The 47,781-nt window shown below is 41.2% G+C and carries 44 protein-coding genes, 2 tRNA genes and 5 pseudogenes (1 of these 51 cut by a window edge); 20 read left to right on the top strand and 31 right to left on the bottom strand.

Annotated features, from left to right (window positions below):
• Window positions 1–94 precede the first annotated feature (94 nt).
• A complete protein-coding gene (locus tag MKI79_RS04720; protein WP_241570901.1) occupies window positions 95–412 on the bottom strand; it encodes a hypothetical protein in 318 nt (105 codons plus the stop codon).
• Window positions 413–553: 141 nt separating this feature from the next.
• Window positions 554–2,260 carry a malate dehydrogenase (quinone) gene (gene mqo / locus MKI79_RS04715; RefSeq protein ID WP_241570900.1) on the bottom strand — a complete coding sequence of 569 codons (1,707 nt, stop codon included), beginning with the start codon at window positions 2,258–2,260 and terminating at the stop codon, window positions 554–556.
• Window positions 2,261–2,683: 423 nt separating this feature from the next.
• Between mqo and MKI79_RS04710 the strand changes: the two are divergent.
• The 3 genes and pseudogenes from MKI79_RS04710 to rluB form a co-directional block, all read left to right on the top strand.
• Window positions 2,684–3,481 (top strand): annotated as a pseudogene (locus MKI79_RS04710) (segregation and condensation protein A); the annotation flags it as partial.
• 58 nt (window positions 3,482–3,539) lie between these two features.
• The gene (gene scpB, locus MKI79_RS04705) at window positions 3,540–4,130 is read left to right on the top strand and encodes an SMC-Scp complex subunit ScpB (protein ID WP_241570899.1); all 591 of its coding nucleotides are present in this window, start codon (window positions 3,540–3,542) and stop codon (window positions 4,128–4,130) included.
• A 42-nt stretch (window positions 4,131–4,172) separates the two neighbouring features.
• A complete protein-coding gene (gene rluB, locus MKI79_RS04700) occupies window positions 4,173–5,120 on the top strand; it encodes a 23S rRNA pseudouridine(2605) synthase RluB (RefSeq protein ID WP_241570898.1) in 948 nt (315 codons plus the stop codon).
• A gap of 118 nt (window positions 5,121–5,238) precedes the next feature.
• Here the strand turns inward: rluB and MKI79_RS04695 are convergent.
• The 3 genes from MKI79_RS04695 to MKI79_RS04685 all read right to left on the bottom strand — a co-directional run bounded on the left by MKI79_RS04695 (window position 5,239) and on the right by MKI79_RS04685 (window position 6,058).
• Window positions 5,239–5,314, bottom strand: a tRNA-Phe gene (locus MKI79_RS04695).
• Window positions 5,315–5,486: 172 nt separating this feature from the next.
• A tRNA-Phe gene (locus MKI79_RS04690) sits at window positions 5,487–5,562 on the bottom strand.
• A gap of 109 nt (window positions 5,563–5,671) precedes the next feature.
• Window positions 5,672–6,058, bottom strand: a complete 387-nt coding sequence (locus MKI79_RS04685; protein ID WP_241570897.1) for a GNAT family N-acetyltransferase — start codon at window positions 6,056–6,058, stop codon at window positions 5,672–5,674.
• 288 nt (window positions 6,059–6,346) lie between these two features.
• On the opposite strand from MKI79_RS04685, the gene hisB reads away from it, so the two are divergent.
• Window positions 6,347–6,940 carry an imidazoleglycerol-phosphate dehydratase HisB gene (gene hisB, locus MKI79_RS04680; RefSeq protein WP_092621140.1) on the top strand — a complete coding sequence of 198 codons (594 nt, stop codon included), beginning with the start codon at window positions 6,347–6,349 and terminating at the stop codon, window positions 6,938–6,940.
• The gene (gene hisH / locus MKI79_RS04675) at window positions 6,940–7,557 is read left to right on the top strand and encodes an imidazole glycerol phosphate synthase subunit HisH (RefSeq protein WP_241570896.1); all 618 of its coding nucleotides are present in this window, start codon (window positions 6,940–6,942) and stop codon (window positions 7,555–7,557) included. Before hisB ends, hisH begins: the two co-directional genes overlap by 1 nt.
• 97 nt (window positions 7,558–7,654) lie before the next feature.
• Here the strand turns inward: hisH and MKI79_RS04670 are convergent, their stop codons facing one another.
• From MKI79_RS04670 to baeS, 3 genes are all read right to left on the bottom strand, one after another.
• A complete protein-coding gene (locus MKI79_RS04670) occupies window positions 7,655–7,939 on the bottom strand; it encodes a hypothetical protein (protein WP_241570895.1) in 285 nt (94 codons plus the stop codon).
• 136 nt (window positions 7,940–8,075) lie between these two features.
• Window positions 8,076–8,762 carry a response regulator gene (locus MKI79_RS04665; RefSeq protein ID WP_241570894.1) on the bottom strand — a complete coding sequence of 229 codons (687 nt, stop codon included), beginning with the start codon at window positions 8,760–8,762 and terminating at the stop codon, window positions 8,076–8,078.
• A gap of 49 nt (window positions 8,763–8,811) precedes the next feature.
• Window positions 8,812–10,434: a sensor histidine kinase efflux regulator BaeS gene (gene baeS / locus MKI79_RS04660; RefSeq protein ID WP_241570893.1), complete on the bottom strand. Its 1,623-nt coding sequence runs from the start codon at window positions 10,432–10,434 to the stop codon at window positions 8,812–8,814.
• 201 nt (window positions 10,435–10,635) lie between these two features.
• Here baeS and MKI79_RS04655 point away from each other — a divergent pair, with 201 nt between their 5' ends.
• Window positions 10,636–11,103, top strand: a complete 468-nt coding sequence (locus MKI79_RS04655) for a hypothetical protein (RefSeq protein WP_241570892.1) — start codon at window positions 10,636–10,638, stop codon at window positions 11,101–11,103.
• 108 nt (window positions 11,104–11,211) lie between these two features.
• On the opposite strand, the gene MKI79_RS04650 is transcribed toward MKI79_RS04655, so the two are convergent.
• Window positions 11,212–12,363, bottom strand: a complete 1,152-nt coding sequence (locus tag MKI79_RS04650) for a YheT family hydrolase (protein WP_241570891.1) — start codon at window positions 12,361–12,363, stop codon at window positions 11,212–11,214.
• 141 nt (window positions 12,364–12,504) lie between these two features.
• Window positions 12,505–12,915 carry a nuclear transport factor 2 family protein gene (locus tag MKI79_RS04645; protein ID WP_241570890.1) on the bottom strand — a complete coding sequence of 137 codons (411 nt, stop codon included), beginning with the start codon at window positions 12,913–12,915 and terminating at the stop codon, window positions 12,505–12,507.
• 480 nt (window positions 12,916–13,395) lie between these two features.
• Between MKI79_RS04645 and MKI79_RS04640 the strand changes: the two genes are divergently transcribed.
• The 3 genes from MKI79_RS04640 (at window position 13,396) to MKI79_RS04630 (ending at window position 17,834) form a co-directional block, all read left to right on the top strand.
• Window positions 13,396–15,198, top strand: coding sequence for an acyl-CoA dehydrogenase C-terminal domain-containing protein (locus tag MKI79_RS04640; protein WP_241570889.1), 1,803 nt, complete (start codon window positions 13,396–13,398; stop codon window positions 15,196–15,198).
• A gap of 194 nt (window positions 15,199–15,392) precedes the next feature.
• A complete protein-coding gene (locus MKI79_RS04635) occupies window positions 15,393–17,174 on the top strand; it encodes an acyl-CoA dehydrogenase C-terminal domain-containing protein (protein ID WP_241570888.1) in 1,782 nt (593 codons plus the stop codon).
• Between the two features lie 171 nt (window positions 17,175–17,345).
• Window positions 17,346–17,834, top strand: coding sequence for a phosphate-starvation-inducible protein PsiE (locus tag MKI79_RS04630; protein ID WP_241570887.1), 489 nt, complete (start codon window positions 17,346–17,348; stop codon window positions 17,832–17,834).
• 47 nt (window positions 17,835–17,881) lie between these two features.
• Here the strand turns inward: MKI79_RS04630 and MKI79_RS04625 are convergent, their stop codons facing one another.
• Complete coding sequence (locus tag MKI79_RS04625; RefSeq protein ID WP_241570886.1) at window positions 17,882–18,268, bottom strand: RcnB family protein; 387 nt, start codon at window positions 18,266–18,268, stop codon at window positions 17,882–17,884.
• Between the two features lie 254 nt (window positions 18,269–18,522).
• A complete protein-coding gene (locus MKI79_RS04620) occupies window positions 18,523–18,978 on the bottom strand; it encodes an RcnB family protein (RefSeq protein WP_241570885.1) in 456 nt (151 codons plus the stop codon).
• A 125-nt stretch (window positions 18,979–19,103) separates the two neighbouring features.
• On the opposite strand from MKI79_RS04620, the gene MKI79_RS04615 reads away from it, so the two are divergent.
• Window positions 19,104–19,511: a hypothetical protein gene (locus MKI79_RS04615; RefSeq protein WP_241570884.1), complete on the top strand. Its 408-nt coding sequence runs from the start codon at window positions 19,104–19,106 to the stop codon at window positions 19,509–19,511.
• Between the two features lie 48 nt (window positions 19,512–19,559).
• On the opposite strand, the gene MKI79_RS04610 is transcribed toward MKI79_RS04615, so the two are convergent.
• The 7 genes and pseudogenes from MKI79_RS04610 to MKI79_RS11745 all read right to left on the bottom strand — a co-directional run.
• Window positions 19,560–20,402, bottom strand: coding sequence for a tRNA threonylcarbamoyladenosine dehydratase (locus MKI79_RS04610; RefSeq protein WP_241570883.1), 843 nt, complete (start codon window positions 20,400–20,402; stop codon window positions 19,560–19,562).
• A 130-nt stretch (window positions 20,403–20,532) separates the two neighbouring features.
• Window positions 20,533–21,369, bottom strand: coding sequence for a TatD family hydrolase (locus MKI79_RS04605; protein ID WP_241570882.1), 837 nt, complete (start codon window positions 21,367–21,369; stop codon window positions 20,533–20,535).
• A gap of 21 nt (window positions 21,370–21,390) precedes the next feature.
• Window positions 21,391–22,500 (bottom strand): RsiV family protein, encoded by a 1,110-nt coding sequence (locus tag MKI79_RS04600; RefSeq protein WP_241570881.1) that lies wholly within the window; start codon window positions 22,498–22,500, stop codon window positions 21,391–21,393.
• A gap of 132 nt (window positions 22,501–22,632) precedes the next feature.
• A complete protein-coding gene (locus tag MKI79_RS04595) occupies window positions 22,633–23,508 on the bottom strand; it encodes an RICIN domain-containing protein (RefSeq protein ID WP_241570880.1) in 876 nt (291 codons plus the stop codon).
• Between the two features lie 188 nt (window positions 23,509–23,696).
• Window positions 23,697–25,286, bottom strand: coding sequence for a peptide chain release factor 3 (locus MKI79_RS04590; protein WP_241570879.1), 1,590 nt, complete (start codon window positions 25,284–25,286; stop codon window positions 23,697–23,699).
• 217 nt (window positions 25,287–25,503) lie between these two features.
• Window positions 25,504–26,196: pseudogene (locus MKI79_RS04585) on the bottom strand (IS1595 family transposase).
• Window positions 26,197–26,210: 14 nt separating this feature from the next.
• Window positions 26,211–26,429: pseudogene (locus tag MKI79_RS11745) on the bottom strand (site-specific integrase); the annotation flags it as partial.
• 232 nt (window positions 26,430–26,661) lie between these two features.
• On the opposite strand from MKI79_RS11745, the gene MKI79_RS04580 reads away from it, so the two are divergent.
• Both MKI79_RS04580 and MKI79_RS04575 read left to right on the top strand, forming a co-directional pair.
• A complete protein-coding gene (locus MKI79_RS04580; protein WP_001261740.1) occupies window positions 26,662–27,453 on the top strand; it encodes an ANT(3'')-Ia family aminoglycoside nucleotidyltransferase AadA2 in 792 nt (263 codons plus the stop codon).
• Between the two features lie 99 nt (window positions 27,454–27,552).
• Entirely contained in the window at window positions 27,553–28,005 is a 453-nt protein-coding gene (locus MKI79_RS04575) for an SRPBCC family protein (protein ID WP_241570878.1), read from the top strand.
• A 161-nt stretch (window positions 28,006–28,166) separates the two neighbouring features.
• On the opposite strand, the pseudogene MKI79_RS04570 reads toward MKI79_RS04575, so the two are convergent.
• Window positions 28,167–28,376: pseudogene (locus tag MKI79_RS04570) on the bottom strand (hypothetical protein); the annotation flags it as partial.
• A gap of 144 nt (window positions 28,377–28,520) precedes the next feature.
• On the opposite strand from MKI79_RS04570, the gene MKI79_RS04565 reads away from it, so the two are divergent.
• Window positions 28,521–29,129 (top strand): TetR/AcrR family transcriptional regulator, encoded by a 609-nt coding sequence (locus MKI79_RS04565; protein ID WP_241570877.1) that lies wholly within the window; start codon window positions 28,521–28,523, stop codon window positions 29,127–29,129.
• Window positions 29,130–29,350: 221 nt separating this feature from the next.
• On the opposite strand, the gene MKI79_RS04560 is transcribed toward MKI79_RS04565, so the two are convergent.
• Together MKI79_RS04560 and MKI79_RS04555 are read right to left on the bottom strand one after the other, a co-directional pair.
• Window positions 29,351–30,028 (bottom strand): type 1 glutamine amidotransferase domain-containing protein, encoded by a 678-nt coding sequence (locus MKI79_RS04560; protein WP_199946581.1) that lies wholly within the window; start codon window positions 30,026–30,028, stop codon window positions 29,351–29,353.
• A gap of 75 nt (window positions 30,029–30,103) precedes the next feature.
• Entirely contained in the window at window positions 30,104–31,261 is a 1,158-nt protein-coding gene (locus MKI79_RS04555; RefSeq protein ID WP_241570876.1) for an iron-containing alcohol dehydrogenase, read from the bottom strand.
• A 186-nt stretch (window positions 31,262–31,447) separates the two neighbouring features.
• On the opposite strand from MKI79_RS04555, the pseudogene MKI79_RS11740 reads away from it, so the two are divergent.
• Window positions 31,448–31,773, top strand: a pseudogene (locus tag MKI79_RS11740) (IS3 family transposase); the annotation flags it as partial.
• Between the two features lie 73 nt (window positions 31,774–31,846).
• Here the strand turns inward: MKI79_RS11740 and MKI79_RS04545 are convergent.
• The 4 genes from MKI79_RS04545 to MKI79_RS04530 form a co-directional block, all read right to left on the bottom strand.
• A complete protein-coding gene (locus MKI79_RS04545; protein WP_241570875.1) occupies window positions 31,847–32,161 on the bottom strand; it encodes a putative quinol monooxygenase in 315 nt (104 codons plus the stop codon).
• 334 nt (window positions 32,162–32,495) lie between these two features.
• Window positions 32,496–33,326 (bottom strand): S-formylglutathione hydrolase, encoded by an 831-nt coding sequence (gene fghA, locus MKI79_RS04540; RefSeq protein ID WP_004682262.1) that lies wholly within the window; start codon window positions 33,324–33,326, stop codon window positions 32,496–32,498.
• A gap of 228 nt (window positions 33,327–33,554) precedes the next feature.
• Window positions 33,555–34,667, bottom strand: a complete 1,113-nt coding sequence (locus tag MKI79_RS04535) for an S-(hydroxymethyl)glutathione dehydrogenase/class III alcohol dehydrogenase (RefSeq protein WP_241570874.1) — start codon at window positions 34,665–34,667, stop codon at window positions 33,555–33,557.
• Between the two features lie 21 nt (window positions 34,668–34,688).
• Entirely contained in the window at window positions 34,689–34,964 is a 276-nt protein-coding gene (locus MKI79_RS04530) for a metal/formaldehyde-sensitive transcriptional repressor (protein ID WP_004799251.1), read from the bottom strand.
• 467 nt (window positions 34,965–35,431) lie between these two features.
• Between MKI79_RS04530 and MKI79_RS04525 the strand changes: the two genes are divergently transcribed.
• Window positions 35,432–36,427, top strand: a complete 996-nt coding sequence (locus tag MKI79_RS04525) for a zinc-dependent alcohol dehydrogenase family protein (RefSeq protein ID WP_241570873.1) — start codon at window positions 35,432–35,434, stop codon at window positions 36,425–36,427.
• Window positions 36,417–37,433, top strand: a complete 1,017-nt coding sequence (locus MKI79_RS04520; RefSeq protein WP_241570872.1) for a zinc-dependent alcohol dehydrogenase family protein — start codon at window positions 36,417–36,419, stop codon at window positions 37,431–37,433. Before MKI79_RS04525 ends, MKI79_RS04520 begins: the two co-directional genes overlap by 11 nt.
• Before the next feature lie 14 nt (window positions 37,434–37,447).
• On the opposite strand, the gene MKI79_RS04515 is transcribed toward MKI79_RS04520, so the two are convergent.
• Window positions 37,448–38,347 carry a LysR family transcriptional regulator gene (locus tag MKI79_RS04515; protein WP_241570910.1) on the bottom strand — a complete coding sequence of 300 codons (900 nt, stop codon included), beginning with the start codon at window positions 38,345–38,347 and terminating at the stop codon, window positions 37,448–37,450.
• 135 nt (window positions 38,348–38,482) lie between these two features.
• On the opposite strand from MKI79_RS04515, the gene MKI79_RS04510 reads away from it, so the two are divergent.
• The 3 genes from MKI79_RS04510 (at window position 38,483) to MKI79_RS04500 (ending at window position 40,598) form a co-directional block, all read left to right on the top strand.
• Window positions 38,483–39,223 carry an SDR family oxidoreductase gene (locus tag MKI79_RS04510; RefSeq protein WP_004757893.1) on the top strand — a complete coding sequence of 247 codons (741 nt, stop codon included), beginning with the start codon at window positions 38,483–38,485 and terminating at the stop codon, window positions 39,221–39,223.
• A gap of 71 nt (window positions 39,224–39,294) precedes the next feature.
• Entirely contained in the window at window positions 39,295–40,293 is a 999-nt protein-coding gene (locus tag MKI79_RS04505) for a zinc-binding alcohol dehydrogenase family protein (protein ID WP_241570871.1), read from the top strand.
• Window positions 40,294–40,313: 20 nt separating this feature from the next.
• Window positions 40,314–40,598, top strand: coding sequence for a putative quinol monooxygenase (locus MKI79_RS04500; protein ID WP_241570870.1), 285 nt, complete (start codon window positions 40,314–40,316; stop codon window positions 40,596–40,598).
• Window positions 40,599–40,892: 294 nt separating this feature from the next.
• Here MKI79_RS04500 and MKI79_RS04495 read toward each other — a convergent pair whose 3' ends face one another.
• Genes MKI79_RS04495 through MKI79_RS04480 form a run of 4 tightly spaced genes read right to left on the bottom strand, consistent with a single transcriptional unit; the run spans window position 40,893 to window position 47,350 of the window.
• On the bottom strand, window positions 40,893–43,334 hold the full coding sequence (locus MKI79_RS04495) for a CSLREA domain-containing protein (RefSeq protein WP_241570869.1): 2,442 nt from the start codon (window positions 43,332–43,334) through the stop codon (window positions 40,893–40,895).
• A 1-nt stretch (window position 43,335) separates the two neighbouring features.
• Window positions 43,336–45,333: a rhombotarget A gene (gene rbtA, locus MKI79_RS04490; protein ID WP_241570868.1), complete on the bottom strand. Its 1,998-nt coding sequence runs from the start codon at window positions 45,331–45,333 to the stop codon at window positions 43,336–43,338.
• Between the two features lie 26 nt (window positions 45,334–45,359).
• The gene (locus MKI79_RS04485; RefSeq protein ID WP_241570867.1) at window positions 45,360–46,067 is read right to left on the bottom strand and encodes a DnaA ATPase domain-containing protein; all 708 of its coding nucleotides are present in this window, start codon (window positions 46,065–46,067) and stop codon (window positions 45,360–45,362) included.
• 32 nt (window positions 46,068–46,099) lie between these two features.
• Window positions 46,100–47,350: an AI-2E family transporter gene (locus MKI79_RS04480; protein WP_241570866.1), complete on the bottom strand. Its 1,251-nt coding sequence runs from the start codon at window positions 47,348–47,350 to the stop codon at window positions 46,100–46,102.
• 153 nt (window positions 47,351–47,503) lie between these two features.
• On the opposite strand from MKI79_RS04480, the gene purM reads away from it, so the two are divergent.
• On the top strand, window positions 47,504–47,781 hold the beginning of the coding sequence (gene purM / locus MKI79_RS04475; protein WP_241570865.1) for a phosphoribosylformylglycinamidine cyclo-ligase. The gene runs 805 nt beyond the window's last position; only the first 278 of its 1,083 coding nucleotides appear in the window; the start codon lies at window positions 47,504–47,506; its stop codon lies beyond the right edge, outside the window.

The raw sequence follows: 47,781 nt of genomic DNA, 5'->3' as shown, positions 1-47,781 counted from the left end.
ACCATCGACATGAAAACCTCTATGCTAAACTACTCAAAGAATTAAGAGAGAATCCACTCTAAAGTTATCTAGACCCTATTTATATTTTCAACCGTTACAGCGCACCATATTGTTGCCACGTTTCATCCGTCGCAAATTGTGCATTGTGTTGCTTGATCTTTAGCAAAGCATGATGCTGAACAATGGATAAGATAACCAAAAGTACAAAGATGAAAGCATAGTGATGCAATCTATTTATTTTTGTTCGTTTAAACACAAAATACGTCAGTACAATGATCACGACTAAGCTTAAAAACAGATAAACCACCTGACCGCCCAATATCATGATGTATAAAGATTGAACTCCGAGAAGCAATATACATGCGACGATCGCTATCTTGCCAAATCCTGCACATAGTTTTTGATATTTCATTCTCTTAACCATTTATGCCACCAATTCACACACCATCAGCCACATGTCAAAAAACACATTTTCAACATATAAAAATAGGCTGACGAATCAGCCTATTTTTTGCGATCTTAGTCAGGAAGTTTTCCTCACTTCAAATCTTAGTTACGATGCTTTTACCGCAGGTTGCTCCGTTGCAGGCGCTTCAGCAGGTGCAGCTGCATCATTTGCTGGCGCTTTGTCTGCTGTACCCACTGGAGCCTGCGTCGTAGTTGCACCAACGATACGAGACTTGTAATTAAGACCTAGCGTTGCACTGGTATCCAAACGAATACGATTGAGCAATGCAGGATCAGCATTCAAGTCTTGTTGATACGATTGTACGATTTCATGCAACTTCGCATTCCATTGACCCGAAACTTGCTCAGGAAATGCTTTTTCCATCAAAGTCAGCATGATGTAAGGTGAAGTTGATGCACCCGGAGAAGCACCAAGCAATGCGGAAACCGAAGCATCTTTAGACACAAACACTTCTGTACCAAATTGCAATTTCGCAGGTTTATCCGCTTCTTTCTTGATGATCTGTACACGTTGACCACCCTGACTTAAACGCCAATCTTCGCCTTTCGCTTCTGGATAGTATTTTTTCAACTCATTCATACGATCATCATCAGTCATGGCAACTTGACTCATCAAGTATTTCACCAAATCAAGATTTTCCAAACCGACCGCAGTCATCGGAAGCACGTTGTTTTTATTGGTTGATTTAAACAAATCAAGCTGTGAACCATTTTTTAAGAACTTATTCGAGTAAGTTGCGAATGGCCCAAACAAGACATATTTTTTACCATCAATATAACGTGTATCAATATGTGGCACAGACATCGGCGGTGCACCAAGCTCTGCTTTACCGTAGACTTTAGCTGTGTGTTGTGCTGTGATCGCAGGATTATCTGTGATCAGGAATTCGCCACCTACAGGGAAGCCTGCATACTGTTTCGATTCTTCAAGTCCAGTCAATTGCAACAGTTTGATGGCTGCACCACCTGCACCAATAAAGACAAAACGTGTTTTCACGTACGATGTTTTACCCGTTTTAAGATCTTTAAACTGTACAGACCAAGTTTTGTCGTTATTACGACTGATACCAGTCACTTCAGTTGAAACATTGAGTTTAAAAGTTTGATGCTTTTGAAGATTCGCCACCAACTGTTTGGTGATCGAGCCATAGTTCACATCCGAACCCACATCCATACGTGTCGCAGCAACCGTTTGTTGTGCATCACGACCTTGCATGACCAAAGGCGCCCATTGCTTGATGACCGCAGGATCTTCAGTGATTTCCATGCCTTGGAATAATGGACTTTGAATCATCGCCGCATGACGTTTTTCCAAGAATTTCACTTCATCACCCCAGACAAAAGCAATGTGATCTACTGGATTGATAAAGGTTTTTGGATCACCCAAAACGCCTTGTTTGACTTGATACGACCAAAACTGTTTCGCCACTTCAAACTGTGACGCCACATCAATGGCCTTTTTGATGTCCATTTTGCCGTCTTTTTCAGAGGTATAGTTCATCTCCATAAAGCCTGAGTGACCTGTACCTGCATTATTAAAACCGTTCGAGCTTTCTTCACCGACAGCATCCAAACGCTCATACATTTGAATCGTCCAGTTTGGCTCAAGCTCAGTCAAATACGTGCCCAATGTCGCACTCATGATCCCGCCACCGATCAGCACCACATCGGTGACTGCGTCGTCTGGTTGAGTTTCGACTTGCTTCGATGCGATCGGTCTAAACAAATAGATCAATCCAATAATAGCAACCACTAAAATAATGATGCCCAAAATCTTTAGAAATTTTTTCATCAATTTATCCTCAAAAATTCCATGTTTCATAACATGCTTTATAAAAGCTTGAGGAGTCCATCAACTTTTTATAAAAAATGTCACACAATATCTTATTAATTATAAGTTGCTTGAGATGTATTCAGCTAGACATATTAGACTTTTGGCTAATATGTGAATTACAGAGAAATTGCGATTTCTAAATGAATTCTTTTTAAACTCATGTGTATTTTCTGCAAAGATTACTCATCAGTTCACATTTTTTCAGTTCATTATTTCCTGCAAATCGACTACAATTGACCAAAATTTTCGAAGTGACGTTATTTTAGGTCAATTCGGCAATCATGCTTTTGAAAATTCGCGTGGATATAACATCAGTTTTCCCATGACTGATACAAAGATGTGTACAAACACTGATTTGTACAAAGAATAGGTACAACAACCGTGACTGTAGAGTCTGTCATCACGATCCCTGAAGAAAAAATATCTTCAATACGTGTCTTAGATGAATATTATCAGGAAATTCCTGAGGATCTCTACATTCCGCCAGAAGCCTTTGCCATTTTATTATCTCAGTTTGAAGGTCCTTTAGATTTCTTGTTGTACCTTGTGCAAAAAAATGGTTTTGACTTGAAACATCTCGATATTGCACCGATTGCCAAACAGTATTTGCATTATATGGAGCAAATGAAATCGCTGAATATCGAGCTCACAGCAGACTATATGGTGATGGCTGCATTACTTGCCGATTTGAAATCACGACTATTATTACCAGTCCCTGAAACGGCAATCGAATTTGAAGATGATCCGAAAAAACAACTGATCGAACGTCTTGAACATTATTTAAAAATTAAACAAGCGGCTGAACGCTTGGCGATGCACAGCATTTTGGAACGTGACGTTTTTGTTGCGCAAGCTGATCTTGGCGAACGAGGTCAAGTCATTGATCGTTTTGACGTGACCGATTTGCATGATGCCTTAATGTGTATTTTTCAACGTCCTGATCCACACGTCCATCAAGTTGAGCATGAAGCGGTTCAGCTTGAAGACCGGATGCAATTTATACAATCACAACTAGCAACTGGCGCATGTATCGAATTTGGACGTTTGCTAAATCCGAGTCAAGGGCGTATGGGTGTTGTGGTCACCTTTGTCGCAGTTTTAGAGTTGGTAAAACAACAGCAAGTGACAATTGTGCATGATGGTGTAGAACGGACGCTCTCTATTCAGAGCAAGTCTATTCAAGATAGGTTCTTTCAAGACAAAACACTTGAAAATACCGATGGTCAAGGAGAAGCGAATGCAAAACACTTTTCCTGATCAGCCGACCAATCTCGATGATATGCACCATGAAGCCTTGATGCAGATTGAGGCGCTTATTTTTGCGAGTGACACACCTGTCAGTATTGCACGAATCAAACAGGCTTTAGGTGATCATTTTTCCAGTAGTCAAATCCGTCAATTGCTTCAACAGTTGGCGTTACTACAGCATGGTCGATCAGTCGAGCTGATCGAAACAGCTCAAGGCTTTCGTCTACAAGTTCGTGCCAAATATCGCCACATTATTCAACAGGCTTGGCCTGAGCGTCCTGTCAAGTTATCACCAAGTTTGTTAGAGATAATCGCTGTGGTTGCGTATCATCAGCCTGTGACACGTGCCGATATCGAGCAGATTCGTGGTGTCAGTAACAATAGTCAAGTTTTGCGTACTTTGTTTGAGTGGAATTGGATCAAAGAGTCAGGCTTTCGGGATGCTCCCGGTCGCCCTGCGCTCTTGGTGACAACACTACATTTTTTAAATGCTTTTGGTTTAGCATCGTTAAATGATCTCCCAGTTATTCAAGATCACAAGGAGGGCTTAGCACAGCTTGAGCATTCAAGTCCGTGCTAATGGAGTGATGTTGATGATTTTTATTTTTAAGGTTGTGCTGTTATGAGTGAAAAGCTACAAAAAGTCCTCGCCCGTGTTGGACTGGGTTCTCGTCGTTATATGGAAGAAGTCATTGCCGCTGGTCGTGTCAGTGTCAATGGTAAAATTGCCGAAGTCGGTCAACGTATCGAACACGGCGATGAGCTGCGTATCGACGGTCGTAAAGTGGATTATCAACTTGAAGATGATATTCGCCGTCGTGTCTTGGTGTACTACAAGCCAGAAGGTGAAATCTGCTCGAAGAATGATCCTGAAAACCGTCCAACCGTATTTGATAATCTACCGACGATTGCCAATGACCGCTGGGTGATGGTTGGTCGCTTGGATATTAACAGTACAGGTTTATTGCTATTTACCAATGATGGTGAACTTGCCAATCGCTTGATGCACCCTTCGAATGAAATCGAGCGTGAATATGCGGTACGTGTCATGGGTGAAGTGACGCCACAGATTCGCAACACACTGCTTGCAGGTGTAGAGCTTGACGATGGTCCTGCCAAATTCGAATCATTTACTGATCTCGGCGGTGAAGGTATTAACCGCTGGTATCAAGTCGTGGTGAAAGAAGGTCGTAACCGTGAAGTCCGTCGCCTGTTCGAATCTCAAGAGCTGAAAGTCAGCCGTCTATTACGTACTCGCTATGGTTCAGTGATTCTACCTCGTGAGCTTCGTACTGGTCGTTGGATCGAACTCGATAAGCACGATATTGATAATTTGACAAAACTTGTTGAGCTAAAGCCACGTCAAGGTACTGGTCTTTACGGTATGGCTAAACGTCGTACTGAAAAGATGAAAGTAAATCCGCTTCCTGCACGTCGTGGTGGTTACTTGCGCCAACAACGCCGTGACACAGAAGAAGCTCAGGCTCAGCCACAAGAAAAACCTGCGTTCAATAAAAAACGTAATTTTGATTATGCGAACAAAGGTTTCAAACGCTTTAAAGCAGATTAATAAAATCTTCTAATTGCCATACGACAAATCCCTTTGATGTTGAACATCAAAGGGCTTAATTCATTCTCAGCGCTCAAATATAAAAAGCCCTAAACATGTGTTTAGGGCTTTTTGAATATGGTGGCGTGACCCAGGATCGAACTGGGGACACACGGATTTTCAATCCGTTGCTCTACCGACTGAGCTATCGCGCCAATGGCGTGTATTAAACCGATTTATCCAACAAAGGTCAAGCTTGAACGTTTGCAATTCAATCAATTAAGCAGTTTTCGCTATCTTTAGCCATGAAATAGACAAAAAAAGAGCCCTGATGGGATCAGGGCTTGAAATCACAATACTAAAAATAAATACATGTATGTGAATATATGGTGGCGTGACCCAGGATCGAACTGGGGACACACGGATTTTCAATCCGTTGCTCTACCGACTGAGCTATCGCGCCGATGGCGTGTATTAAACCGATTTATCCAACAAAGGTCAAGCATTAAACTTGGCTTCACACTGATTTGACGACCATTTGCACACTTTTACAGCAATACAACTTTATCTTTTTAAGCAGGGGTAATTTTACCTAAATGCGCTAAGCAACGATGAATCGCACCACATCCAGGGCTAAAGGTCTGCACCCCTTGTTCTTCTTCGATACGACACACTTCACTGACCAAACGATCTGCGACGCCACGACCACGATTGGCAGGATGCACCACGATGTTTTGAAGTAGGCGATGGTTGCCAGTACCTACACTCCAAATCGCACCAATGATCTTGTCATTAAAAATCGCCGTATAAAGCACAGTATCTTCATCAAGCACTTTGTCCAACTGATTGACCGCATCTTGACCATCACTAAACTCTGGACTGGTTTCATACAGGCGTTCCACTTGATTGCGAACCATTGCATCAGATAACGATTTGACAGCTTCGACTTGGATTGGCATTGCGATGCTCCTTTGAGTATCAATAAATTGAGTATTGCGAAATGACTTGGACGAATAAATATAAAAACATATATTCTCAGTATAGCCCAAACTACACAATAAATGCTTATGCGGATTGATTCTGTAAATCTTTGATAAGATGCGGTAAACTAGGCGTGCAAATGTGTGACGATGTATTGCTCAAAAAACATACTTGATTGACTATCATTTCACATAACCAGCTATTATTTATATCTCATCAAATTATCATTGATGATTTTATTGTTCAATGTTTTAAGGAATGTGTCCATGACGCAACGTATCAGTGAAGTGGTTCGAAATACCAATGAGACCAAAATCAAAGTCCGTTTAAACTTAGACGGTACTGGTCAAGGTACACTCAACACTGGCGTACCATTCCTTGATCATATGATTGATCAGATCAAACGACACGGCTTATTCGACATTGATATTCACTGCGATGGCGACCTTGAGATTGATGATCACCACACGGTTGAAGACTGTGGTATTACGCTCGGACAAGCCTTTGCACAAGCTTTGGGTGATAAAAAAGGCATTCGTCGTTATGGGCATTTTTATGCACCGCTGGATGAATCTCTATCTCGTGTCGTGGTAGACATATCAGGGCGTCCGGGTTTGTTTATGGATATTCCATTTACTCGTGCACGCATCGGTACTTTTGATGTCGATTTATTCTCAGAATTCTTTCAAGGCTTTGTTAATCACGCCTTGATGACGCTACACATTGACAATTTAAAAGGCAAAAATAGCCACCACCAAATCGAAAGCACATTCAAAGCGTTTGCACGTGCGTTACGCATGGCGTGCGAGCATGATCCACGTGCAGCAGGTACGATTGCTTCGACCAAAGGTAGCTTGTAATGACCCGTATTGCTTTACTTGATTATGGCATGGGGAACTTACACTCGGCAGCAAAAGCATTGGAACACGTTGGCGCAACCGTTGATGTCACCAATGATCCAAAGCTGGTCGCAAAAGCGGATAAAATCGTCTTCCCTGGTGTCGGCGCAATGCGTGACTGTATGCAAGGGATGCATGAAGCAGGCATTGACGAGGTAGTAAAACAATCAGTTTTTAATAAACCTGTTCTTGCGATCTGTGTCGGCATGCAAGCCTTAATGCAACGCTCAGAAGAAAACGGTGGCGCAGATGCTTTGGGTATCTTTCAAGGGCAAGTCAAACACTTCCCAGAGATTGAACATCTAAAAGTACCACACATGGGTTGGAATCAAGTGCATCAACTCGATCCAAGCCATCCGATGTGGAATAACATCGCCGATGGTAGTCGCTTCTATTTTGTGCACAGCTATTATGTTGAGCCACAAGATCAAGCTTTAGTCGCTGCGACCTGTGACTATGGATTGAACTTCTGCACAGCGATTCATCAAGATAATTTGTTTGCGACACAATTCCACCCTGAAAAAAGTCATACCGCAGGTTTGCAACTGCTGAAAAACTTTGTGGAATGGAAGATTTAATCTATACCAAAGACAATCTATACCTAAAACAATAAAACCAAGCCATGTGCTTGGTTTTTTTATACCTTAGATTCTCAAATAAAGTGCAAATTTAAAATCAATCCACCACATGCCGAACGAGAAAAATAATTAAGCGAATTGGCAACGAAACCATTTCAAAGAAAAACTCAATCGCATAAACATCCCATGCACCTGATGAACTCTCCCGACCTTTGGAATATGGCGCAATAAAGTATGATCCAATAAACAGCCCAATCATCAACAGCAGTAGATAATAATCCTGCATGCCTTGCAGAAAAAATAAGATCAAACAATACCATGCGCCGATAAACAGCAACATGGCGATCATTCGTCTAAGATAATAATTTGATGAGTTTTCCACGATTCAATCACTTTTTATATCGCCCTATTATCGTCGAGGCAATTTAGTCCTGATACAAGGCAACCGAGCGAAGGTGTACAAATAGTACTTCGAACGAGGTTAACGCTGTAGCAGGATTAAAGTGCTTTGACGATAGTTATTCATCAGGATATTCAAAACGATAACCTACTCCATACACCGCTTGTATCCATTCATGGCGATTACCTGTTTGTGCAGCATCACTGATTTTACGACGTAGATTTTTGATATGACTATCAATCACACGATCTGCCACTTCATAGCTATCAGGATTGATATGATCAAGCAGTTGTGTTCTTGAATAGACATGACCGACATGTTCTAAAAATAACTCTAATAATCGAAACTCTGTTGGTGTCAAACTCAAAGCTTTTTGCTGATACCAGATGCGTTGTTGCGCCGCATCAATACGAAATAAATCCACAGTTTCAGGCTCAGCTTTACGTTCCAATCGGCGCATTACCGCTTGCACACGAGCAACTAATTCTTTTGGGCTAAATGGTTTACACACATAGTCATCTGCGCCCATATTTAAGCCCAGCACACGATCAATCTCTTCTGTACGTGCAGTGACCATGATGATTGGCAAATCGGATTGTTCACGTACCTTCCGACAAATCGTCAGACCATCCATCCTTGGCACCATCAAATCTAAAATCATCAGGCTCGGTTTTTTATGGTTAAAGGCATCATAAGCAGCTTGTCCATCATGAAACATGCTGACTTCGAAACCTGCTGCCTCTAAGTAGTCCTTGACCAGCTCCGCCAATTCCACTTCATCTTCTACCAACATGATCTGCTTCATGTGCGCTCCTCATATTTGTTTAGCTTAAATCCTGATTGATATTTTGAATCTAATCATTTTTTTGTAAATGTCGATTTAATCGCACTGTACAACGTAATCCGCCCAAAGGTGAATGTGAAAACTGTAAATCACCACCCAATATATGCGCAATTTGTTTCGACAATGCCAAGCCAAGCCCTGTACCGCCTGTACTTCGAGTGCGTGAATCATCGACTCGATAGAAGCGCTGACCAAGCTGTGCCAGTTGCGCATCACTAACACCGAGCGGACTATCATCAATATGAAGTATCCACTCATGATTGGTGACCTCACGGTGAATATGAATCTGCCCTTCCGCTTCGGTATAACGCACCGCATTACTCAAAAGATTGACAATGATTTGACGTAGTCGGTCGGGGTCTGAAGTGAGATAAATCGATTCTGCATCATCTTCATCCACAATAACTTTTAGCTTCTTCTGCTCAAACTGCGAGCTAAAATTAACTACTTCATTCAGTACCAATTGCCACGGTTGAATCTGACTCAAATAGCATGTCAACTGCTGTGCATCCGCTTGAGCCAAATCTGCCAAATCCTGTGTGAGTTTTTTCAGGCTCATGACTTGTTGTTGCATCCGTGCAAGGTGTTCAGGTGTGGCTTTACGCACACCGTCCTGCATCGCTTCGATCTGCGCCTGCAAGACACTTAACGGCGTTTTTAATTCATGTGAGGTATCTGCCACCCACTGCCGACGTGACTGTTCATGTTGATCCAAAATCCGTGCAAGCTGATTGATCACATTGGATAAATCGCCCAGTTCATCGTTACTCTGCACTTCAACATGATGCTGATAATTACCTCGACTCAATTCCTGCGCAGCGTGTAATAGCCGATGAATCGGTTTACGGAAAGTATTGGCGAGAAGCAGTGCCACCACCAAACTTGCCAAGATCGACAAGCTATAAATTAATAGCAAATAGCGTTGTTGATTGCTAAAAAAATTAATACTCAACGCATCGTCCACATCAATCGCAGGACGCAAGCCGAGATAACCAACCACCTTTTGATCGACGATAATTTCTTGCAAAGGCACTTCAGGTGTGACATCACCCATGACTAAGGATTTATCGGCATCGAACAATGACAAGCGATTGCCATAGCCCAAACGATCAGGCAATGGGATAATCCAGCGGCGTTGCTGCTCGGACGGTTGCGATGGGTTCGTTTGGTCATTATCTGTTAATGATTTTTGATTTTTCGGTTGTTCAGGTGGCCTCGCAAAAGGATCAAAATGCGACGGCATAAAACGATCAATGGTTGGCGATTGTTGATCAATTCGATTTTGAAACAATGCAGGATTTTTGATTAGATCATTTTGTCGTTGTGCGATTTCATATTGTTTCAACAACCACAAGGTGGCAAAACGATGTTTGCGCTCTTCGCTAATGTCAGTGTCTAATCGGGTCAAACTATTTTCAATCGCCTTTGTCCAACTGCCGTAGACTTGATAGATTTCTGCCAAATTATTATTAAGATGATCAAGCTTTTGCATTTCGACTTGTGTGACGTAGCGTGAGAAGTTTTTTTGCATGGTCCATTGCGACACGAACAAGCTGACCGTCGTGATCAACAACACAGTCAATAACACCGCTAAAAATAACTTCAGTGCAATCGTGACACGCCACTTCGGCATAGTTTTGTCCTTTTTAAAATTTTCGACCGCAAATTTAAACGCTGAAAAATCTCTTCATAATCTGTATTGTAACCAACATCTTATTCAAACGCTCTCCATTGTTTCTACATCATGTTTGTTTAATCTTTGCATATTCTAAAATGCATAAGAATGCTTTAGATCACACACTTTTATGCGCGTTTATTATTAAGGATACTTATGATGAATACTTTAAAAATCGCAGTGGCAAGTTTGGGATTGGTTTCAATCGTTGGACTTGCAGCATGTCAAAGCCAACCAAAACCTGCTGACCGTTCAGATCATCATCCTGACCGTAAAGAAATGCGTGGTGATGATATGCGTCACCATAACAAAGATCATCAGAAAGGCTTTGATCATAAACATGGCAAAGATGGTCGAGATCATGACGGTCGTCGTTTTGACAAACGTATAGCACTCACTGCAGAACAAAAAGCAGCAATGCAAACTCGTCGTGCAGAGCGTCATGCAACCATGCAAGCGCTACAAAAAGCATGTGAAGGTAAAGTTGGTCAAACCATCTCAGTTAAAGTTGGCGAAAAAAATTTTGATGGTACATGCCAAGTTCGCTTCAAACCAACCCGTATGGACAAAACTATTGCTGATCAAAAAGTAGCGCCAGTTGCACCAACTGCACCGGCAAGCAACTAAGTAAAAGTCGCTTTCTAATACTCAATCTTTCATCTAAAAAAAATAGTGCAGACCTCGATGGTCTGCACTATTTTTTTATCACTGTTGATCTTTAAAGATTACAAATAATTAAGACGCTTTCAGCTTTGAAGTCTTCTCTTCTTTTAAGATACGAGCATGTTGTAATTTCAAGAAGTCTGCCATCAGCTTGGTTGACCATGCTTCAGGATTGCGCATGCCTTCATAAAATCCGCAATGACTACCCTTTTTCGTGGTCACCACCATCACATGATCTAACTCGCGTACACGATCTTTATAGGGATCAAAGTTGCGAATATTACACACAGGATCATCTTCTGCATTTAAAATTATGAGTGGCACTTTGATCTGCTCAAAGACATGAATCGGATTGATCGCTTGATCATAGTCCGCATAGCTTGCATAGCCTGCAAACTCAAAATATGAACGATGTAATTGGCTCAATTCTTTTTGTGCGATGAGTTGTTTTAACCCTGTATTACTTTGCCAAACCGATACATGCGGATGCACAAATGTGTTCAGCACTTTCTTCGCCATATATCGACTATAAAAGCGATGCATATGATCAAAACCTGTTTCCAAATCATAACCTGGACACAAAGCAAAGGCAGCACGCAGTGGTGATTGCTCACCTTCTTCACCCAAATAACGCACTAACAGACTGGTTCCTGCGGAACTGCCCACACCGTACAAAGTCGATTGCGGATAACTTTGCTGAATATGTGCAATCTGCTCACGCAAATCATCAGGTGAGCCGAATAAGCAAAATTTACCCACAGGCATAGGCAGATTACCATGACCACGACGGACACATAACGCCACACGCCAGCCTGTATAGCGATGCAAATCTTTGACCAATTCACGCATCGAATCAGGTGAACCTGTAATGGTGTGCATCATCACAATCGTCGGCGTATCCGCAGGTAAATCTTTGCCATACCATGCAATCGCCGTCACACCACCATCTTGCATGGTGAGCTGTTCGATCTGATCGTATTCCAATTGCACATTGTTTTTACGAATCACATCAAAATACAGAAGATGCGCATGGGTATTGCTGAGCCACGGTGTCGGACGATATGGCACGGTAAGCTGAGGTAAATCAAGCTCAACCTGTTGGAATGCACCTAACTTCGAATAATACAGCGTTGGCGTTTCTGCACCTGACCAGCGCTCCACTTGACTCGATAGTTTCGGTAAAATCCGACATTTTATTTGGGAGAATAAATTCGATTTCAGCATAAATACACCTACGTTCACATGAGCAAAATCATCAGAAATTGAAACTGAATCAATAAAAGCTCAATCTATAACAACTCAATTCATAATGCATATCTTCAAATCCATTTCATAGATAAAAAAATGAATCTGAATTCAAGTACATTATTGCGGTTGGAACAATTTAATTCGTTCACCCATTTGTGCAGCCAATGCCTCAAGTCCACGTTTTGGACGAATCATCACTTCAAACTCAACAATCTGACCTTGATCATTAAAACGAATCATATCAATGCCTTTTAGCTTTGCTTCGCCGACATTGGCAGAAAACTCAAGCACCACATTGTGACCATCTTCACTCATAAATTCACGGTGATAAGTAAAATTTTCAAAGACTTGAATCACATTTTGCAAGATAAAACTCACTACCGCCTTACCTGGATAAGGATTGAATGCCACAGGTGAATAAAACACCACATCTTCTGCAAGTAACTCATCTAGTAGCGACATTTCACGAGTGTCTATCATACGATGCCATGTCTGTAACGCTTGGGTTGTTGATGCGAGTACGTTCATTTTCAAACTCCTTTGAGTATTGTTCTATACAACGGTTCTGTACAGCAGTTTCATACTGTAGATTGCGATCATGAATGATCAATTTCTAAACACACTATATTAAAAAACACAAATCTATGCAACTTGTTGCATAAATAAGAATGTGTCGCCACAGTCATGCGATAAAACACCTTATATTTAGATAATTTGCATTCTAAAAAGTATTACAAGACATGTTTTTACTATCTATCTTTAGCGTTTTTCTTTACATTAATGGCAATTATTTTGTTGATTTGAAAATGTTTGACTTCGAAGTCATAAGGATATGCCTTGAAACCCTTGTGCAGTCGCGTCATATATAGCACGATTGAGATACTTTTCAGATCCTGCGTTTTTTAAACCTGCGCAATGAGGCAACGGTTTGATCTTCGCACTGAAATCGCCTGTTCAATACAAATTTTTTAATAAAATCTGGTTAAACCAGTATTGAGGAACACACACATGCCACAATACAAAGCGCCCTTACGTGATATGCAATTTGTTTTGCATGAATTATTAAACGCTAGTGATCACTACGCAAAACTTCCTGCATACGCAGAAACAGTAAGCCGTGAATTGGTTGATCAATATTTAGAAACTGCTGCTGATTTCTGTGAAAACGAACTTGCACCATTGAATCAAGTTGGCGACCGTGAAGGTTGTACTTGGAATGATGGCGTTGTAACGACTCCGACAGGCTTTAAAGAAGCGTATCAAAAATATATCGAGCTTGGCTTCCCATCTCTTGCTGCCGAAGAACAATACGGCGGTCAAGGCTTGCCTGTTTCTCTTGGTAACGTGATCTCAGAAATGGTGGGTACGTCGAACTGGGCTTGGGGTATGTACCCTGGTCTATCGCACGGTGCGGTACGTACTTTAGAACATCACGGTTCTGATGAGCAAAAGAATACTTATCTTCCTAAGCTTGTTTCAGGTGAATGGACTGGTACGATGTGTTTGACAGAATCTCATGCAGGTTCTGACTTGGGTATTATCCGTACTAAAGCTGAACCTCAAGCTGACGGTAGCTATGCGATCTCTGGTGAGAAAATCTTTATCTCAGCGGGTGAGCACGACATGGCTGAGAACATTATCCATATCGTTCTTGCACGTCTTCCAGGTGCACCAAAAGGTACCAAAGGTATTTCACTGTTCATCGTTCCAAAATTCCATGTTAATGCTGATGGTTCTGTTGGCGATCGTAATGGCGTACGTTGTGGTTCGATCGAACACAAAATGGGTATCCACGGTAACGCAACCTGCGTGATCAACTTCGATCAAGCAAAAGGTTATTTGATTGGACCTGAGAACCGTGGTCTAAACTGCATGTTCACATTCATGAACACTGCACGTATCGGTACCGCTGTACAAGGTCTTTCTGCTTCTGAAGGTTCATTCCAAGGTTCTGTGACTTACGCACGTGACCGTTTGGCAATGCGTTCACTTTCTGGTCCTAAAGCACCTGAGAAAGAAGCTGATCCAATCATCGTTCACCCTGCTGTACGTAACATGCTATTGACGCAAAAATCATTTGCTGAAGCGGGTCGTGCACTTGTTTACTTCTTGTCTTTGCATGCGGATATCGTTGAGCAAGGCGCAACTGAAGAAGAGCGTAAATACTCTGACAATATCTTGTCATTCTTGACACCAATTGCAAAAGCATTCTTGACTGAAACTGGTTCAGAATCTGCGAAGCACGGCGTACAAGTATTCGGTGGTCACGGCTTTATCTCTGAACACGGTATGGAACAAATCGTTCGTGATACACGTATTGCGTGTCTCTACGAAGGTACAACTGAGATCCAAGCACTTGACTTGTTAGGTCGTAAAGTATTGCAAACTCAAGGTGCAATGCTGAAAGATTTCACCAAGATCATTCACAAGTTCTGTGAAGCAAACAAAGACAATGCAGATTTGAAAGAATTTGTAGAGCCACTTGCTGCACTCAACAAAGAATGGGGCGAGATCACCATGCAGATCGGTATGAAAGCAATGCAAAGTCCTGACGAAGTTGGTGCTGCTGCAGTTGACTACATGTACTATGCGGGTTATGTGACATTGGCTTACTTCTGGGCTGACATGGCACGTCTTGCACAGCAAAAATTGGCTGAAGGTTCAACTGAAACTGCATTCTACAATGCAAAAGTGACCACTGCTCGCTTCTATTTCAGCAAAATCTTGCCACGTACTAAGTCACACGTTGCAGTGATGGCATCTGGTAATGCACCACTTGCTGCATTGGCTGCGGATGACTTCATTATCTAAAATGATGATGTTGCGATTTCTGATTTGATACTTCGTCAAATCTTGAAATAAAAAGTGTAAAAAGGCTGACTGATGTGTCAGCCTTTTTATTGGCTGATCGCTTATAATTCTGTTGTTAAAATTTTTATGGTTCAACTGATAGTCAACACATCCAAGTGTCAGACTATTTAGACATTCAAAATAGGTAACTCAATATGCCAGTTTATAATGCGCCACTTACGGATATGCGCTTTATCCTTAACGATGTTTTCAATGCCGATCAATTCTGGCAAGCCAATGAAAAATTAGCGCACGTTGACTCAGCAACAGCTGAAGCCATCTTAGAAGAAATGGCAAAGTTTGCTCAAGGTGTCACCCTGCCACTCAACCGTACAGGTGATGAGGAAGGCGCACGTTGGGAAAATGGTGATGTGTTCACGCCTACAGGATTCAAAGATGCTTTCCGTCAATACGCAGAAGGCGGTTGGATCGGTCTAGGTGCAGACGAAGAATGGGGCGGTCAAGCAATGCCAAAAATGCTGACTGTACTTGCAGATGAGATGCTGTTTGCCACCAACCCATCATTCCTGTTGTATCCACTACTTTCTGTCGGCGCTGGCATGGCACTCAGTAGCTATGCCTCTCAAGAACAAAAAGAAACGTATTTGCCAAAAATCTATTCAGGTGAATGGTCAGGTACGATGTGCTTGACTGAACCACATGCAGGTACAGACTTAGGTATCATCAAAACCAAAGCTGAGCCAAATGCTGACGGCTCATACAACATCACAGGGACTAAAATCTTTATCACTGGTGGCGATCATGACTTGGCGGAAAATATTATCCACCTTGTGCTTGCAAAAACACCTGATGCCCCTGCTGGCTCTCGTGGTATTTCACTGTTCATCGTTCCAAAATTCATGGTCAATGAAGATGGTTCGATAGGCGGACGCAATGCGGTCAGTCCAGGTTCAATCGAACACAAAATGGGTATCAAAGCCTCTGCAACTTGTGTGATGAACTTTGACGCTGCAAAAGGCTTCCTCGTCGGTAAAGAAAACGAAGGGCTTGCTGCCATGTTCGTCATGATGAACTACGAACGTCTATCAATGGGTATTCAAGGGATTGGCGCATCTGAGTTTGCTTATCAAAATGCTGCACAATACGCAACTGATCGTATTCAAGGTCGTAGTGCGACTGGTGCAAAATCACCGGATAAAGCAGCTGATAGCATCTTGGTACACGGTGATGTACGTCGTATGTTGCTCAATGTTCGTGCAAACAATGAAGCTTCTCGTGCTTTCGCTGTGTACGTCGGTCAACAACTTGACATTACTAAGTTTTCTACAGATGCCGAAGCAGTGAAAAAAGCCAACAACCGTGTTGCACTTCTAACACCAATTGCTAAAGCGTATTTGACAGATACTGCATTCCAAGCGACTTTGGATGCACAAATGGTCTTCGGTGGTCATGGTTATATTCGTGAATGGGGCATGGAACAATGTATCCGTGATTTACGTATTTCACAAATCTACGAAGGCACCAACGGCGTTCAATCACAAGATTTGATCGGTCGTAAAACCATTAAGTGTGGTGGTGCATTCATCGCTGAATATATCGCTGAAATCCGTGACGAAGTGAATCAATTAGGTTCAGACTTGAACTTTATCAAAGATGCAACACTTGATGCTGCAACCGAAGTTGAGTCTATCACGCAGTACATCCTTGAGCAGTCTAAAGAAAATGCAGATTACTCAAATGGTGTGGCGGTAGATTATCTACACGCAGTTGGTCTACTTAGCTTTAGCTACATGTTTGCAAAAATTGCCAATGCTGCAAGCCAAAAAGATGGCGAGTTCTTTGCCAATAAAGTACAACTTGCACGCTACTTCGTTGCACGCATCTTACCTGATTTGAAAGCACGTTTAGTTCGTATCCAATCGAGCACAGACTTGGTGATGGGCTTTGATGCAGACTACTTTACCAATCAGTCTTAATTTGTTGACAGTACCATTAACATAAAAACCTGCTTCCGAGCAGGTTTTTTTATGCCCATCAACACGAAAATTCACTTCAATTCACAAGATTGGCATATATTTCGCTTAACTTTCATCATCAGCAGTTTTGCTATTTTGCTACTTTATTTTCCTATGATGTGAAGCGTATTGATGAAACGAGAAATTAAAAAGATCGAAAGTGCCTTGGATGATATTGGTCATTATCTAGTTGAAGCCTTTCATTACTTAATGTTGGCGTTGATTGGCTGTATGGTGATTTGGTCAGCTGTGCATACGACGATTGATATTTTTACCATTAAAAAATTCGCCACCATTGACGACATACTTTTGCTTTTTATTTATTTGGAATTGGGAGCAATGGTTGGGATTTACTTCAAAACCAATCACATGCCTGTGCGATTCTTGATATATGTAGCGATCACCGCATTGACTCGATTACTCATTGCCGATATTCAACACGATCATAAAGCAGATTGGGATTTGTTCATCGTTACTGGTGCGATACTGTTGCTCGCCTTTGCGATTTTGGTGGTACGTTTTGCCTCATGGAACTACCCTTCGGTAATCCGCAGTAAGCAAACTGATCGTGAGCTACCTATCGGCAAAACCCCACGACCAGAAGATGATGAGTTAGCTTAACTCACCATCTTCTTTTCATTTAAATGGAAATTTATCCATTGGGATGTTTAAGAACCCAAAAGCACGCTAGCAATGACACCTGTCACTACAGAGATCAACAGATATTCACCATCGACGTCTACCCAACGATGATCTCTCGGTGGTTTTGATAGATGACGCTTTTCCCAGTCATTCACATAATAACGGCTGTTGCGATAACGATCCTCTAAGCGATCGCCACGATGATAGCGTGCATGTTTTTTCTCATACTTGCTCGCTTTATGGCTATGTTTGTGAATGTGGTTATCGTAGCGGTTACGCTCATAGCTTCGATAGTGATCATGATCCTTGTGATAACCCCAAGCAGGCGCATGTGACGGTGGCGAAGCAAAGGCTACACTTGAACCCGCAAGCATCGTCAAACTCAGTACAATTGCACTTATTGACTTATTCATGATTATTCTCCTTTTTGGAATCGTTTTAATATAGGCTGAAAAAATCAAGCAAATATGGATGTCGGTTAAATTCATGCTTTAAAATGTAAAGTAATGTAGTCTTGCAATCATACATTTCTACACTTTATCCCCCACTAGTATGACCTCAGCTACTAATTCGTTTTTGCCAACTCGGTTCTGCCAATTCGATTTTCACCAAAAGAAAAACCGAATGTTCTTATGGAGCATTCGGTTTCTCACACTTTTTTTGCGAATTAAGAACCTAAGATGATACTCGCAATCACGCCAGTAGCCACTGAGATCAAGACATAATCACCATCGACTTTCACCCAACGCTGATTTTTTGGTGGTTTCGGAAGTTTATGCTTTTTATAATCGACAAAGTCATCACGGTATTGCTTTGGCAAGCGTTGACCTGACTTATATTGGCTTTGTTGCTTGCTGCTTTTTTTCACCTGAGCAGGTGATTTTTGTGCAGTTTGCCCTTTACGTTGATCTGCTTGTGCTTTACGCTCATTGCTTTGATTCTTAGTATTTGAATTCTTTGTATTTGAACTCTTTGTGTTTGAATGCTGTGCTGCATTTTGATGTTGCACGTTCTGATGTTGTGTATGTTTATCTTGCTCTTGACCTTGTGGCGCTGCAAAAGCAACGGTTGAGCCTGCAAGCATAGATAAACTTAAAAGCACTGCACTAATTTGTTTGTTCACGGTGTATGTCCTCTTGAATAAACATACTGTACAAAAGAATCTATGAGCAAATATGGATATTAGTTACTTATATGAACTAATATGTAAAATGGTGTAGTTTAACTACATAAAGTAGAGGTTTTACGTTGAACTTTGAACAAATTACGAATTTTCTAAAGCGTGTCCCAAGTATTGGAGAACAAGGTTTAATCGCTCATGGCGCAGATGGTGAGCATGCGTGGTGGGTCAAGTTTAAAATTGATGTAGAACATCCTTTGGCTTGGCAGACTGTGCAAGAGCTTGGACATGTCTTGAACTATCTCTCGACCAATGAACGCTTGCCGACACAGTTTTTACCTGTCTCACCGCCACCGTATATGAATGGAGAAGCGAAAGAATTTCTTGCTTGGGTGATTCAGTGTAATCATGCTGAATTTTCACCTGACGTCGTGGCTGAATGGCTTGAAGGTCGCCTGCCAAATCCTGTCGATGATTTGGAAAAATGGAAAATTGAAACGGATATTCAAAAGTTAGATCAAATGATTGAAAAATAATTTAACGATGTGGTTGAAGTAGCTTTCTTAAATATTAGATTAATGTGCCTATTGCGCTTTAGAAAGCTTTTTCAACACTTCAGCTACAGCCACCATCGCAAAGCTAGTAGTCACCACCACCGCAGAACCATAACCACCACAACGCAATCCTGCGCTTGAATCGACACCACACGCCTCAGCATTGGAAAAAGGATTATCCACCGAATACACGCAAGTAATGCCAAATTTTTCTTTTGGTTTTTTACAGATGCCTTTACTTCTAAGCTGTGTACGCAATTTGGCAAGCATTGGATCTTGCTCGGTTTTGGATAAATCCGCCACACGAATTTTCAGCGGATCCAACTTACCGCCTGCCCCACCCGATACAATCAGTGGAATCTTGTTAAATCGACAATGTAGTATCAACGCCAGTTTGGCTTTGACATCATCAATGCAGTCTAAGACTAAATCAGGACGACTTGCCAATAGCTCGGTGACGTTATCAGGCGTGAGAAAGTCATCCATGAGTTCAATCTGTATCTGCGGATTAATCTCTCGGCAACGCTGTGCCATCACGTCAATCTTGGCATGTCCAAATGTAGAGCTGAGCGCAGGAAGTTGACGGTTGACATTCGATGCGACGATCACATCCATATCTATCAAAGTAAGTTTGCCAACACCTGAGCGAGCCAATGCTTCCACCGCCCACGAGCCGACACCACCAATACCAATGACCATGACATGACTGTTTTCAAAAGTCTGAAAACTCGACTCGCCATAGATTTTATTGGCACCTGCAAAACGGCGATCATAATCCGTTGGCTGTGATACAGATTGATGGGAATCGTTTGGTTTATCTTGGCTTGAACTTTCTAGGCTTGAATTTTTTGGGCTTGGCAATGTGTCAGACATAGGTAGAATTTAAAGTTAGGCATTAAAACATGAATGCATGATTATACGTGAAAGCAATAGTGAAAAGCAGTGTGGCGAATCTTTAGCAGTTTTAAATTTGTTTTTTAATCTTAGATTCTTTTCTGGACTGTTAATTCTTGGATAAATGCAAACAATCTAAACTATTTTGCCAAAGCTGCGTTGCCAGTTTTGATTTATCCATTTTTAACTGATCTAAACCCAAAGCCTCGGCCAAACCATCTAAGACATAAGGCAGATTTGCTGGTGTATTGCGTGTTCTACGCTCAGTGGAAAGCTGACAACACAGCGGCGTCATATCGGGACAGTCTGTTTCTAGCACCAAATCTTCAACTGCTACGCTTCGCACCACGTCTTGCAACCGTTTGGCATTGGGATTGGTGATCTGCCCTGTCACACCGATCTTAAAACCTAATTTCACAAAGGCTTTGGCTTCTTCTACACCACCACTAAACGCATGGGCAATGCCACCATGTTTAAAATGATGCCGTTTTAATATCTTCAAAGCATCGCCATGCGACTTACGAATATGCAGTAACACAGGTTTTTCGAACTGTGTCGCTAAATCGAGTTGCGCTGAAAAATATTCGGCTTGAAGCTGTTTGATCTCATCAGTTTTATGACGTTTTTCAAAGCTGTCTAAACCAATCTCTCCAACCGCAACACAGTGATGTTGTTTTAGAAAATTTTCTAAATCATCTAAATGTTGTCGCTGATGTTGCTTGATATAGTAAGGATGCAAGCCAGGCGCAAGATAACTTTTGGGCACATCCGACAACTGACCTAAAAATTGATGCGTCGTTAAAAGGTCTGCAAAACGATTTTGCAAAAAGCCAATAAGAATCAACGCTTGCACGCCACTTTGATACGCCTGTTCGGCAAGCTGTTGCCGATCAGCGTCAAAGTCTTCCACATCAAAGTGGGTATGCGTATCAAACAGTTGAATCATCTTGATTCTGCCATCACGGCTTTATTTCGATGCCGACTTTTCAGCGTCGCTATTTGCACTGTTCGCTTTTTGAGCTTCAGTTTTTTGAGCATCAGCTTTTTCTAGCTCAGCTTTGGCTTGAACTGGTAAATATTGATCTTTAATCACACCTTGTAAATATTTATACGGAATCACCAACCGTGGTAAACCCACCGCATAAGGACCAATTTCATACTCACCATATTGCAAAATCAAATCTGTCGGACTTAAATAGAAATTATCCGTTGAAGTAAATTTCCAAAGTTCTTGATATTCATCCACATCCATATCAGGCTGAGTCGCCATAATCCACTGTTCAAAGGCTTGATGCGCTAGATCATTGAATTTGGCACGTTGTCCTTTGACCAAGATTTCATCAAGGCTCAATAAAGTTTCAGATTCCAACTCAAAATTGAAATATTGCTGTGCAGCACTACCATGTGCCCCGCCAACATAGTTTTCCGCATTGACCACGACCGTAACAATCGGTCCTTCAGGATTTAAAACTTGTGGTTTCAAAAATAAGGATAATTTTGCCGATGAGCCAAGTTGTTTGACTTCTTGTGCAAGTAGCAGGAATTGATCCACAAAAGGCTGTAGTTGATCAGGTTGATTCTCTGCTTGCTCTTTAGACTGCGCTTTTTGTGTGTTGATTTCTTCAATCGACTTGGTGCTGTCTTGCTCCTGTGCATTCTCTGCTTTTGCGTCTGCTACAGGATTTTGACCATCCGACTTTTCATCTTGACGTTGTTGATTGCTCACTGTGGTCATGTCAAAACCACGGACTAGATTTTTCACATAGTTTAAAACATACAAATCCACCGCTTGATCAAGCTTCGGATAATTACTGCTTAAATGTTGAATGGTAATCTCAGGGCATACTTCACCTTCGCATTCTGGAAGCTGAATCGGCACATCTTTCACTGTCGCATTGAGTCCAACTTCTGCTGTTGCAGCTTGAGTTTGCTCAACTTCTGGCTCAGGTTTCTTCTGACAAGCACTCACTGCACACGCCATCGCCACACTCAAAGCAATGACTTTGAACGGTTTAAGCTTATTTGAATGTTGTTGTGATGTAATCAAATGTTTTGCTGTGCTTAGCTTGTCTTTCATAATAACCCTTACTTTACGCATTACAATGATTCTGCTTGAATGATTCTATTTGAAAGCTTCCGTTTAAAAGCTTCAACTCAAGTCCATTCAGCATAGCACCAAAGCCAATTATTGCGAGTAAAGTATTGTGTTCTAAGATGCAAAATTGAGCTGTTTCAGTAGCGGTGCTTTAATCCATTGTTGTGATTGTGTTGGGCTGAGATAAATTGTGAAATCTTTACCATTCGATGCTTCACATTCTGCGCACAAATCATTAAAACGATAATAAATCGCTACACCTTGCTCATCGAAGAACCAGTCTTGATTTGCCCAATAGATTTTGGTCGGTAATTTTACTTGATCTTCTTCACTCAGTTGTGCAGATGTTTCTTCACGCCATACGTCATATTGTGCTTGGACAAAGTGTGTAAAGCTGACACGTTTATTCTCATTAATTACATCATACAAGCGCCAAGACTTTTTCGCCTTACGATCCACCACATAAAAATAGTGCTGTTCAGGCACAGCCTCATCACCAAGCTGGTAACTAGTATTAATGATCAGCAACGCCATTTCGCCCTGTTGCATGGCAAGTCGAGGCTTAATATACATCGACCATGCTTGCGGTTTTGCATGTTTATTTTCAGCCAGCTGTGTTTCACGCCACGCATCGGAACGCTTTACAAATTCATTGACTGCACGTTGTAAGCTGAGCTTTTGTGAAATACCCAACTGCTGACGAATCAAATCTGCACTTTGCATTTTGCCAAAATCATTAAACCATTGATCTTTACTTTTAAAACCAAAGACTTCGACATCAATACAATATTCATCTTCACAAAAAGGCAAGGCATAATCCGCAATCACTGGCATTGCAATCAGATTTTCATAGCCTTGCTTTTTGACTTGTTCCGTTTCGACTTGTTCTTGCTGTTGTTCTTCGCTTGGTTTTGAACATGCGCTGAGAGTAGCCACCAATACCGTAGTTAAAGCAGTAAAATGAATCGCTTTAAGCAATGAAATTCGCATCCTGCAAATTCCGCTTTGACCCCAATTTTCAAACACGATACACCCGAACCTAATTTCAAAAACCTAGCTTCAATCTAATTATGAACACAACAATATTATGAGCTGTAGTTATACCAATAAAGGAATGCGATTGGACACTCCTTTATTGTGAGTTTTTTTTGCATAAAACAGCTTAGCGCAACACGATATTAATGCTCACGTGTAGCACGGAACTGAATATCAGGATAACGCTCTTGCATGAGCTGTAGATTGACACGACTTGGCGCAAGATAAGTCAAATGACCACCACCATCAATGGATAATTGGTCATGTGCTTTCTTCTTAAATTCATTGAATTTTTTATCATCATCACAGTGTACCCAACGCACGGTGTTGATATTTACAGGTTCATAAATACAATCGACTTTGTATTCTTCTTTCAGACGATATGCCACCACATCGAACTGGAGCACACCGACCGCACCAACGATCAAATCATTGCTATTTTGTGGCATAAAGACTTGGGTTGCACCTTCTTCTGAAAGCTCCTTCAAACCTTTTTGCAATTGTTTGGATTTCAAAGGGTCTTTTAAACGGACTCGGCGGAACATCTCAGGTGCAAAGTGCGGAATCCCAGTGAAATGCAACTTCTCACCGCTGGTAAAGGTATCGCCAATCTGAATCGTACCGTGATTATGCAGACCAATAATGTCGCCCGGCCACGCTTCTTCCAGTTGTTCACGTTCACCCGCAAGGAAAGTCAAGGCATCGCTAATACGCACGTCTTTACCGATGCGCACATGATTCATTTTTAAGCCTTTTTCGTATTTCCCAGAGCAAACACGCATAAAGGCGATACGGTCACGATGTTTCGGATCCATGTTGGCTTGGATTTTAAATACAAAACCGCTAAAGCCTGATTCAGTTGCCTCAACCACACGTTCCTCAGTTGGATGTGCTTTTGGTTCTGGCGCCCATTCTAAGAACGCATCTAAGACATGATCGACGGCAAAGTTACCCAGTGCCGTACCGAATAATACAGGCGTTTGTTTACCCTGTAAAAATAACTCACGATCGAGTGGCTCATTGGCAAGTTGGACTAACTCCAATGATTCTTCAAAAGCAGCAAATGCAAGATCGCCCACTTTTTCACGGATATCAGGATGATCATAACCATCACGCACTTCGATCTCGGTAATGGTCGAGCCAAAACCTGCCTTATAGATGTACAGCTTGTCTTCAAGTAAGCTATATACCCCTGCAAAATCACGCCCCATACCCAGTGGCCAAGTGATCGGCACGCATTGGATTTTTAGGACATTTTCGATCTCGTCAAGGAGCTCAAGTGGTTCACGAATTTCACGATCCATCTTGTTGACGAAAGAGATGATCGGCGTATCACGCATACGACACACTTCCATCAGCTTGATGGTACGCTCCTCCACCCCTTTTGCACCATCAATCACCATCAAGGCAGAATCGACCGCAGTCAAAGTACGATAGGTGTCTTCCGAGAAGTCTTCGTGTCCCGGAGTATCGAGTAGGTTAATGGTGTGATTTTTATATGGAAATTGCATCACCGAGGTGGTGATCGAGATCCCACGTTCCTTCTCCATCTCCATCCAGTCAGATGTTGCTGAGCGATCTGACTTACGACTTTTCACCATGCCTGCGACCTGAATGGCTTTACCCCATAACAGCAATTTTTCTGTCATGGTGGTCTTGCCCGCATCGGGGTGGGAAATGATGGCAAAGGTTCTACGAGCCTTTACTTCTTTGGCTAATTCATCTTTAAACATAAGAAAAATCTACAATATGTACACAGCTATGTACACATTTCTAAATATGTACTAAAACTGAAAAAGTGGGAATTCAAAATTGGCGTAATTGTAGCAGATTTGAATAGGATTTTACTGATTGTTGATATGTTTTGATTGATCAAGGAATTAGCACTTCAAATCGCTTTTTGAGAAAATCGAATCTTTCTTTTTTTTATAAACGTTGGGGCTTAGGAAGTTAAAGAGGGTTATTACGGAGTAGTTTCAGCAAATCAAGATATAAATGACCATGCCGATGATTGAAGTGATACTCCATCTATTTAAGATGCAAATAAAACATCTTTTTGTCAATTCCATTGAATTTAATCAGCCGTTTTTTGGCATAGCCCCAAAAGGATTTCATGCCATTGATATAACGTTCTCCACAAGCAAATTCATTGTCACCATGATTTACTCTTAAGTGTTTTTCAAACCCAATTTCGACAAGACCATCATAACCTCTCCATCCATCTGTGTTGATGACTGAATCAAGTTCTAGATGCCCACGAATAATTCCTTGTAGCGTGGCTTTGGAACAATCAGGAACAATTTCTGTATAAACATTTCCATCTCCTTTGAGCAGACCGAATACAATCGTTTTACTTGAAGCACATCGACCTCGTTTACCTCGAACACGACGAGCATCGAAGTAGGATTCATCCAGTTCAACGATGCCATTGAAGGGAGATATTTTTTCACACTGGACAGCGATCTTTTTATGCAATTTGATGTAAATAGTATGGATAGATCGCACAGAAATATTAGTGAGTTTAGCAGTATCAGATGCAGTAAAATCCATGGCAAAAAAGCGAATAATTTGCCTGAATTTTGCTTCTGCGATTCTAGAACGGGAATAGCATCTATTTTTGCTTTCATATAAGGAAGTTACCATAATTTTAAATATGCTTAACTTCCTAAGCCCCTATCAATATATGCCAGAGTGATATTTAATACATGGTGATAAAGAAAGAGTAATAGACTGAGTGCTCGTTTGTGGGTTGATTTGCTCACGCCGTTATTATTCACTAAATATGACAGATCACTTTTAATATGTGTTTCGTTTAAAATACTTGGGTGTTGTTTGTTATGATAAAGGATGTAGCGTTTAATCCATTGGATATAGGCTCGTTCTGTTGATAGGCTTCAATATCTGTATCGTCCTGTATAAGCGACTTTTTCTAATAGTTTTGGTGGTTGCTTATGCGTTTAATTTTGGATTATCACAACTTGACAAGTATGTTTTTAATCTTTAAGGTATTTGAAATATAACGAGAAAAAAATAGGATGTCAAAATAGTTATGTTGCAAATTCATTTTGGTTATGCGGCAAATTTGCCGTATAACTGTAGTTAGACATCATGAGGGTAGCGGTGACCATCGAAATTTCGAACCAACTATCAGAGGTGCTAAGCGTCATTGAGCGCCATCTGGAATCAACGTTGCTGGCCGTGCATTTGTACGGCTCCGCAGTGGATGGCGGCCTGAAGCCATACAGCGATATTGATTTGTTGGTTACTGTGGCCGTAAAGCTTGATGAAACGACGCGGCGAGCATTGCTCAATGACCTTATGGAGGCTTCGGCTTTCCCTGGCGAGAGCGAGACGCTCCGCGCTATAGAAGTCACCCTTGTCGTGCATGACGACATCATCCCGTGGCGTTATCCGGCTAAGCGCGAGCTGCAATTTGGAGAATGGCAGCGCAATGACATTCTTGCGGGTATCTTCGAGCCAGCCATGATCGACATTGATCTAGCTATCCTGCTTACAAAAGCAAGAGAACATAGCGTTGCCTTGGTAGGTCCGGCAGCGGAGGAATTCTTTGACCCGGTTCCTGAACAGGATCTATTCGAGGCGCTGAGGGAAACCTTGAAGCTATGGAACTCGCAGCCCGACTGGGCCGGCGATGAGCGAAATGTAGTGCTTACGTTGTCCCGCATTTGGTACAGCGCAATAACCGGCAAAATCGCGCCGAAGGATGTCGCTGCCGACTGGGCAATAAAACGCCTACCTGCCCAGTATCAGCCCGTCTTACTTGAAGCTAAGCAAGCTTATCTGGGACAAAAAGAAGATCACTTGGCCTCACGCGCAGATCACTTGGAAGAATTTATTCGCTTTGTGAAAGGCGAGATCATCAAGTCAGTTGGTAAATGATGTCTAACAATTCGTTCAAGCCGACCGCGCTACGCGCGGCGGCTTAACTCCGGCGTTAGGTGCCACACACACAGATTTCCGAGAGCTGAAATGACACTCATGAAGTCGCCTGTTGCGCGAGCAACAATGCTCATCCGCAGACCCGTCGAGGAGGTGTTCAATGCCTTCGTCGATCCCACCGTGACCACCAGATTTTGGTTTAGTCGTTCCAGTGGACAACTAGCTCCCGGTAAGACAGTAACCTGGTACTGGGATCAATACGGCGTCTCGGGGGAAGTTACGGTCACGGCGCTGGAGAAGAACCAAAGAATTGCCATTGAATGGCCCACGCCTGTTGAATGGACTTTTACGCCTAAAGGCAATGACACAACATTTGTTTCTATCGTCGCCTCAGGCTTCAAAGGAACCGATGATGAAAAGGTTGCGCAGGCACTGGATTCCACTGAGGGATTCAATCTCGTAATCTCTGCCTGCAAGGCATTGCTTGAGCACGGAATTGATCTTCGGCTTATCTCTGACAAAAACCCTGATGCCGCCGTCAGTGGCACCTAACAATTCATTCAAGCCGACGCCGCTTCGCGGCGCGGCTTAATTCAGGCGTTAGTATGCAACATGAGAAGTTACCTTTATTGATAGAGATTCGACACCTTTAATCAAAATCGGTAATTTCTTCTTTTTCAAGCTCTGTGCCAAATTAAGTCGGAACTAACATATTTGCCTCGTTTCACTGGTGCTGCATATGAAGGAGCATCGCTCATGCGACCACGCATATAAGGATCGAGTGACAAGTAAATGGTTTTTAACAATATCTCGCCTTGTTTAAGTTCATTGAGCTCAACTTGTTCAATACGAAAATCGCTGTGTTTTGGCTCACCCACTGGCCGTTTAGCTAAAACAATGCGTTGGTTAATAACTGTTTCCACTCGCATAACTCCATGTTTTGTATAAAAGTATTTCTATTGATAATTGAAACTGTTGATTAAAACGTCTTTACATCCATTGTAGATGAGTTATACTAAAAAACAATACGACTGGTCTATTTTTTTACAATAGAGTAAATAATTAATATGAAGCCTACTCCTATTAAAAAGTCTGAAGCGAAGCGCTTACACATTCTTAACACCAGTTCAGACCTGATTTTGCATAAAGGTTTTACCGGTGTAGGATTACAGGAAATTTTACAGAGCTGTGAAATCCCTAAAGGCTCGTTTTATCATTATTTCCAATCTAAGGAAGCTTTCGGATGTGAATTGGTACAGCATTATGTGGATAATTACCAAGTCCGTTTAAATGATGTATGGCGTAGCGATAAATCCCCTTATCAAAAGCTGATTGAGTATTTTAATTTATGGATAGAAGACCCTCAAACACAGTGTGGTTGGGCGGATAGCTGTTTAATTGTGAAACTTGCCGCAGAAGTTGCCGATCTATCTGAAGATATGCGCTCTATTATGTCCGCTGGCGTCGATGATGTAATCCAACGTATTGCTGGTTTAATTGATTTGGGTAAACAGGATCAATCTATCCAAGCAGATACTGAGGCCTCAACGTTGGCACAAGTACTTTACCAAATGTGGTTAGGTGCAGCATTACTGAGTAAGTTGCAAAAAGATAAAACACCATTACATCAAGCTTTGAGAGCAACTAAATTTCTATTAAAAAATGAAGATTCATAAAAATTAAAGGGGCTTAGGAAGTTAAACATATTACAAAGTATGGTAACTTCCTAAGCCCCTAAAAAAATAACCTTCCTTCCTGTATATAGAAAAATAAAGGAAGGAAAGCTATTCACTCAGGCCCCTCACCATTAAGTGAGGGTTATTTTGCTTATTGCGCCAGTTGCTCAGAGTCAGAAGTTTATTCACTACTCAGCACCACAACAGGCACTCGCTACTCTTTATTTCAACAATTGAAGTAATGCTGAGGCAGTTGCAGCAGAAGATGCTGGATTTTGTCCAGTAACCAGCAAGCCATCTACTTGAACATGTACTTGCCAATCATCTACTTTAGAATAATGACCACCGTTTTCTTTAAGCATGTCTTCAACTAAAAAAGGTACAATTTCAGTCAAACCTACAGCAGCCTCCTCAGTATTGGTAAAACCAGTCACTAATTTACCGCTAACTAAAGGCGCTCCATTACTTGCTTTCACATGACGAAGAACACCTGGGGCATGACACACTGCTGCAACAGGTTTGCCAGACTGAATCGCCTGTTCAATCAGAGAAATTGAAATCGGATCTTCTGCTAAATCCCACAATGGGCCATGCCCGCCTGGATAAAACACTGCGTCATAATCAGCTACAGAAATTTCGCTAAGTTTATGCGTCTGTGCCAATGCTTGCATTGCAGTTGGATCAGCTTCAAACCGATGAGTAGTTTCAGTTTGCGCATCGGCTAAATTACTTTTCGGATCTAGTGGTGGCTGCCCACCTTGAGGCGACGCCAGCGTAACTTCAGCACCAGAGTCAATAAAGGTGTAATACGGTGCAGCAAGTTCTTCTAGCCAGAAACCTGTTTTCTTACCAGTATTGCCAAGTTGATCATGTGAGGTTAAAACGATTAAAATTTTCATGTTATTTCTCCGATAATTTTCATGATTGAGGAGCATTGTTACAGGGTCAGAGCATGCCAAATACGCGCATTTAGCTTAGATGCTCATCTCGAGAATTTGGCGACTGATCTCTAATGAAACATTTTTATGTTCGCCTAGCTGTGTAAGATTGTGTGATTTAAGTTGCGTAATGATGATCTCAATATCTGTCTCCCCCAGTCCATAATCGCTAAGACGAGTCGGCAATCCAAGTTGCTCAAAGAAAGCTCGAGTACGAGCAATAGCAGTATCAATACGTTGTTCTTCATCACCTTGGACAATCTGCCAGACACGAGCTGCATACTGTAGTAATTTTTCTCGCTTCTCTTGACGACGCACTTGTAGATTGGCCGGCAACACAATGGCCAAGGTACGAGCATGATCAATACCATGTAAAGCCGTGAGCTCATGTCCAATCAAATGGGTTGACCAATCTTGTGGTACACCAGCTCCAATTAGCCCATTCAGTGCCATGCTAGCAGCCCACATCAAATTCGCACGCGTGTCATAATCTGCTGAATCTTCTAAGATTTTAGGTCCAATCTCAATCAGAGTTTGCAATAGACCTTCGGCAAAACGATCTTGTACTTGTGCATTCACAGGGTAAGTTAAGTACTGTTCCATGACATGAACAAATGCATCGACCACGCCATTTGCTAACTGGCGCGTCGGCAAGCTAAAAGTTTTATTCGGATCAAGTACGGAAAATTGTGGAAAAACATAGGGACTGCTAAATGACAATTTGGCTTGGGTCGATTTTCTGGTGACTACACCACCGCTATTCATTTCTGAACCAGTTGCTGGAAGGGTGAGTACGCTCGCAAAAGGCAAAGCTTGGGTAATTTTAGTACCATGGGTTTCTAAAATCTCCCATGCATCCCCTGTATAATTGACTGCTGCTGCAATAAATTTAGTACCGTCAATTACCGATCCACCACCGACAGCCATCAAGAAATCTATCTTTTGTTCTCGAATCAGCTCTACAGCTTTCATGAGGGTTTCATAACTCGGATTCGGCTCAATTCCGCCAAATTCATGAATTTCTCTTGCACCTAATGCTTCACGCACCTCAGCTAAAGTACCATTCTTGCGTGCACTTCCACCGCCAAACAACATTAATACTTTTGCTTCTGTAGGCACATAGTCATTGATTTTAGCTATTGTATCGCCACCAAAAATAATGCGGGTCGGATTATAAAAGTTAAAATTCAGCATATTTTTATCCTAGGATGATCAGTTAATTGATTTGAAAAACCACCGTTATTCATCAAATAAACTTTTAAAAAATCCGACAATACTGCGGCTTTTGCCTACACCATGTGCTAACTATACATAAAAATAGACCAGTCGTCTATTTTTATAAAAATTATTTCAGCTTGCAACTTTAGTGATGGTTAAAGAAATTCAGGCTTGTTCTATACCGCTTTTATTATTGATGTATTTTCACGAGCGATTGTTGGATGAAAGGTATCAACACGTATGACTACTGACATGGTCGTGAACGCATTGGCTAAAACAGTGAATGGCTTATACAAAACAGAGGTGATTGAATATTTAAAAGCAGATTGGCACGGTTTAACAGATGTACAAATGCAGCGCTAAATTAGATAGATTGGTTCAATATAAGGCATGTAAATAGTTGCATTCGTTTATTTACCCTGTTTTGGATATTGACCCATTTAAATGATGAGATTAAGCCAATAAATAAAGTAGCCCAACTTGAATAAAAAACCTCTGACAAACCTCACTGGGTTGAAGTGCTACCTTTCATTCAAAATTTCAGGCAGCACCCTCATACATTTAAGCGTCGGTTTGAGCTGGTAGTTTACTCGCCAAAACATCTACTTTTTCAATAGACGGTGGCTCTGAAAATAGCTCTTCGGCCTGAGCCATCAAAGCAGCTGCAACCTTGCCAGATAAATGTGCTTGGCGACCCGCCTCATCAGGAAATGCATCGAAAATACCAAATGTTGTAGGTCCAAGACGTAGGCCAAACCACGCAACTGTCGCGGGTTCTTCCATTACAATAGGTAAACCGGCTTTAAGGAAAGCTTCCACTTCGTCTTCTTTACCCGGTTTAGCTTCAAGGCGGACATATAAAGCTGTTTTAAGCATGACTAAAACTCCACAATTGATTAGAATTAAAACGATTCTGACATTGCTAATGGATGCATGTCAGAAAGTTTTGTTGTACAAAGGTTAAAAACAATCCTCCATAGCTGAGCCAAAATCTGGTTTTTTATTTCGACATAATGCTATGAATTTATTCAAGTTAATACCATTAACATTTGAATCAAAAAAACAAGATATGAGATGATTAAATTCAATCTTAGTTATATAAGGATCAATTGATTCGTCCTTAGATTTATAAGCTGACCTCTTCATCTGGAAATTATATTGCTCAAGAAGCACTCAAGAACAACATTGTACATCCTCATATCTATGAAAGTTATTTAGCTAGGAATTTGCTGTGGAACTCTATATGTTTCTCTATAAAACTCGCAATGAAGTAATAGCTATGGTCATACCCTTCTCTTAGGTTAAGTGTAAGAGGATATTCTTGTTCCAAACAAATATCACTAAGCAGCTTAGGCCTTAACTGTTCTTCAAGAAAATCATCAGCTGTTCCCTGATCGACTAAAATAGGTAAATGAACTTCAGCGTTTTTGATTAATTCAATCGCATCATAGCTTTTCCATAAAGTTTCGGTTTCACCTAGGTAGTGTGTGAAAGCCTTTTTCCCCCAAGGTACTTGGCTAGGTGCAACAATCGGTGCAAAAGCAGAAATACTTTTATACAGCTCAGGATTTTTTAACCCAATGACTAATGCACCATGACCACCCATGCTATGACCCATAATACTTTGGACTTGGTTGGTCGGAAAATTCAGGTCAATCAGATTTCTGAGCTCTTCCACAATATAATCATACATTTTGAAATGCTGTGACCAGGGTGCTTGTGTTGCATTGACATAGAATCCTGCGCCTTGGCCTAAATCATAATCTGCATGATCTGGTACATCCTCTCCACGTGGGCTGGTATCTGGTGCAACAATAATGACTTTATGTTCAGCCGCATACTTTTGTGCTCCGGCTTTAGTAATAAAGTTCTGTTCGTTGCAAGTCAGCCCTGATAACCAATATAAAACTGGCAACCGCTCATCTTTGTCATGAGGTGGCAGATATATTGAGAATTTCATTGAACAGTTTAATGCTGTTGACTGATGGCGATACACTTCTTGCGATCCACCAAAAGAAGCATGTTTCTCAATTATTTCCATAATCAATTACCTATGTTGAGCAAGACTTCATGAGAAATCGAGTAAACAAAGAGTCTGACATTCTCCACAGAGAATAGTGATAAAGATTTAAAATGTAGGCAGGTTTGTTGAACCTATACACGATGCCTACACAGATAGATCGGTTTTACAGATAATGTGCCGTTTTAGAGGATTCCATGCATGTCATTCATGATGCACATGCATGGAAAACTATAAGGTCTGACGCAATTAATCGTAATGAATTACAGTACGAATTGACTTACCTTCATGCATTAGATCAAAGGCTTCATTGATCTGATCCAAGCCCATCGTATGTGTCACAAATGGTTCTAATTGAATTTTACCTTTCATGGCATCTTCAACCATTCCTGGAAGTTGCGTACGACCTTTTACGCCACCAAAGGCAGAACCTAGCCATTTACGACCAGTAACAAGCTGGAATGGACGGGTAGAGATTTCTTGACCTGCGCCAGCTACACCAATAATTACGGATTGTCCCCAGCCACGATGTGCACTTTCAAGGGCTGCACGCATTACATTCACGTTACCAATACATTCAAATGAATGATCTACACCCCAACCAGTCATTTCGACAATGACTTGCTGGATTGGTTTATCGTAGTCTTTAGGATTCAAGAAGTCCGTTGCACCAAACTCTTTTGCCAGCGCAAATTTATCTGGATTCGTGTCAACCACAATAATACGCCCTGCTTTAGCTTGACGTGCGGCTTGTACGACTGCCAGACCAATACCACCTAAACCAAAGACTGCAACACTATCACCTTCTTGTACTTTAGCCGTGTTATGTACTGCACCGATACCCGTTGTTACACCACAACCCAGTAAGCAGACATGTTCGTGATTGGCTTCAGGATTGATTTTAGCCAATGATACTTCTGCCACTACCGTGTATTCACTGAACGTTGAGCAGCCCATATAGTGGTAAATCGGTTGACCATTGTAGGAAAAACGAGTGGTACCATCTGGCATTACGCCTCTACCTTGAGTTTCGCGAACGGAAATACACAAGTTCGATTTTCCAGATTTACAGAATACGCACTCGCCACATTCAGCGGTGTAAAGTGGAATTACATGATCACCTGGTTTGACGCTAGTCACGCCTTCACCAACCTCAACTACGACACCAGCACCTTCATGCCCGAGAATAGCCGGAAAAACACCTTCAGGATCATCGCCAGATAAAGTAAATGCGTCTGTATGACACACACCGGTATGGGAGATCTTGATTAATACTTCACCTTTCTTCGGTGGTGCAACATCAACTTCAACAATTTGAAGAGGTTGACCAGGACCAAACGCAACGGCAGCACGTGACTTCATGGAATAATTCCTTATACAGATCTATTTTAAATATGATTTTAGAATCTTGGCGATTTCAGCCAATTCTTCTTTTCGTTGTTGTTCTGTGGTTTCACCTGATACTAAAGTGTCCTTTAAATGAACCTCCAACATTTCATTCATCAAACCATTAATAGCACCACGCACAGAACAAATTTGTTGCAGAATTGCAACACATTCAACATTGTCTTCTAACGCTTTTTCAATCGCTTGCGTCTGACCTTTGATCTTTCTGACGCGTAGAAGAATCTTTTTTTTGTCTTCAACCTGATTAGGCATCAGACCTCCTTATTTGCTAGCATTAATACTATACTACCCTATAGTATAAAAAAAGCAATATTTTTTATAAATCGAAAATCAAAAAGCTCTTTAGCGAAAATTTTCTATCCCTGTTTTTAGTTTTTTTTAAATTAACATCGTAGAGCTGATGCTAAAGTCACAAAGAATGGGACTTTTAGCTCCCATTTTTTTATTTTGGTTCATGTTCTTTGCGATGCTGTGACCTTTTAGAATTATGTTTCAAATTTTAGCCACTTTGTAGGTATTTTGAACGTTTCAAGCCTTGAAAATACTACAGACAGTTTAGATTAAACTGCCTTTACAGACTGTACTAGAATATTGTTAGTGAGCAGATGATATTTATTATTCATTATTTAGGAATTATCAAATCCTATAAATATCATTTATTGGATTAATTTACTTTGGTACTGTGCATATCATCCCCCAGTTAAGAATAAGGAACAACTATGAATAAGATGATGAATGCTCTTATCTTAGAAAATTTTGGTGATCATGAATTTAAACGTGTAGAACTCCCTATACCTCAACCAGAGGCTGGGCAAGTTCTAGTACGTGTTCATGCTAGTGGTGTAAACCCTATTGATTATAAAATTCGTCTTGGTGAAGCACCATATGCTATGCCAGAGCTTCCTGCCGTGTTGGGAACGGATATGGCTGGGGTTGTAACTGCTGTTGGTGAAGGTGTCACCCACTTCAACGTCGGAGATGAAGTTTACGGTCTGATTGGTGGCGTTCGTGATCTTCAAGGATCTTTAGCAGAATATGTTGTAGCAGATGCTGATCTGATCGCATTAAAGCCACGCAATATCTCTATGCGCGAGGCAGCAGTACTTCCATTGACGTTCCTCACGGCTTGGGAAGGTTTAGTGGATAATGCGAAGGTCCAACCAGGGCAAACTGTACTGGTTCAGGGTGGTGCTGGTGGCGTTGGTTATATGGTGGTTCAGCTTGCAAAAGCACTTGATGCAAATGTTTGGGCGACTGGTCGTACAGCTGATCAATCACTGATTTCAGAACTCGGTGCAACACCTCTCGATTACACAACAGCATCTTCCGATGACATTATTGCTGCAAGCCCTGAGGGTCAAGGTTTTAACATTGTTTACGACACTGTGGGTGGTCCAGTACTCGAAGCTTCACTTTCCATGACAACTCACTATGGCCACATTACCAGCTGTGCTGCATTTGGTAATCATAATTTAGCGAGTTCATCTCTACGGTGTGCCACACTGTCTGGCGTATTCGTCCTATTGCCGATGTTAACTGGCAATCGCCGTTCTCATCATGGTGATGTCCTTAAGATCGCGACTCGTCTCGTTGAGGAAGGTAAACTGCGTCCTATTGTTGATCCTCGTCATTTTACTCTAGACCAAGCGATTGAGGCTCATGATGCTGTTCAAGATCGCTCTGCCAATATTAAGGTTGTGATTGATGTCATTTAACGCACTTCAGGCCAAGACTTGGCGCTTCAATAGTATTGGAGATACAGACGTTCTGACATTAGAAACACTGCCTGTTGCTTTACCAGCAGCAGGAGAAGTTCTAATCCAGATGAAAACGATCGGACTCAACCGGGCTGATGTAATGTTTCGGCGTGGTACTTATATTCAAAAGGCAGTATTCCCTTCTCGTTTGGGATATGAGGGAGCAGGCATAGTTCTTGCGATAGGTGAAGGTGTACGCCAATTTTCTCCAGGAGATGCAGTATCGATTCTTCCGACTGACAATCTAGCCAAATATGGGACATATGCGGACAAGCTTCTGATTCCAGAAACTTTTTTAGTTCACAAACCTGATAGTTTAAGCTGGGAAGAAGCTTCTTCAATCTGGATGCAGTATTTGACGGCTTGGGGTGGTGTAATCCATGCTGGTGGAGTTTCGAAAGGAAAAACGATCTTGATCACAGCAGCGTCAAGTAGCGTAGGACTAGCTGCGATACAGATAGCTGAAGCAGCGGGAGCTAAGGTCATTGCAAGTACACAGACGGTAGAGAAAAAGCAGCGTTTACTGGATCTCGGTGTTAAAGATGTTATAGCCAGTGAAGATGAACCAGATTTGTATGAGGCGCTTGTTTTACGTTTGGGTGGAGAACATCTTGATGTCGCCTTCGATGCGGTAGGAGGGCCACATATTGAACAGATTGCAAAAGCGATGTCTGTGGCAGGAACTATGGTTATGCATGGTGCACTTAGCTCGGAGATCACACCATTCCCCCTAAAAATTGCATTACGCAAGAGCTTAACTATGCGAGGTTTTTTGTTCCTTGAGGTTCTCCATGACCCTGTTCTAAGGGAGCAAGCCAGACGATTTATTCTGAGCAGTATAGGTGCAGGATATCTTCGTCCAGTGATCGACCGTTGCTTTAACTTTGAGGACATGCATGACGCTCAGCGCTATCTTGAATCAAATCAGCAAATAGGAAAAATTGTAGTTACTTTAGATACATGATGATCTTATCTAATTCAGGTTTCTATACGGCCCAGCACTTCCACTAAGTAATCAAACAATGCTCGGATTCGCAAAGGTGTCGGGCCCCGCTGTGGACGATATAAATACAGGCGCCAAACGGGAGAGGTTTCCTCATGAAGTATCTGAATGAGCTTACCACTCCTAAGCCACGGCAAAACTAGAAATCCAGGCATGTGTCCGAATCCAACTCCAGCGAGAATAGCTTGAAATTCAGCTTCTAGATCATCTGTAATAAAACGAGGCTTTGATGGCGTGAAGCTTCGACTTTCAGTGAATGTCCATGGCCAGTAACGCCCTGTTTTATGATCGAATAGTGCTGTTAGAGGGTATTTATCAAGGTCAATAATTTTTTTGGGCATTCCAACCTTATCAATTAACTCTGGCGTACCCACAGAATAAAAGTTCACTTTAGCCAATTCCCTTGCCACATATCGATTGTCCGGCAAAAATCCAAATCTGATCCCGATATCTATCCGCTCATCGATCACATCCGAGTGTGAATCTGTTAGCACACAATCCACGACAATATCTGGATAACGTGTGGCAAATTCTGCTAGTGCAGGTACTACCAATTTACGCCCTAACACAGACGACACAGTAAGACGGACAGTCCCACGCATTTCATCTCGTTTTTCCTTGGTGTCTTTTACAAACAAAGCATCGATCGATCCCACCGCAAAACGTGCTTGCTTTGCCAGACGCTCACCATCAGCGGTAATTTTAATTTGTCGAGTACTCCTGTAAAACAGAATCTCTCCGCGCTGCTCTTCTAGCTCTTTTATTGCCCGTGTCACTATCTGCGGGGAAATACCCAGCTGAGTTGCTGCCTCTTTAAAATTTCGAGACTCTGCTGCGACACAAAAGATACGCATCATTTCCAATTTGTTCTGCATGTCCAATCCTGTGTTCTGGTAATTATTCCGTAAATAGGAATACTGAAAGATAATATTATTCATTTATTATACCTAACAAGGCTGTAATACTTAATCCATCAAATATGATTGACAGATAGGTTGTAGGTTACTTGTATGAATAATATAGAAAATAAAGTTATTGTTATCACAGGTGCAAGTAGTGGTTTAGGTGAAGCTACTGCTCGCTTACTTGCTAAAAAAGGTGCAAAGGTTGTACTTGGTGCTAGACGTACTGAAAAATTACAGGCTATTGTTCACGACATTCGTGCTGAAGGTGGTCAAGCTGAATTTATTGGTATGGATATAACCAAACCACATGAAGTACAAGCACTTATTGAAAAGGCATTAAGCGCATTTGGTCAAATCGATGTATTGGTAAACAATGCTGGATTAATGTCTATTGCACCATTAAGTGAGCTAAAAGTTGATGAATGGGATCGTATGATCGACATTAATATCAAAGGTGTTCTTTATGGTATAGCAGCTACCCTACCTGTTTTCCAAAAACAAAACTTTGGACACTTTATTAATCTCGCATCTGTTGCAGGGATAAAAGTATTTAGTCCAGGAGGTACTGTTTATAGCGGTACTAAGTTTGCTGTAAGAGCCATCTCTGAAGGACTTCGTCATGAAGTTGGGGGAACAATTAGAACGACTACTATTGAGCCTGGTGCAGTTGAGTCAGAACTAAAATTCGGTTCTTCTCATAAAGAAAGTTCAGAGTTTGTTACTGATTTCTACAAACAAGCTATACCAGCTGACTCAGTCGCTCGAGCAATTGCTTATGCAATTGAACAGCCTGCGGATGTAGATATTAATGAAATTGTTTTACGCCCAACGAGCCAAGAGTTTTAATAATTGAATAACAAAAAATGGGAGCACCTCGCTCCCATTTTTACTATATTTTTAAAGTTAAGGACAAATCTATGAAAGCCGTATCGTATGTTATAAATAACCATGATGATTTTAAAAATTCATTGGTAGATATTGAAAAAGCGAAGCCTACCCTTAAGGAGCGTGATGTACTGGTAAAAGTTCAGGCAATCTCTGTGAATCCAGTTGATACCAAAGTGCGAAAAAATTCTTCTGAAGCAAATAATCGTATTTTAGGTTGGGATGCCGTTGGGGAAATTATTGAAGTTGGCTCAAAAGTTACCTCTTTTAAAGTAGGAGATTCTGTTTGGTATGCTGGTGATTTAACCCGAGATGGTAGTAATGCTGAGTTTCAAGCAGTCGATGAACGAATTATCAGTCTTAAACCCATTACAGTATCTAATGCAGAAGCAGCAGCATTGCCATTAACTGCAATAACGGCATGGGAAATGCTGTTTGATCGGTTTCAAATTTCAGAAACAGAAGTTGGCAGTATTTTAATTATTGGTGGTGCAGGTGGTGTAGGATCAATCGCTATCCAACTCCTAAAAGCAAAAACAAATCTGACTGTTATAGCAACAGCTTCACGTGAAGAAACGAAATCTTGGGTGGAATCACTGGGTGCCGACCATGTCATCGACCATAGCAAAGATTTAAACGAACAAATCGAAGCACTAGGCATTGAAAAACCAAAATACGTATTCTCTACAAATCATACAGAAACATATACCAAGCAAATAGTTTCTCTGATTGCACCACAAGGCAAGCTTGGATTGATCGATGATCCACAAACATTTGATATTATGCCGTTTAAGACTAAATCTATTTCTATCCATTGGGAGTTGATGTTCACCCGTTCAATGTATGAAACCGATGATATTGAAAAGCAAGGTGATCTATTGCAACAGGTTGCCCAATTAGTTGACCAGCAAAAAATTAGAAGTACCCTCAACCAAAATCTAGGCAAAATTAACGCTGCAAACTTGGAGAAGGCGCATAAGTTGCTTGAATCAGGTAAGTCAAAAGGCAAAATTGTACTAGAAAACTTCTAAAACAAATTCAAGGTGAAATAATGACTATTTCAATAATTGCGAACTTTAAGGCAAAGTCAGATCAAAAAGAGAGGTTAGAAACGCTTTTAAAAAGTGTAATAGAACCTACGCTTCAAGAAGAAGGATGCTTGAAATATGAGCTTTATATTAGCGAAAATGACTCGAGTAGATATTTCTTCTTAGAAGAATGGCGTAGCAGGGAGGATTTAGATATCCATCTAGCCTCTGATTATATTCAAAGTTTATTTGGTAATATCCAATCGCTCATTGAATCAAGTGATATTGTAGAAATCAAAAAAATATAGCTGTATTCGGACGTTATGATGAAGTATTCTTCAAATTAACATAGGGATTTAGAAAGCTAACAAAAAATGGGAGTTATAAGCTCCCTATCTTTTGAGTGAAACATCCCGGGTTTGCAGGGCAACCGCAAACTTAGCTCAAATTTGGTAGTGTTCAAAAAACTGTGTCATTTCGTTTATTGAAATAACACAGATTTTTAAACACTGAATAGCCACCAAAATACAGCCACTTTAAGATGCTAATCTAAGGTAATTAAAAAAGAGACATCCGATGCCTCTTTTTACTATCACATAGAATCAACTTTTGCGTTGTCGCAACAGAGCCAATCCAAGTAACCCTAAAATACTCAATATACCTAGAGCACCTCCCCCACCTCGAGTATCATCAGTAGTTGTCGCTGTGCTTATCAGTTTAACAGTTGCTGTATTGGACAACGTACCATCTGCATCAAACACTTGATAGGTAAGGGTATAGTTAAATTTATTGAAACTATTCTTAGGCTTAACGTAAATATTGCCACCATAGCACCACTTACGTGATTGATCGGGACAAAGCTCTCTGTAGTCTGCCTCAATTAAGAGGTTGCTATCCACTTCATCAAATTTTATAGGTATGCTAATCCCTTGAGCATTTTTATAGAAAGTTGGTTTATCTGAAGGATATCCAACTTGGTCTATTGCACCATCCCCATCATCACTATCATTGGCCAGTAAGTCAATTTTAACACGCTGATCAGTACCCCACTTCATCGTGTATTCATCATTCTCTGCGATAGGCGCAATGTTTGTAAATGTAGCTTGCACAACACCCGTTGACTTGATCGTCGGATCAGCCTTTAAGGAAATTGTATATTTACAATAATTATAATTCCCTGCTTGAGTAACACCGCCACCCTCATCATTTTGTTCATATTTGAAATCAGTACGATACATCACGACAGCTTCTAACGCCGCATTCCATTCGCACTTCAAATGAGGATCAGAACCCGCCACAGGCAACCCACTTGGGTCATCTTTGCTAAAAACATCACTATTCAGCATTCCCAAAGAAATTACTTCCACATTGTAAAGATCCGCATCAAGATGCTGAATTTCACGGTTCCCATTCACTAATATCTCAGCAGGAACACTACCTGCAAATATATCAAAATACGCCTGTCGATAACGTAGACTCTCTTTAAAATCCACATTTCTCTGCTTGAAATAATCTCGACGGATTTCATAATATTTTAGAAAATCTGGATTCGTTTCTTCATCATCTAAAAGCTCTTGAAAAAACTCTTCCTGAGCCTCAAATTCTTCTACAGCTTTAACTTGAGAACTATTCGAACTCACCATGTCATTAGCTGCCAATTTAATGAATTCAGTTGAACCTAAATCACATCGATTCTCTGTGTTTTCATCAAGAATCAAATTATCCTGAAGTGAACGATTTAAACCTCGCTGGTCAGTAGGTTCACATCCACCTGCTTGGTCTCCAACATTGATCATTACATTTGATAAAGGATTTGTTAGGAAATACATCGGCAAAAATGCCGTATATTGGTCAGCCGGTTGCAAAGTACTCATCACACTCGATTGACTTACATTACTGAGATTAATACCAGTTTCATCTTTAAGGGTTTCATATGGCAACTCACAATAGCTACTACTGCTTTCAGACTCCATTAAACCATTAAAGCTCACTGAAAATCCCAATAAGCTATTTTCAGGAAAATTAGGTGAAAGTAAGTATTTACAAGACAGACCTGTATTGTACGCCAATATATTATAATTTAAGGCTTTACTTCCAAAAGCATCATATAGCAATGTACTTGTAGCGGTGTTATTGACTATCGTATTACTTAATAATGTCAATTTACCGCCAGCGCTTAATATTGTTTTCCCATTTTGCCCAGGCAAGCTATCACCTGTAAATTTGATAATACTACCATTATTTAATGATGCCGTATTATGTGCTACTGTACTCGATTTAATACTAAAGTCAGGCTCGCCACAAGCCTCCATAACACTGGTCGTATCTGCCTGACCATTATTTATAATCGAGGAGCCCAAAAAGCTAACCGTACGAGATGTGAATGTTAAATTGTCAATACAACTCATCCCGAGTACAGCGCCGCGCTTCGCTGTATTTCCCTCAAATACACTATTAGTGACATTTAGCGCACTACCTACGCCAGATAAATAGATGGCACCACCCTCATCAGCAGATGAATTTTTCACTTCAACTTGTACCAAAGACACTGTAGACCCAGCTCTGATTGCACCACCACGTGAAGACCTACCATCCTCCAACCTTAGTAGTTGTAGCGTTAAAGTAGATTTCCCTGCAGTCGTATCAAAGAGTGTAAAACTTCCATTACCTTTAATCGTGGTCTGAAGAGGTAATCTTTCAGGATATTCACCAAGAATAATATCTTTATTAGACCAATCAGTAGGTGTTTCACCCAAAATATTTACCATTGAACTTGGAGTAAGCGGTTTCTCAATAGTGTATTCACCGGCCTTCAATTCAATCCGGTCAGTGACATCTGGAGAGGTTAAACCAACCGCACATCCTCCATAAGCCTTATTATCGGCAGCTGTAGTAATAGCTTCACGCAATGAGCATGCGCTTGGGTTCTCTCCATCTTCATCTGTAAAAGTTGTTACGTATATCGTGTCATCTTTGGTTGCCGCCATCAACGGTAGCGTCGCCACGATTGATAATGCAAGCAATGCTTTCTTATATTGTTTCACCTTAACACTCCTTGTTAAGTTTTTTATTTCTACGTGCTGATCGTCCTAAAGCAAGCGCCAACAAAGCAAATAATGAATAAACTACAGCCCCGCCAGAAACTTTTACTTTTTTACTTGAAAAGTTATCAACTGGACTTTGCGTAATTTTAACTGGAATAACAATATCTCTATCGCCTATTGATTCTGAAAATCTAGAACCTGTTGTCACCACGCGTAAACTCAACTCATCCGATCCGTGATAGTTTGAGTTCGGAGTATACGTAATTGTTCCATCCTCATCGAGCGTCCAAATACCTTTAGACACCGGAGTCGCTGCGCTCTGTTCTATACGCAAACAACCAATTTTCCATGGATTCCCATCAGGATCCATATTTTCCCCTAAAACTGCTGCGCATTCACTTGCAGGCAATAGCTCACCATCAGCAAGACTATCTAAGATTGATTTTTTAAAGACTTCACCATAATTAATATCATCGCCTATACGAACTATAGTCGCCGAGCTAATGATGAGTTCAATTGCTCCAATATCACAATGTGCTGAGTTATTTACACGAGTAAAGCCTCGCTGATCTTGCCCCTCACACCTAAAGGTACCTTCTGTCGTTCCATCACTAAAGGCACGCCCCCTGTTGACAACTGGGGAATCTGCCAATGTGGTATATGCCGAAAGCAATCTCGGTTTGAAATAACCTAAGAAATAGTCAGAAGGTGTATTAAATGGACAAAATAGACCATCTGCAGGCGGACGATCACATTTACCCTCACTACTCTCTCCAGCTAAGAGTTTAGCATTTGGTAATGTAGAAATTTTGGTATTTCGATTACCATCCTCACCATCTCTACACCCGACACCAACCAAGTTATTTAAAGAAAAAGATTGATCAACACCACTATATGTACAATCCGCACTATTATTTACAACAATACTATTTGCAATATGCGCCTTTTGATTGGGTGCATTAAAATAAAAACCCTTCTCATTATCAATTGCCGTGACATTATTAATATAAACACCATCAAGCAAATTCAACAAATAGCCCTTATTTTTCAATAGAGTAGTATTTGATAAATATGATACTCGTGTAAAAACACCAGAATTTGTAGTTTCATCTTCAAATGGAATAGCACTATAAATCACACTTGCGCCACTATTTGTAGAAATATTATCTCTCACCACGCTATTCTTTATATAATAAAGTGGATTAGCTATATATAGAACAGCACCATTTTTTGCCGTATTATTTTGAAGTAGGGAGCTAGTAATCGTTACGAAGTTTGCAGACGCTAGTTTTGAAGCAATAAAAATACCATCAGAATAAATAGCCCCACCTTCATTCGCACTCCCATCAAATAGCTTTACATATTCAAGGCTTAATAATTCACGATTAAAAATGATACCACCTTGCTCTTCGCAGATTGCCGTAGCACCACAACCTTGCAAGTTGACTTGGTTGAATTTCACAGAGATTTGACTAATTTCTGCATTTTCATCATTCAAATTAAATAGACGATGCTTACCGTTTGCTTTTATTGTTGCATTTTCCAAGCCCATTTCTGTCGCATCTGCATTAAATGTGGTGCTCTCAGTTTGGATTGTCAACGAAGCCTTTACTTTAATCTCTGCATCTAAGGTATATGTTTCTTTCGCCTTCAACATGATCGCAGTAGAGGCATCCTCACCACCACAACCGTTATAGCCTGCTTTTTTGATTTCTTCTCGTGCGGTTTTGTCTGTTTCTGATTCACCAGCTTTTGCAGTGTAATACTCGTTGATGTACGTGACGGCTTCACGAATTGAACATTCATCGTCATCTTTAACAACATCTTCGGTAATCGTCACATCAATATTTGCTAAGGTATGCCCACTTAAGCATAATAACCCCACAGCAATGCTTTGTTTAAGCATTATCGCACTCCTTTGAACCCGCTTTTTTTGTTGTTTTTGGCGTAATATTTTGCCAATCCTTGAACCCACATACTTTCGCACAGCTTGACGCATGTGACAAGCCCAATTTGTAAGTGCTTTTAGTCTGAATACTGATCTATGAGCGCAAATATTTGTTTTAGGCGCAGATTTGATAATTTAGTTTTTTCACCTTGTAGCACTTGTTCGATGCGATCCAAAGTTGCAAGTAGGCTATTTGTTTGTTTCGGACCATATTGCAAAAGATAGTCGATAATCGGCGCTTGAAATTGCCAACTCCGTCGTTGCGTAACTGCAACAAGTAAAGCGTATCGGTCTTCATATGAACTACCATCAGGCACACGAATGCTTACCGACTGATTCAAACGAGATTGCAGATCAGGAAACTGTAACCGCAATGACATTGGTGCCAAGCGTGAAGAAAAGACCAACTGAGTCTGGCTTTCATAACTTTGGTTGATTAGGTGAAAAATAGCACGTTGCCAAGCCATCACCCCATGCGTTGCTTCGATATCATCGAGTGCTACAACATCGTAGTGCTCTAATGCTTGAATCGCCTCTACTGGTGCATCTAACAATCCCAATAAAGGCACTCGAATCGCTCGTTTACCAACATCTGAGTACGAGTCACAGATTGCACTCAGCAAATGTGATTTGCCTGAACCTGCATCACCATAGATAAATAGCTGCCGAATTAAACCTGCATGAAATTGACGCACACTATCAATGGTCGAACCCCAACTTGGACCTGCAAAATCACTGATTTGTGCATCCAAGTGTGGTTCAATATCTAGCTTTAATTGGCGCATAGGCAAGCACACTCAGTTCGCATTATTTAGCCTTATGCTTTTGAATCATCAGCTTTTGTCGAGTTAGAATCTGAGTCTACTATTGATTCAGCATTATTCTCCACGCCACTCTTCGCTTGTTGCTTCGATGTATGATTTGCCAACTGATCGCCAAGCTGAGGATCTTGTGATGACAATAATTCCATATCACTGAATTGCTCAGATAGCCTGATCTGATCCGCCCCATACCACACACTTTGCTCATAGCTATCACGTAGATGTCTAAGCAAGACCACGATCACTGCTGCGACTGGTAAGGCAATTAACATTCCTGCAAATCCGAGCAACTGCGCACCCGCCAACACCGCAAAAACAACAGCAACAGGTGATAAGCCTATTTTATCGCCTAATAAGAAAGGCTGTAACACATAACCTTCAATCGCCTGACCGATCATAAAGACCACAAGAACAAGGAATAACTGCATCCAATCGACACCAAATTGCAATAAGGAAGCAACCACAGCCGCGATAATTCCCACAGCAAAACCAAGATAGGGAATAATACTGGCAAGCCCTGCAACAATACCGATGATCAAGCCCACTTCAATGCCGATCAACTGCAATCCAACAGCATAAACAATCCCAAGTAAAATCATCACCAAAAACTGCCCTTTCACAAAGGCACCAAGCACTTGATTACACTCTTTGGCGATACCGATGACACTGCTTTCAAATGGACGAGGAATTGCACGTTGCATATGTTTAAGCATCTTGTCCCAATCAAGCAGGAAGTAAAAAGTAATGATCGGGATTAAAACAAACATGCCACCGATTTGAATAAAATTTAGCCCTGATTGAGCCAAACGCAGTGCCACATCTTGCAGATTATCCACACTATAATTGGTCTGAATATACTCCATCGCCACCGCTGTCATCTCATCGGTATTGAGCTCCATTTCGACCAAATTAAAGGTATCTGAAAGCCACGGCAAAAATGTACCATTAATCCAAGCAATTGACTCTGGAATGTGATCCCGAGCATAGATCAACTGTGCCCAAATCATGGGCACTAAGAACCAGCCTACCAAGACCAAGCCCACGATGATAATTAAAAATACCGAGGTAATCGCTAGCCATCTTGGAAAACCCAAACGAAGCATACGATCTACAAGTGGACTAAATAGATATGCCACTAAAAATGCAATCAAAAATGGAATAACAACTGGGAGAAGCAAGTAAAGCAAATAAATAAACAGTGCTACACCAGCGAGTATGAACACTCTTTTCAACACCAAATCATGCATCGTCAACATTTCCTAAGAGATCGGGGTGGCATCGGTAGTTGTTTTCTTTTAACGAAACCAATTTTTAAGAAAAAGATAGCATTTTATGCAAGAAAAATCATAAGAATTTCGTATATTCAGGTATAATCAGCCACCAATGCGGAGACTTCACTTATGAGCAACTCAACTTCAAATTCAAACACCAATTCAAGCACAGGCTTAAGCTATAAAGATGCTGGTGTAGACATCGAAGCTGGCGACTTACTCGTCGAGCGAATCAAATCTGTCGCAAAACGCACAACTCGCCCAGAAGTGATGGGTGGACTCGGTGGTTTTGGCGCATTGTGTAAAATTCCAAAAGGCTATGAAGAGCCTGTCCTTGTTTCAGGTACAGATGGTGTAGGGACTAAACTACGCCTTGCACTACAACTCAACAAACATGACACCATCGG

Origin of the sequence: Acinetobacter sedimenti, from assembly GCF_022601685.1 — a bacterium.
Taxonomy (GTDB): Bacteria; Pseudomonadota; Gammaproteobacteria; order Pseudomonadales; family Moraxellaceae; genus Acinetobacter; species Acinetobacter sedimenti.
Note: the sequence above shows the minus strand (reverse complement) of the source record. Positions and strands in the feature narration are given on the sequence as shown.

Coding starts and splice junctions, on each gene's coding strand:
- MKI79_RS04720 (WP_241570901.1), bottom strand. CDS start 412: ATGAAATATCAAAAACTATGTGCAGGATTTGGCAAGATAGCGATCGTC.
- mqo (WP_241570900.1), bottom strand. CDS start 2,260: ATGAAAAAATTTCTAAAGATTTTGGGCATCATTATTTTAGTGGTTGCT.
- scpB (WP_241570899.1), top strand. CDS start 3,540: ATGCAAAACACTTTTCCTGATCAGCCGACCAATCTCGATGATATGCAC.
- rluB (WP_241570898.1), top strand. CDS start 4,173: ATGAGTGAAAAGCTACAAAAAGTCCTCGCCCGTGTTGGACTGGGTTCT.
- MKI79_RS04685 (WP_241570897.1), bottom strand. CDS start 6,058: ATGCCAATCCAAGTCGAAGCTGTCAAATCGTTATCTGATGCAATGGTT.
- hisB (WP_092621140.1), top strand. CDS start 6,347: ATGACGCAACGTATCAGTGAAGTGGTTCGAAATACCAATGAGACCAAA.
- hisH (WP_241570896.1), top strand. CDS start 6,940: ATGACCCGTATTGCTTTACTTGATTATGGCATGGGGAACTTACACTCG.
- MKI79_RS04665 (WP_241570894.1), bottom strand. CDS start 8,762: ATGAAGCAGATCATGTTGGTAGAAGATGAAGTGGAATTGGCGGAGCTG.
- baeS (WP_241570893.1), bottom strand. CDS start 10,434: ATGCCGAAGTGGCGTGTCACGATTGCACTGAAGTTATTTTTAGCGGTG.
- MKI79_RS04655 (WP_241570892.1), top strand. CDS start 10,636: ATGAATACTTTAAAAATCGCAGTGGCAAGTTTGGGATTGGTTTCAATC.
- MKI79_RS04650 (WP_241570891.1), bottom strand. CDS start 12,363: ATGCTGAAATCGAATTTATTCTCCCAAATAAAATGTCGGATTTTACCG.
- MKI79_RS04645 (WP_241570890.1), bottom strand. CDS start 12,915: ATGAACGTACTCGCATCAACAACCCAAGCGTTACAGACATGGCATCGT.
- MKI79_RS04640 (WP_241570889.1), top strand. CDS start 13,396: ATGCCACAATACAAAGCGCCCTTACGTGATATGCAATTTGTTTTGCAT.
- MKI79_RS04635 (WP_241570888.1), top strand. CDS start 15,393: ATGCCAGTTTATAATGCGCCACTTACGGATATGCGCTTTATCCTTAAC.
- MKI79_RS04630 (WP_241570887.1), top strand. CDS start 17,346: ATGAAACGAGAAATTAAAAAGATCGAAAGTGCCTTGGATGATATTGGT.
- MKI79_RS04625 (WP_241570886.1), bottom strand. CDS start 18,268: ATGAATAAGTCAATAAGTGCAATTGTACTGAGTTTGACGATGCTTGCG.
- MKI79_RS04610 (WP_241570883.1), bottom strand. CDS start 20,402: ATGTCTGACACATTGCCAAGCCCAAAAAATTCAAGCCTAGAAAGTTCA.
- MKI79_RS04605 (WP_241570882.1), bottom strand. CDS start 21,369: ATGATTCAACTGTTTGATACGCATACCCACTTTGATGTGGAAGACTTT.
- MKI79_RS04600 (WP_241570881.1), bottom strand. CDS start 22,500: ATGAAAGACAAGCTAAGCACAGCAAAACATTTGATTACATCACAACAA.
- MKI79_RS04595 (WP_241570880.1), bottom strand. CDS start 23,508: ATGCGAATTTCATTGCTTAAAGCGATTCATTTTACTGCTTTAACTACG.
- MKI79_RS04590 (WP_241570879.1), bottom strand. CDS start 25,286: ATGTTTAAAGATGAATTAGCCAAAGAAGTAAAGGCTCGTAGAACCTTT.
- MKI79_RS04580 (WP_001261740.1), top strand. CDS start 26,662: ATGAGGGTAGCGGTGACCATCGAAATTTCGAACCAACTATCAGAGGTG.
- MKI79_RS04575 (WP_241570878.1), top strand. CDS start 27,553: ATGAAGTCGCCTGTTGCGCGAGCAACAATGCTCATCCGCAGACCCGTC.
- MKI79_RS04565 (WP_241570877.1), top strand. CDS start 28,521: ATGAAGCCTACTCCTATTAAAAAGTCTGAAGCGAAGCGCTTACACATT.
- MKI79_RS04560 (WP_199946581.1), bottom strand. CDS start 30,028: ATGAAAATTTTAATCGTTTTAACCTCACATGATCAACTTGGCAATACT.
- MKI79_RS04555 (WP_241570876.1), bottom strand. CDS start 31,261: ATGCTGAATTTTAACTTTTATAATCCGACCCGCATTATTTTTGGTGGC.
- MKI79_RS04545 (WP_241570875.1), bottom strand. CDS start 32,161: ATGCTTAAAACAGCTTTATATGTCCGCCTTGAAGCTAAACCGGGTAAA.
- fghA (WP_004682262.1), bottom strand. CDS start 33,326: ATGGAAATAATTGAGAAACATGCTTCTTTTGGTGGATCGCAAGAAGTG.
- MKI79_RS04535 (WP_241570874.1), bottom strand. CDS start 34,667: ATGAAGTCACGTGCTGCCGTTGCGTTTGGTCCTGGTCAACCTCTTCAA.
- MKI79_RS04530 (WP_004799251.1), bottom strand. CDS start 34,964: ATGCCTAATCAGGTTGAAGACAAAAAAAAGATTCTTCTACGCGTCAGA.
- MKI79_RS04525 (WP_241570873.1), top strand. CDS start 35,432: ATGAATAAGATGATGAATGCTCTTATCTTAGAAAATTTTGGTGATCAT.
- MKI79_RS04520 (WP_241570872.1), top strand. CDS start 36,417: ATGTCATTTAACGCACTTCAGGCCAAGACTTGGCGCTTCAATAGTATT.
- MKI79_RS04515 (WP_241570910.1), bottom strand. CDS start 38,347: ATGCAGAACAAATTGGAAATGATGCGTATCTTTTGTGTCGCAGCAGAG.
- MKI79_RS04510 (WP_004757893.1), top strand. CDS start 38,483: ATGAATAATATAGAAAATAAAGTTATTGTTATCACAGGTGCAAGTAGT.
- MKI79_RS04505 (WP_241570871.1), top strand. CDS start 39,295: ATGAAAGCCGTATCGTATGTTATAAATAACCATGATGATTTTAAAAAT.
- MKI79_RS04500 (WP_241570870.1), top strand. CDS start 40,314: ATGACTATTTCAATAATTGCGAACTTTAAGGCAAAGTCAGATCAAAAA.
- rbtA (WP_241570868.1), bottom strand. CDS start 45,333: ATGCGTCAAGCTGTGCGAAAGTATGTGGGTTCAAGGATTGGCAAAATA.
- MKI79_RS04485 (WP_241570867.1), bottom strand. CDS start 46,067: ATGCGCCAATTAAAGCTAGATATTGAACCACACTTGGATGCACAAATC.
- MKI79_RS04480 (WP_241570866.1), bottom strand. CDS start 47,350: ATGCATGATTTGGTGTTGAAAAGAGTGTTCATACTCGCTGGTGTAGCA.